Source organism: Rhodococcus sp. IEGM 1305 (assembly GCF_030058635.1).
Lineage (GTDB): Bacteria > Actinomycetota > Actinomycetes > Mycobacteriales > Mycobacteriaceae > Rhodococcus_F > Rhodococcus_F opacus_D.
Map to the genome: position 1 here is coordinate 1 of NZ_JASHKX010000043.1, position 54,200 is coordinate 54,200.

57 protein-coding genes are annotated in these 54,200 nt (G+C 68.4%); 32 read left to right on the forward strand and 25 right to left on the reverse strand.

Translation table 11 applies throughout. The annotated features are described in order from the left end of the window. The first annotated feature begins 239 nt into the window (after nucleotides 1-239). Both QM693_RS32540 and lipP1 read left to right on the forward strand, forming a co-directional pair. Nucleotides 240-1,031 carry an IclR family transcriptional regulator gene (locus tag QM693_RS32540; RefSeq protein WP_283354395.1) on the forward strand — a complete coding sequence of 264 codons (792 nt, stop codon included), beginning with the start codon at nucleotides 240-242 and terminating at the stop codon, nucleotides 1,029-1,031. A 20-nt stretch (nucleotides 1,032-1,051) separates the two neighbouring features. Continuing rightward, nucleotides 1,052-2,005: a LipP1 family hormone-sensitive lipase gene (gene lipP1, locus QM693_RS32545; protein ID WP_283354396.1), complete on the forward strand. Its 954-nt coding sequence runs from the start codon at nucleotides 1,052-1,054 to the stop codon at nucleotides 2,003-2,005. Here the strand turns inward: lipP1 and QM693_RS32550 are convergent. After that, nucleotides 2,002-2,739: a PadR family transcriptional regulator gene (locus QM693_RS32550; RefSeq protein ID WP_271209576.1), complete on the reverse strand. Its 738-nt coding sequence runs from the start codon at nucleotides 2,737-2,739 to the stop codon at nucleotides 2,002-2,004. The genes lipP1 and QM693_RS32550 overlap by 4 nt on opposite strands. 129 nt (nucleotides 2,740-2,868) lie before the next feature. Between QM693_RS32550 and QM693_RS32555 the strand changes: the two genes are divergently transcribed. From QM693_RS32555 to QM693_RS32595, 9 genes are all read left to right on the forward strand, one after another. Further along, on the forward strand, nucleotides 2,869-3,387 hold the full coding sequence (locus QM693_RS32555) for a flavin reductase family protein (protein WP_105417897.1): 519 nt from the start codon (nucleotides 2,869-2,871) through the stop codon (nucleotides 3,385-3,387). Between the two features lie 92 nt (nucleotides 3,388-3,479). Further along, nucleotides 3,480-5,147, forward strand: coding sequence for an FAD-binding protein (locus tag QM693_RS32560; RefSeq protein WP_283354397.1), 1,668 nt, complete (start codon nucleotides 3,480-3,482; stop codon nucleotides 5,145-5,147). Next, nucleotides 5,148-5,402 (forward strand): hypothetical protein, encoded by a 255-nt coding sequence (locus tag QM693_RS32565; protein WP_005258959.1) that lies wholly within the window; start codon nucleotides 5,148-5,150, stop codon nucleotides 5,400-5,402. A gap of 12 nt (nucleotides 5,403-5,414) precedes the next feature. Beyond that, nucleotides 5,415-6,215 (forward strand): mycofactocin-coupled SDR family oxidoreductase, encoded by an 801-nt coding sequence (locus QM693_RS32570; RefSeq protein ID WP_283354398.1) that lies wholly within the window; start codon nucleotides 5,415-5,417, stop codon nucleotides 6,213-6,215. A gap of 2 nt (nucleotides 6,216-6,217) precedes the next feature. Further along, nucleotides 6,218-7,048 carry a mycofactocin-coupled SDR family oxidoreductase gene (locus QM693_RS32575; RefSeq protein WP_105417900.1) on the forward strand — a complete coding sequence of 277 codons (831 nt, stop codon included), beginning with the start codon at nucleotides 6,218-6,220 and terminating at the stop codon, nucleotides 7,046-7,048. Between the two features lie 103 nt (nucleotides 7,049-7,151). Beyond that, nucleotides 7,152-7,634, forward strand: coding sequence for a nuclear transport factor 2 family protein (locus QM693_RS32580; protein WP_283333939.1), 483 nt, complete (start codon nucleotides 7,152-7,154; stop codon nucleotides 7,632-7,634). Further along, nucleotides 7,634-8,395 carry an SDR family NAD(P)-dependent oxidoreductase gene (locus QM693_RS32585; protein ID WP_283354399.1) on the forward strand — a complete coding sequence of 254 codons (762 nt, stop codon included), beginning with the start codon at nucleotides 7,634-7,636 and terminating at the stop codon, nucleotides 8,393-8,395. The genes QM693_RS32580 and QM693_RS32585 overlap by 1 nt, the downstream gene beginning before the upstream one ends. Before the next feature lie 270 nt (nucleotides 8,396-8,665). Further along, nucleotides 8,666-9,532, forward strand: a complete 867-nt coding sequence (locus QM693_RS32590; protein WP_283354400.1) for a TauD/TfdA dioxygenase family protein — start codon at nucleotides 8,666-8,668, stop codon at nucleotides 9,530-9,532. Nucleotides 9,533-9,588: 56 nt separating this feature from the next. After that, nucleotides 9,589-11,124 (forward strand): phospholipase C, encoded by a 1,536-nt coding sequence (locus QM693_RS32595; protein WP_283354401.1) that lies wholly within the window; start codon nucleotides 9,589-9,591, stop codon nucleotides 11,122-11,124. A gap of 10 nt (nucleotides 11,125-11,134) precedes the next feature. On the opposite strand, the gene QM693_RS32600 is transcribed toward QM693_RS32595, so the two are convergent. After that, nucleotides 11,135-12,112: a Gfo/Idh/MocA family protein gene (locus tag QM693_RS32600; protein WP_283354402.1), complete on the reverse strand. Its 978-nt coding sequence runs from the start codon at nucleotides 12,110-12,112 to the stop codon at nucleotides 11,135-11,137. A gap of 113 nt (nucleotides 12,113-12,225) precedes the next feature. Further along, entirely contained in the window at nucleotides 12,226-13,641 is a 1,416-nt protein-coding gene (locus QM693_RS32605) for an amino acid permease (RefSeq protein WP_280780540.1), read from the reverse strand. A 257-nt stretch (nucleotides 13,642-13,898) separates the two neighbouring features. Here QM693_RS32605 and shiA point away from each other — a divergent pair, with 257 nt between their 5' ends. After that, nucleotides 13,899-15,257, forward strand: a complete 1,359-nt coding sequence (shiA, locus tag QM693_RS32610; protein WP_283354403.1) for a shikimate transporter — start codon at nucleotides 13,899-13,901, stop codon at nucleotides 15,255-15,257. Nucleotides 15,258-15,266: 9 nt separating this feature from the next. Here shiA and QM693_RS32615 read toward each other — a convergent pair whose 3' ends face one another. Further along, nucleotides 15,267-16,046 carry an IclR family transcriptional regulator domain-containing protein gene (locus tag QM693_RS32615; protein ID WP_283354404.1) on the reverse strand — a complete coding sequence of 260 codons (780 nt, stop codon included), beginning with the start codon at nucleotides 16,044-16,046 and terminating at the stop codon, nucleotides 15,267-15,269. 45 nt (nucleotides 16,047-16,091) lie between these two features. After that, nucleotides 16,092-16,916: an arylamine N-acetyltransferase family protein gene (locus QM693_RS32620; RefSeq protein WP_283354405.1), complete on the reverse strand. Its 825-nt coding sequence runs from the start codon at nucleotides 16,914-16,916 to the stop codon at nucleotides 16,092-16,094. A gap of 362 nt (nucleotides 16,917-17,278) precedes the next feature. On the opposite strand from QM693_RS32620, the gene QM693_RS32625 reads away from it, so the two are divergent. Then, nucleotides 17,279-18,358, forward strand: coding sequence for a PQQ-dependent sugar dehydrogenase (locus QM693_RS32625; RefSeq protein ID WP_283354406.1), 1,080 nt, complete (start codon nucleotides 17,279-17,281; stop codon nucleotides 18,356-18,358). Nucleotides 18,359-18,397: 39 nt separating this feature from the next. Here the strand turns inward: QM693_RS32625 and QM693_RS32630 are convergent, their stop codons facing one another. Beyond that, nucleotides 18,398-18,727 carry a hypothetical protein gene (locus QM693_RS32630; protein WP_283333757.1) on the reverse strand — a complete coding sequence of 110 codons (330 nt, stop codon included), beginning with the start codon at nucleotides 18,725-18,727 and terminating at the stop codon, nucleotides 18,398-18,400. 120 nt (nucleotides 18,728-18,847) lie between these two features. Between QM693_RS32630 and QM693_RS32635 the strand changes: the two genes are divergently transcribed. Continuing rightward, on the forward strand, nucleotides 18,848-19,699 hold the full coding sequence (locus QM693_RS32635; protein WP_283354407.1) for a spermidine synthase: 852 nt from the start codon (nucleotides 18,848-18,850) through the stop codon (nucleotides 19,697-19,699). Here QM693_RS32635 and QM693_RS32640 read toward each other — a convergent pair. The 4 genes from QM693_RS32640 to QM693_RS32655 are packed head-to-tail and all read right to left on the reverse strand — an operon-like array spanning nucleotide 19,696 to nucleotide 24,721. Further along, complete coding sequence (locus QM693_RS32640) at nucleotides 19,696-21,087, reverse strand: GntP family permease (RefSeq protein ID WP_105417911.1); 1,392 nt, start codon at nucleotides 21,085-21,087, stop codon at nucleotides 19,696-19,698. The genes QM693_RS32635 and QM693_RS32640 overlap by 4 nt on opposite strands. A 42-nt stretch (nucleotides 21,088-21,129) precedes the next feature. Continuing rightward, nucleotides 21,130-21,759, reverse strand: a complete 630-nt coding sequence (locus tag QM693_RS32645) for a bifunctional 4-hydroxy-2-oxoglutarate aldolase/2-dehydro-3-deoxy-phosphogluconate aldolase (protein WP_009475152.1) — start codon at nucleotides 21,757-21,759, stop codon at nucleotides 21,130-21,132. Beyond that, a complete protein-coding gene (locus tag QM693_RS32650; RefSeq protein ID WP_283354408.1) occupies nucleotides 21,756-23,375 on the reverse strand; it encodes an N-acyl-D-amino-acid deacylase family protein in 1,620 nt (539 codons plus the stop codon). Before QM693_RS32650 ends, QM693_RS32645 begins: the two co-directional genes overlap by 4 nt. Nucleotides 23,376-23,398: 23 nt before the next feature. Beyond that, complete coding sequence (locus QM693_RS32655) at nucleotides 23,399-24,721, reverse strand: amino acid deaminase (RefSeq protein ID WP_283333761.1); 1,323 nt, start codon at nucleotides 24,719-24,721, stop codon at nucleotides 23,399-23,401. A gap of 222 nt (nucleotides 24,722-24,943) precedes the next feature. On the opposite strand from QM693_RS32655, the gene QM693_RS32660 reads away from it, so the two are divergent. The 3 genes from QM693_RS32660 to QM693_RS32670 are packed head-to-tail and all read left to right on the forward strand — an operon-like array spanning nucleotide 24,944 to nucleotide 27,154. Then, complete coding sequence (locus QM693_RS32660) at nucleotides 24,944-25,957, forward strand: sugar kinase (RefSeq protein WP_280780528.1); 1,014 nt, start codon at nucleotides 24,944-24,946, stop codon at nucleotides 25,955-25,957. Beyond that, nucleotides 25,954-26,703: an IclR family transcriptional regulator gene (locus QM693_RS32665; RefSeq protein ID WP_005251230.1), complete on the forward strand. Its 750-nt coding sequence runs from the start codon at nucleotides 25,954-25,956 to the stop codon at nucleotides 26,701-26,703. The genes QM693_RS32660 and QM693_RS32665 overlap by 4 nt, the downstream gene beginning before the upstream one ends. A gap of 46 nt (nucleotides 26,704-26,749) precedes the next feature. Next, on the forward strand, nucleotides 26,750-27,154 hold the full coding sequence (locus QM693_RS32670) for a RidA family protein (protein ID WP_009475147.1): 405 nt from the start codon (nucleotides 26,750-26,752) through the stop codon (nucleotides 27,152-27,154). A 4-nt stretch (nucleotides 27,155-27,158) separates the two neighbouring features. On the opposite strand, the gene QM693_RS32675 is transcribed toward QM693_RS32670, so the two are convergent. Continuing rightward, entirely contained in the window at nucleotides 27,159-28,499 is a 1,341-nt protein-coding gene (locus tag QM693_RS32675; RefSeq protein WP_280780526.1) for a potassium channel family protein, read from the reverse strand. Nucleotides 28,500-28,724: 225 nt separating this feature from the next. On the opposite strand from QM693_RS32675, the gene QM693_RS32680 reads away from it, so the two are divergent. Both QM693_RS32680 and QM693_RS32685 read left to right on the forward strand, forming a co-directional pair. Then, nucleotides 28,725-29,174 (forward strand): PPOX class F420-dependent oxidoreductase, encoded by a 450-nt coding sequence (locus QM693_RS32680; RefSeq protein ID WP_164059794.1) that lies wholly within the window; start codon nucleotides 28,725-28,727, stop codon nucleotides 29,172-29,174. A 53-nt stretch (nucleotides 29,175-29,227) separates the two neighbouring features. Beyond that, complete coding sequence (locus QM693_RS32685; RefSeq protein WP_283354409.1) at nucleotides 29,228-29,710, forward strand: hypothetical protein; 483 nt, start codon at nucleotides 29,228-29,230, stop codon at nucleotides 29,708-29,710. Between the two features lie 83 nt (nucleotides 29,711-29,793). On the opposite strand, the gene QM693_RS32690 is transcribed toward QM693_RS32685, so the two are convergent. From QM693_RS32690 to QM693_RS32715, 6 genes are all read right to left on the reverse strand, one after another. Next, on the reverse strand, nucleotides 29,794-30,018 hold the full coding sequence (locus tag QM693_RS32690) for a hypothetical protein (protein WP_280780523.1): 225 nt from the start codon (nucleotides 30,016-30,018) through the stop codon (nucleotides 29,794-29,796). A 110-nt stretch (nucleotides 30,019-30,128) separates the two neighbouring features. Continuing rightward, entirely contained in the window at nucleotides 30,129-30,884 is a 756-nt protein-coding gene (locus tag QM693_RS32695) for an AIM24 family protein (protein WP_011595185.1), read from the reverse strand. Next, nucleotides 30,881-31,582, reverse strand: coding sequence for an AIM24 family protein (locus QM693_RS32700; RefSeq protein ID WP_271209559.1), 702 nt, complete (start codon nucleotides 31,580-31,582; stop codon nucleotides 30,881-30,883). The genes QM693_RS32695 and QM693_RS32700 overlap by 4 nt, the downstream gene beginning before the upstream one ends. 5 nt (nucleotides 31,583-31,587) lie before the next feature. Next, nucleotides 31,588-32,211, reverse strand: coding sequence for an AIM24 family protein (locus QM693_RS32705; RefSeq protein WP_280780522.1), 624 nt, complete (start codon nucleotides 32,209-32,211; stop codon nucleotides 31,588-31,590). 80 nt (nucleotides 32,212-32,291) lie between these two features. Further along, on the reverse strand, nucleotides 32,292-33,434 hold the full coding sequence (locus QM693_RS32710; RefSeq protein ID WP_280780618.1) for a DUF475 domain-containing protein: 1,143 nt from the start codon (nucleotides 33,432-33,434) through the stop codon (nucleotides 32,292-32,294). A gap of 118 nt (nucleotides 33,435-33,552) precedes the next feature. Next, nucleotides 33,553-34,128 carry a TerD family protein gene (locus QM693_RS32715; RefSeq protein ID WP_005251244.1) on the reverse strand — a complete coding sequence of 192 codons (576 nt, stop codon included), beginning with the start codon at nucleotides 34,126-34,128 and terminating at the stop codon, nucleotides 33,553-33,555. Nucleotides 34,129-34,386: 258 nt separating this feature from the next. On the opposite strand from QM693_RS32715, the gene QM693_RS32720 reads away from it, so the two are divergent. From QM693_RS32720 to QM693_RS32750, 7 genes are all read left to right on the forward strand, one after another. Continuing rightward, nucleotides 34,387-35,508: a hypothetical protein gene (locus tag QM693_RS32720; protein WP_283333941.1), complete on the forward strand. Its 1,122-nt coding sequence runs from the start codon at nucleotides 34,387-34,389 to the stop codon at nucleotides 35,506-35,508. Nucleotides 35,509-35,538: 30 nt separating this feature from the next. Next, nucleotides 35,539-36,723: an HpcH/HpaI aldolase/citrate lyase family protein gene (locus tag QM693_RS32725; protein ID WP_502942692.1), complete on the forward strand. Its 1,185-nt coding sequence runs from the start codon at nucleotides 35,539-35,541 to the stop codon at nucleotides 36,721-36,723. After that, on the forward strand, nucleotides 36,720-38,003 hold the full coding sequence (locus QM693_RS32730; protein ID WP_283354411.1) for a phosphoribosyltransferase family protein: 1,284 nt from the start codon (nucleotides 36,720-36,722) through the stop codon (nucleotides 38,001-38,003). The genes QM693_RS32725 and QM693_RS32730 overlap by 4 nt, the downstream gene beginning before the upstream one ends. Then, entirely contained in the window at nucleotides 38,000-39,109 is a 1,110-nt protein-coding gene (locus tag QM693_RS32735; RefSeq protein WP_283333772.1) for a cysteine protease StiP family protein, read from the forward strand. The genes QM693_RS32730 and QM693_RS32735 overlap by 4 nt, the downstream gene beginning before the upstream one ends. Then, complete coding sequence (locus QM693_RS32740; RefSeq protein ID WP_280780518.1) at nucleotides 39,106-39,984, forward strand: HAD family hydrolase; 879 nt, start codon at nucleotides 39,106-39,108, stop codon at nucleotides 39,982-39,984. Before QM693_RS32735 ends, QM693_RS32740 begins: the two co-directional genes overlap by 4 nt. A gap of 62 nt (nucleotides 39,985-40,046) precedes the next feature. Continuing rightward, on the forward strand, nucleotides 40,047-41,294 hold the full coding sequence (locus tag QM693_RS32745) for a TerD family protein (protein WP_280780517.1): 1,248 nt from the start codon (nucleotides 40,047-40,049) through the stop codon (nucleotides 41,292-41,294). 8 nt (nucleotides 41,295-41,302) lie between these two features. After that, nucleotides 41,303-42,871 carry a TerD family protein gene (locus tag QM693_RS32750; RefSeq protein ID WP_283354412.1) on the forward strand — a complete coding sequence of 523 codons (1,569 nt, stop codon included), beginning with the start codon at nucleotides 41,303-41,305 and terminating at the stop codon, nucleotides 42,869-42,871. A gap of 21 nt (nucleotides 42,872-42,892) precedes the next feature. On the opposite strand, the gene QM693_RS32755 is transcribed toward QM693_RS32750, so the two are convergent. The 4 genes from QM693_RS32755 to QM693_RS32770 form a co-directional block, all read right to left on the reverse strand. Further along, nucleotides 42,893-44,299: an ABC1 kinase family protein gene (locus QM693_RS32755; RefSeq protein ID WP_283354413.1), complete on the reverse strand. Its 1,407-nt coding sequence runs from the start codon at nucleotides 44,297-44,299 to the stop codon at nucleotides 42,893-42,895. Nucleotides 44,300-44,416: 117 nt separating this feature from the next. After that, nucleotides 44,417-45,271, reverse strand: a complete 855-nt coding sequence (locus tag QM693_RS32760; RefSeq protein ID WP_280780514.1) for an LLM class F420-dependent oxidoreductase — start codon at nucleotides 45,269-45,271, stop codon at nucleotides 44,417-44,419. 55 nt (nucleotides 45,272-45,326) lie between these two features. Beyond that, a complete protein-coding gene (locus tag QM693_RS32765; RefSeq protein WP_283354414.1) occupies nucleotides 45,327-45,893 on the reverse strand; it encodes a hypothetical protein in 567 nt (188 codons plus the stop codon). A gap of 76 nt (nucleotides 45,894-45,969) precedes the next feature. Next, on the reverse strand, nucleotides 45,970-46,290 hold the full coding sequence (locus tag QM693_RS32770; protein WP_283354415.1) for a GYD domain-containing protein: 321 nt from the start codon (nucleotides 46,288-46,290) through the stop codon (nucleotides 45,970-45,972). 82 nt (nucleotides 46,291-46,372) lie between these two features. Between QM693_RS32770 and QM693_RS32775 the strand changes: the two genes are divergently transcribed. Further along, nucleotides 46,373-47,188 carry a DUF72 domain-containing protein gene (locus tag QM693_RS32775; protein WP_280780512.1) on the forward strand — a complete coding sequence of 272 codons (816 nt, stop codon included), beginning with the start codon at nucleotides 46,373-46,375 and terminating at the stop codon, nucleotides 47,186-47,188. Between the two features lie 121 nt (nucleotides 47,189-47,309). Continuing rightward, on the forward strand, nucleotides 47,310-47,783 hold the full coding sequence (locus QM693_RS32780) for a hypothetical protein (protein ID WP_283354416.1): 474 nt from the start codon (nucleotides 47,310-47,312) through the stop codon (nucleotides 47,781-47,783). 5 nt (nucleotides 47,784-47,788) lie between these two features. On the opposite strand, the gene QM693_RS32785 is transcribed toward QM693_RS32780, so the two are convergent. Beyond that, nucleotides 47,789-48,106, reverse strand: coding sequence for an ArsR/SmtB family transcription factor (locus QM693_RS32785; RefSeq protein ID WP_283354417.1), 318 nt, complete (start codon nucleotides 48,104-48,106; stop codon nucleotides 47,789-47,791). Nucleotides 48,107-48,194: 88 nt separating this feature from the next. Between QM693_RS32785 and QM693_RS32790 the strand changes: the two genes are divergently transcribed. Next, a complete protein-coding gene (locus QM693_RS32790; RefSeq protein WP_283354418.1) occupies nucleotides 48,195-49,253 on the forward strand; it encodes an SDR family oxidoreductase in 1,059 nt (352 codons plus the stop codon). A gap of 12 nt (nucleotides 49,254-49,265) precedes the next feature. On the opposite strand, the gene QM693_RS32795 is transcribed toward QM693_RS32790, so the two are convergent. Further along, complete coding sequence (locus QM693_RS32795; RefSeq protein ID WP_280780508.1) at nucleotides 49,266-49,790, reverse strand: MarR family winged helix-turn-helix transcriptional regulator; 525 nt, start codon at nucleotides 49,788-49,790, stop codon at nucleotides 49,266-49,268. A 66-nt stretch (nucleotides 49,791-49,856) separates the two neighbouring features. Between QM693_RS32795 and QM693_RS32800 the strand changes: the two genes are divergently transcribed. Beyond that, complete coding sequence (locus QM693_RS32800; protein WP_280780507.1) at nucleotides 49,857-51,269, forward strand: FUSC family protein; 1,413 nt, start codon at nucleotides 49,857-49,859, stop codon at nucleotides 51,267-51,269. Between the two features lie 6 nt (nucleotides 51,270-51,275). On the opposite strand, the gene QM693_RS32805 is transcribed toward QM693_RS32800, so the two are convergent. Together QM693_RS32805 and QM693_RS32810 are read right to left on the reverse strand one after the other, a co-directional pair. Next, nucleotides 51,276-51,665: a hypothetical protein gene (locus QM693_RS32805; protein WP_280780506.1), complete on the reverse strand. Its 390-nt coding sequence runs from the start codon at nucleotides 51,663-51,665 to the stop codon at nucleotides 51,276-51,278. A gap of 5 nt (nucleotides 51,666-51,670) precedes the next feature. Further along, nucleotides 51,671-52,270 carry a TetR/AcrR family transcriptional regulator gene (locus QM693_RS32810; protein WP_009475118.1) on the reverse strand — a complete coding sequence of 200 codons (600 nt, stop codon included), beginning with the start codon at nucleotides 52,268-52,270 and terminating at the stop codon, nucleotides 51,671-51,673. A gap of 94 nt (nucleotides 52,271-52,364) precedes the next feature. On the opposite strand from QM693_RS32810, the gene QM693_RS32815 reads away from it, so the two are divergent. Together QM693_RS32815 and QM693_RS32820 are read left to right on the forward strand one after the other, a co-directional pair. Continuing rightward, entirely contained in the window at nucleotides 52,365-53,399 is a 1,035-nt protein-coding gene (locus QM693_RS32815) for an ABC transporter permease (protein ID WP_283354419.1), read from the forward strand. A gap of 20 nt (nucleotides 53,400-53,419) precedes the next feature. After that, nucleotides 53,420-54,088, forward strand: a complete 669-nt coding sequence (locus QM693_RS32820) for a SanA/YdcF family protein (RefSeq protein ID WP_009475116.1) — start codon at nucleotides 53,420-53,422, stop codon at nucleotides 54,086-54,088. The last annotated feature ends 112 nt before the right edge of the window (nucleotides 54,089-54,200 follow it).

Consider the following 54,200-nt stretch of genomic DNA (forward strand, 5'->3'; position numbering starts at 1 on the left):
CCGCGGACAGCTACTGGGGCCACGACTGGTCCGGAAGCGAGCCGCTGGCGGCGATGTAAGGGGTGTCCGGGCCCGGTGTGCGTATCCACTCGATGCGTGCACCGGGCCTGTGGGCTGTTCGGGGCTGTTCGGGGCCGTTCAGCCAGCACTATTGCAAATAGGTATATGCCTATTTATAGTAAGTGTCGCCAGTCACACACCGCGTCGCCGCACCGAGCAGCGCCGCTACGGAGGTCCCCATGACGACGACACTCAGCCCCACCCCCACCGCCGGCCTCGATCGCGCCGCCCTTCTCCTCGACGCCTTCGACGGCCCGGGCAGGCTCACGCTCGCGCAGATCGTGCGCCGCACGGGGCTTCCGCGCTCCTCCGCACACCGGATGCTCGAACGTCTCGTCCAGCTGCGGTGGCTCCGCCGGGAAGGCCGGGACTACGAACTCGGCATGCGGCTGTTCGAACTCGGGTCGCTGGCCGTGCACCAGGACCGTCTGCACCGGGCCGCCCTGCCGTTCCTGCACGAACTCCACCGGCTCACCGGGCACGCCGTGCACCTCGCGGTGCTCGAGGGGATCGACGTCGTCTACCTGGAGAAGATCGCCGGACGGTTCGGCGTCGGGTTGCCGTCCCGCGTCGGCGGCCGCCAGCCCGCGCACTGTACGAGCGTCGGCAAGGTGCTGCTGGCCCACTCGCCCGAGTCCGTGGTCGACCGCGTCGTCGAAGCGGGTCTGCCCCGCAGCACACGATTCAGCATCGACTCGCCCGCGGCGTTCCGTGCCGAGTTGCAGAAGACCCGCGAACGCGGAGCGGCGTACGACCGGGAAGAGGATCTCGTCGGCGTCAGCTGCGTCGCCGTGCCGGTGGGCGCCGACGACAACGTGGTCGCGGCCATCTCCGTGTGCGGTCCGAGCAGCCAGATCAAGCTCGATCACCGCCTGACCGCGCCGATCCGCATGTCCGCCAAGGGCACCTGGCGCAACTACATGGCGACCGCGACGCCGGCCGCCGGCCGCGCCGACCGATACTCCGCCTGAGGCGGGACGAAGGAGCACGAATGCCGCTCGACGAGCAGGCCGAGACCATCCTCCGGGGACTGAACGAGAACTTCCCCCGGGTGGAGACCATGACGGGCGCCCAGGCGCGGGCGGCGACGAGGGCGGGACGCAAGGCCGTCGCCGACCCCGAGCCGGTCGGTAGTGTGCGCGACCGGGAGATCCCCGGCGGGGCCGGACCGATTGCCGTGCGGATCTATTCGCCGGCAGGGCATCCCGCGGAATCCCTGCCCGTCGTCGTCTTCTTTCACGGCGGCGGGTTCGTGATCTGCGACCTCGACAGCCACGACGGCTTCTGTCGCGCGATGTGCAACGGGATCGGCGCCGTCGTCGTCTCCGTCGACTATCGACTCGCCCCGGAATCGCAGTGGCCCGCCGCAGCGGACGACGCCTACGCCGCGACGTGCTGGGTCGCGCGGCACGCCCGCGAGTTCGGCGGAGATCCGGATCGTCTTCTCGTCGCCGGCGACAGCAGTGGGGGCAATCTCGCGGCGGTCGCGGCGCTGATGGCCCGGGACCGGGAGGCCCCCGCCGTCACCGGGCAGCTGCTGATCTACCCCGTCATCGAACCGGTCTTCGACACCGAGTCCTACGAGCTGTTCGCGGAGGGTCATTTCCTCACCCGCTCTGCGATGCAATGGTATTGGGATCAGTACCTGCCGACCCACCGCGAGACCGTACCCGCCTACGCCGCCCCGGTCCGGGCCGAGGACCTCGGCGGGCTTCCGCCCGCGATCGTGATCACCGCCGAACGTGATCCCCTCCGGTACGAGGGGGAGAAGTACGCCGCGGCGCTCGCCGACGCCGGTGTTCCCGTGCAGTGCCGGCGGGTCGAGGGAATGTTCCACGGATTCTTGACGATCGACGCGATGGCCGCGGCGCAGACCGCGCGGCGGGAACTGTGGCCTCGGCTCCGGAATCTGGTGGCCGAACCGGTGCGGACTCCGTCCGACTAGTCTTCGCGCTCCGTCTCGTCGTCCGCGTCCCGTGCCGCCTTCATCGCGGCCTGGTACTCCTTCTGCGCCTCGCGGGAGCGCCGGATCGAATGCGATGCGGTCGGTTTCGGCACACCGGGATGTTCCGGCGTCCCTTCACCGTGCATCCGCTCGACGGCCTCGTCGATGTCGGCGAGCATCTGCTTCGCGAGCTCGCTCTCGGCGGCGTAGTACCGCTCGGACCACTTGTTGACCATGTGCGCGAACGCCCACGTCGGTTCGACGTCGGAATCGCGGGCGTCGAGCGCGGCCTGCCTGCTCATCCCCTCCACGTACGAAATGTGCTCCTTCAGGGCATCTTTGAGCTGCTCCGGCTCGGTGAGGTGACCGAGCCACATGCGCAGCATCACGCCGTGCTTGAGGACGGGCGGATCGATCGGCGCCTCCCGCGCCCAGCTGCGCATGACGGCCATGCCCGCGTCCGTGATCTTGTACAGGCGCTTGGGTTTCACCCGTGCCTCGTCGTCCACGACGGTCCGGGACGTCACGTATCCCAGGTCTTCCAGCTTCTTCAGCTCCGAATACACCTGGCTGAAGGACGGGCTCCAGTAGAAGAAACGCACACTGTACGACGCCCACTTCTTCAGGTCGTAGCCGGACAGTTCCTCGCCGAACGACAGGATGCCGAGTACCGGCCAGCTCGTCGATCGGAGGCCGGCGAACCCGGAGCTCTGTGTGGGGTCGGACGATGGCATTTCCCGAGCCTATCAACCGTGCGCCGACTGCCGGACACGCGAAACCCTGCCGCTGGGCGGGACGGGGCATTCCCCGCGTGCAGGCGCCGCGGCCAGGCTGAACGCAACCCGTCGATCCGAGGAGACACGATGACCCGAACCGAAGAACCCGTGCCGCCGACGGCACGACGCATCGACCCCGCCGAGCTCAAGTCGGTGCTCGGGCATTTTTGCACCGGCGTCACGGTGATCACCGCACACGACGGCGAGAGCCCGCACGGCTTCACGTGCCAGTCGTTCGTGTCGCTGTCGCTGGACCCGCCGTACGTGTCGTTCAGCCCCGCACGGACGTCGACCAGCTGGCCGCGGCTGCGGGCGAGCGAACACATCTGCGTCAACGTCCTCGCCCACGACCAACGCGACGTGTGCGGGACGTTCGCGACCAGCGGCGCCGACAAGTTCGCCGACGTCGGATGGTCGCACGCCCGCAACGGTGCCCCTGCGCTCGACGGTGTGCTGGCCCGGGTGCAGGCCACCGTCGAATTCGAGCACGACGCCGGTGACCACACCATCGTCGTCGCGCGCGTCACCGGTCTGGACGTGCTCAGGGATGCGCCGCCGCTCCTGGTGTACCGCGGCGGGCTCGGCATCTTCACCGCGGCCACCTAGCCGCGCTGTCTCCCGCTCCGCGGGAAAGGCTGTGGGAAACAGCAATTGACACCGGCAGAGTGTGATCGAGACCACTTCGGAAGGTGTGCACGATGAGCGTAGACGAGCAGAACTGGGACCGGGAGGTAGATCTCCTGGTGATCGGCAGCGGTGCGGGTGGCATGACCGCTGCCCTCGCCGGGGCCGAGCGAGGGCTCGACACCCTCGTCGTCGAAAAGTCCGGGGTGTACGGCGGTTCGACGGCACTGTCGGGCGGCGCCCTGTGGATTCCCAACTCGCCGATCCTCGTCCGTGAAGGCCGCGCCGACGACCCCGGCGACGTCCGGAAGTACCTGGAGTCGATCGTCGGCGACAGCGTGCCGGCCGAGCGCCTCGACGCGTACATCGAGCAGGGGCCGGCCATGATGCGGTTCTTCGAGCAGAACTGCCCGCACCTCCGGTTCTCCTGGTGCGAGGACTATTCCGACTACCACCCCGAGAACGTGGGCGGACGCCCGAAGGGGCGGACGGTCGAACCGTTGCCGTTCGACATGAACCTGCTCGGCGCCGACGGCGACCTGCAGCGGCCGAACTCCCTCGCGATGCCGGGTGGGCTGTACATGACGTCCACCGAGTTCCGTCACCTCAACATGGTCTTCCGCACCTGGGCCGGGCGCAGGACAGCGCTGGGCGTCGGCTGGCGTTCGGTCGTGGCGTTGCTGCGGCGCAGGCGGATGGAGACCCTGGGGCAGGCCCTCGTCGGGCGTCTGCGGCTCACGCTCCAGGAGGCGGGGGTTCCGCTGTGGCTGAACTCCCCACTGAAGGGGCTGGTCACGGACGAGTCAGGAGCTGTCACGGGCGCGGTCGTCGAGTCCGGGGGACAGGAACTGCGCATCCGCGCCCGCCGCGGCGTCATGATGGCCACCGGCGGATTCGAGCAGAGCGAGGAGATGCGGAAGCAGTACCTCCGGGAAGGCGGCAAGGACAACTACAGCGCCGGTTCACCCGACAACACCGGAGACGGAATCGTCGCGGGGGAGCAGGTCGGCGCCGCCGTCGATCTGATGGACGACGCGTGGTGGATGCCGTCGTTCCGGCGGCCGGACGGCATCATGCACGTCCTGGTGTCGGAGCGGTCGATCCCGCCGTCGCTGATCGTCGACCAGAACGGCAAGAGGTTCACCAACGAGGCGTCCCCGTACGTGTCGTTCGTCCACGACCAGATCGCCGGCGGTCACGACCCGGTGTGGTTCGTGTTCGACTCGAAGGCCAAGAGCCGCTACCAGTTCGGTGGGGTGATGCCCGGGCAGAAGTTCCCTGCGGAATGGTTCGAGACGGGGCTGATGCAACGCGCCGCAACCGTCGGCGAACTCGCGCAGAAGATGGGCGTTCCCGCGGAGTCGCTGTCCGCGGAGATCGCCCGGTTCAACGGTTTCGCCCGCGCGGGGGTCGACGCCGACTTCGGTCGCGGCGACAGCGCCTACGACCGGTACTACGGCGACCCGCGACTGCCCAACCCGACCATGGACGAGGTGGAGAAGGCCCCGTATTACGCGGTGCGGATGGAAGCAGGTGACCTCGGCACCAAGGGCGGGCTCGTGTGCAACGAGCACAGCCAGGTGTGCCGCAGCAGCGGCGAACCGATCCCCGGGCTCTACGCCACCGGCAACACGTCGGCGTCCGTGATGGGCAACGACTACGCCGGTGCGGGCGCGACGATCGGTCCCGCGATGGTGTTCGGCTGGGTCGGCGCCCGGCACGCAGCCGGGGCGGTGAGCTGAGTGCTTCCGGTCGAATGCCGGCGCTGCGGTAACGCGGTGCTCGTGGAGAAATACAGCGAGGCGCACACGAGCGTGCAGTGGCTGGGCGACGCCGAGCAGACCTGCCCGGAGTTCGCACGGCGTGCGCAGGAGGGAGAGCACTCGATGTTCGTCCCCACCTGCGGCGCGCTGCGCGGATCGATCGACGATGCGGTGGAGGACGGGCGGGTGGGGCTCTCCCTGCGCAGCTACCCGACTCCCGGCCGCCTGGACTAGAGAGGACAACCGATGTCACGGATGGCAGGCAAGGTCGCCTTCATCACCGGTGCCGGGAACGGCATGGGACGCAGTCACGCGGTCCGGCTCGCGGAGGAGGGCGCCGACGTCGTCGTCGTCGATCTGCCGTCGGCCGAAGCGGATCTCGCCGAAACCGGAAGGCTGGTCGGCGAACTCGGCCGGCGCGCGGTCGTCGCCCACGCCGATGTGCGTGACCCGTCGGCGTTGCGGGCAGCCGTCGACGCCGGAGTCGCGGAACTGGGACCCCTCGACGTCGTCGTCGCGAACGCGGGTGTCTGCGACAACCCCGGCCCGGCGTGGACGATCGACGACGCGGTCTGGCACCGATCGCTCGACGTCAACCTCACCGGCGTGTGGAACACGGCGAAGGCCGCGGTCCCGGCGATGCGGGACGGCGGCGGTTCCGTCGTGATCGTCAGTTCGACCGCCGGTATCAAGGCGGTGGCCGGGGCCGCCCACTATTCGGCGTCCAAGACCGCCGTGGTCGGGTTGGCCCGGACCCTCGCCAACGAACTCGGACCGCAGTTCATCCGGGTGAACGTGCTGCACCCCGGCGCCGTCGGTACCCGTATGACCCTGAACCCGGAGACGATGGCACGGCTGCGGCCGGACCTCGAGAATCCGACCCGGGACGACGTCGTCCCCGTCCTCGCGGCGAACCACATGCTGCCCGTCCCGTGGCTGGACTCGCGGGACGTCAGCAATGCGCTGCTGTTCCTGGCCTCGGACGAATCGCGATACATCACCGGCACACAACTCGTGGTCGACGCCGGACTGACCCAGAAGGTGTAGAGATGACAGGTCGAGTGAACGGAAGAGTCGTCCTGGTCACCGGTGCCGCACGCGGGATCGGCCGGGCGCAGGCGTTGCGGTTCGCACAGGAGGGCGCGGACGTCGTGGCCGTCGACCTGTGTGGCCCGGTCGGCACGGTGGTGACGCCACCGGCGAGTCCGGAGGATCTCGAGGAGACCACGAAACTGGTCCGGGACACCGGCCGCCGGATCGTGACTGCGCAGGTGGACGTGCGTGACGGCGCGGTGCTCGCCGAGGCGGTCACCGCGGCGGCCGGCGAGCTGGGCGGGCTGGACTTCGTGTGTGCCACGGCAGGCATCACGTCCTCGGGTGCCGCGCTGGACCTCGACGCCGAGACGTGGCAGACGATGCTCGACGTCAATCTGACGGGGGTGTGGCAGACGTGCAAGGCGGCGGCGCCGCACCTGATCGAGCGGGGCGGCGGGGCGATGATCCTGACGAGTTCCATCGCGGGGCTGCGCGGGCTCGTCGGCGTCGCCCACTACACCGCGGCCAAGCACGGGGTGGTGGGTCTGATGCGGTCGCTGGCCAAGGAGCTCGCGCCGCACCGGGTGCGGGTGAACAGCGTGCATCCCACGAACGTGGACACGGACATGATCCAGAACGACATGGTGCGGCGGGCGTTCCGGCCCGACCTCGAGCACCCCACCCGCGAAGAGTTCGCGGCGGCGGCCGTGACGATGAACATGCTGTCGATTCCGTGGATCGAGCCGGTCGACGTGGCCAACGCCGCGCTGTTCCTGGCCTCGGACGAGGCGCGGTACATCACGTCCGTCGCCCTGCCGGTCGACGCGGGCAGCGTCAGCCGATGACCGATGTGGGCAGCGTCGGCCGGTAATCCCCGAGTCCGCCCCCCACCTGACGATCCGTGGTAGAACAGGTGTCAGTTTTGGGGGCGGACGAAGGGTGAATTCCGTGGATCTCGAGGCCGTCGCCGCGATCAGCAGGCTCAAGTACGCGTATCTGCGGGCCCTGGACACGAAATGCTGGGACGAGTTCGCCGACACGCTCCTTCCCGACGCAACGGCGAACTATGGTGAGCATCTCGCGTTCGAGTCGCGCGACGCGCTCGTCGAATTCATGAAGTCGAATCTGGGGCCGCAGACCATCACCGAACACCACTGCGGTCACCCGGAGATCGACGTCGACGGCGACACGGCGACCGGACGCTGGTATCTGTCGGACACCGTGCTGATCCCGGAACACGACATGGTGCTGCGCGGGGCGGCGTTCTACTCCGACCGCTACGTCCGCGGACCCGACGGCCGATGGCGGATCGCCCACACCGGATACGAGCGGACCTACGAGGCGGTGATGTCGCTGGCCGACATTCCCAGCTTCCGGCTGACGTCCAACCGGTGGGCAGCCGACACGGAACCCGGCAAAGGAGACTCGTGATGGGGACACTGGACGGCAAGGTCGCACTGATCACCGGCGCCGGTCAGGGCGTCGGCGCCGGCATGGCGTTCGCGCTGGCCAAGGAGGGTGCCCGAATCGCGGTGGTCGGGCGAACGGAGTCGAAACTCGTCGACACGTGCGCCGCCATCGCCGACTTCGGCGGCGTCGCCGAGCCGATCGTCTGCGACGTCAGCAAACGCGATCAGCTCGGCCCGATGGTCGACCGCGTCGTGGATGCGTTCGGTGGCATCGACATCCTCGTCAACAACGCCAACGCGAGCGCACTCGGACCGCTCCTCGACATCACTCCGAAACTTCTCGACCGCGCCATGGCCGTCGGCCCAGTGGCCACCCTGTTCCTCATGCAGCTGTGCTACCCGCACCTCAAGGCGCGTGGCGGCGGCTCGATCATCAACCTCGTCACCTCCTCGGCGGTGCGGTGGGACACCAGCGGCTACGGGCTCTACGCGGCCACCAAGGAGGCGATGCGCTCGCTCACCCGGACCGCGGCCAGCGAATGGGGACCCGACGGAATCCGCGTCAACGCGATTGCGCCGCACGCACTGTCCCCGGGCCTGAAATGGTGGACGGAGAACAATCCCGAGGAGGCCGCCGAGTTCGTGAAGTCGATCCCGCTCGGCCGGATCGGTGATTGCGAGCAGGACATCGGACGTGCCGTCGTCTTCCTCGTCGGCCCCGACGCCGGGTACCTGTCCGGTGCCACCATCCCGCTCGACGGCGGCCAGGCGCGCTGGAGCTGATCGCCGCCGATTGCCCCGAGCTTGCTCATTTCCCTCCCATCCGGTAGGAATTGCGTCGTGCATACGACTCACCTGGTGCGACGCCTCACCGTCGACCTGTGCCGTACGTGCGCCAACATCTGTTGTTGCTGATGGTCCGGCGCGCGTACCGCGTGCTGTCCACTCCTCGGTAGCCTCCGGCATCCGGTCATTCCTCACGCATTCTCCGCGTTCGCAGGTCCGGGCCGGTACGCCCGTCTCCAGGCACCATCACCTTCGCGGAAAGACATCATGAGCACTGCATTCGAAACCAGAACACCGTCGCTGACGCTCGACAAGTTCGGCCCCCACTTCGGTGCCGAGATCATCGGCCTGGACGTCGCGTCCGCCACCGACGACGAGGTGGCCGCGATCCGCTCGGCCTTGACCGAACACAAGGTGCTGGTCCTGCGCGGTCAGTCACTCGGCGACGCGAGCCACATCGAGTTCGGTCGCCGTCTCGGCCGGCTCACCGCGGGGCACCCCGTCCACGACAGCGGCGACGTCGCGCAGGAGGTGTACGCGCTCGACAGCCAGGACAACGGTTTCGCCGACGTGTGGCACACGGACGTGACGTTCATGAAGCGACCGCCACTGGGGTCGATCCTCCGTCCCGTCGTCCTCCCGCCGCACGGCGGCGACACCAACTGGGCCGACAGCCAACTCGCGTACGAGTCGCTGTCGCTGCCGGTCCGGCAGATGATCGATCAGCTGACCGCGGTGCACGACGGCAACCGCGAATTCGGGTACTACCTCGCGCAGAAGCGTGGCGGCAAGGGAAACGTCTGGGACGGTGAGGAAGTCACCGCGCTCGTGCCCGTCGAGCATCCCGTCGTGCGGGTGCACCCGGAGACGGGACGCAAGGGCATCTTCGTGAACCCGGGCTTCACGTCCCACATCGCCGGAGTGTCCGAGGCGGAGAGCCGGGGAATCCTCGACTTCCTCTACGCACACCTGACCAAACCCGAGCACACCGTGCGGCACCGCTGGCGCCTCGGCGACCTCGTCCTGTGGGACAACCGCAGCACCGCGCACTACGCCAACCGCGACTACGGCACCCAGCACCGCGTCATGCACCGCATCACACTGGAAGGTGACGTGCCCGTCGGCCCGCAGTAGAGCAACCTGCGCATTCGCCGGGCGGGCAGCGTCCGCAGCGACTACCGTCACGATCCGTGACCCCGGCATCGGACATCTCACGACGCAAGTTCCTCGCCTCCGCCGCTGCGGCCGGTGGCGCCGCCTTCCTCAGTTCGTGGGCGGGCCCGGTGATCGACCGCGCCTACGCGCAGGACCCGGGCGGTAGCGGGTCGTTGAACGACATCGAGCACTTCGTCTACCTCATGCAGGAGAACCGCTCGTTCGACCACTACTACGGCACGCTGTCGGGGGTGCGCGGCTTCGACGACCCGTCACCGGCGTGGCAGCAGTACGGCTGGACGCCGGGTGCCGGTCCGACCCCGACCGGGTTTCTCAACCCGTTCCGGCTCGACACCACGCAGGGCACGCACCTCGACGGCGAATGCATCAACGACCCCACCCATTCGTGGGGTCCGCAGCACGACGCGTGGAACGGCGGCGCGATGGACCGGTGGATGCCGGTGCACATCGCGCACGAGGGGCCGCTGAACGGTCCCGCGACGATGGGCTACTACACGCGCGCCGACATCCCGGTGCACTACGACCTCGCCGACGCCTTCACCATCTGCGACCACTACTTCTGCTCGGTACTCGGACCGACGGACCCGAACCGGCTGTACTGGATGACGGGCACGATCGACCCGGACGGGCTGGCCGGCGGGCCGCTGGTCGAGACGCCGACGGTGATCCCCAAGTTCGCCTACTCCTGGCGCACCTATCCGGAGAACCTGCAGGAGGCCGGCGTCAGCTGGAAGGTGTACGCCAACAAGGACCTCGGCCCCGTGTCGAGTGTCGCGCTCGACGGGATGCTCGGCTGCTTCACGCAGTACAGCGACCCGAATTCGGAACTCGCTCGCCGCGGTCTCGATCCGACGTACCCGAACGACTTCCGGGCCGACGTCGCGAACGGCACGCTGCCCGCGGTGTCCTGGATCGTGCCCAACGTCTTCACGTGCGAGCATCCGGCGCTGCCCCCGGCCGCGGGCGCGGTTGGGATCGTCGAGGTACTCGACATCCTCACGTCGAACCCGGCGATCTGGGAGAAGACGGCGCTGATCATCAGTTACGACGAGAACGGCGGCTTCTTCGACCACGTCACCCCGCCCACACCGCCGCCGGGAACCCCGGGTGAATATCTGACGGTTCCGCTGAACACGGTGTCGGAGAGCGAGAACAATCCGGGTCCGATCGGTCTCGGTTTCCGGGTGCCGTCGCTGATCGTCTCGCCGTACAGTCGCGGCGGCCTCGTCGCGTCCGACACGTTCGACCACACGTCGCAGCTCCGGTTGCTGGAGAAGCGCTTCGGCGTGCCCGTCCCCAATCTCACCGAGTGGCGCCGCGGCGCCGTCGGCGACATGACGTCGGCGTTCGACTTCTCGTCGGCGCCGAACGCCGGCGTTCCCGCGATGACCGACCCCGGGCCACGCCTGCAGGCGGCGATCGCGCAGTGCGGGCCGAACGTGGCCGCGGGGACGCTCAACGCCGGTGCACCCTACCCCGTGCCGCCGAATTCGATGCCCGTGCAGGAACAGTCACCGCTGCGGCGTCGCCCCAGCGGGCTGATCATGTAGCGGCCTCTCCTCAGAGGCGCACCGCCCGGCCCGCGTCGATCGACTGCAGGACGGCCAGTGCGGCGGTCACCGAACGCAGTCCGTCGTGTCCGGTCGCCACCGGTTCACCGTCCCCGCGGACGGCGTCGACGAACGCCCGGATCCCTGGTGCGTACAGGTTGTCGACGGTTTCGAGCGGGACGGTCGTGTCCTGGCCGTCCGCGACGATCCGCAGCGTTCCGGTGGGATCGGGGCGCATGCAATCGCCTGCGACGAGAGTGCCGGACGTTCCGTGGATCTCGAATCCGGTGACGGCGCGCGGGACCGTGTACGCGTCGTGGAGCGAGAACAGGGTGGACGTGCCGAGCACGCCGCTGGTCATCACGGCGTCCGCCGGACCCTCGCTGAGTCCCTGGCGGACGCCGACCGCCGTCACCGTGGTGGGTTCCATTCCGGTGACGAAGCGGAGCGTGTCGATGTCGTGCACCGCGAGGTCGAGGACGACCCCGCCGCCGACGCCGTCGAGGCGCCACCCACGCAGGGCCTGGCGCAGCAGAATGGCGTTGCTGACGCGCACCGACAGGAGGTCGCCGATCGCACCCTCCGCCAGCAACTTTCGCGCCGCGCGGTGAACGGGATGGGTGCGGAGATGATGGTTCGTCGCGAAGACCACCCCCGCGGCCGCGGCCGCGTCGACCATCTTCTGCGCCTGAGTGACGTCGAAGGAGAGCGGCTTCTCGCACAGCACGTGCAGACCGGCGTCGATCGCGGCCATGGCGTGGTCGAAGTGCTTGTCGTTGGTCGAGGAGATGTAGGCGGCCTGGACGTCCCCGCCGACCGCGTCGCGCAGGTCACCGGTGGCGGACTCGATGTCATTGGCCTGCCGGTAGTCCTCCGCGCGCGCCGCGTCGCCGCTGAGCACGACTGCCGCGGTCTGCCCGCACTCGCGCAACGCGGGGAGCACGCGTGTGGCGGCGATGTTGCTCGCGCCCAGAATCGCCCACCTCATGAGCTTCGGTCCTTCCTCGGGCCGGTGGGTCCGGCCTTTCCTCGGCGGGACTGTACGCCGAGTTCCGAGAGCGCACTACTGTTCGGTATGCGAACAGCCCGGCCGATTCGAGCTCAGGGGCGGAGGGCGTCGACCGCTTCGCCGGAGGTCGAGGGATCCGGCGTCTCGTCGGTGGTCCCGCGCGTGCGCTGGCGGTAGATCCCGATTCCGACCACGACCACGGCGAGTCCCATCGAGACGTACATCTGGCTCCTGGTCTCGGGCAGCACGAGCATGCCGACGCAGAGCGCGATGATGGCGGCGATGGTGCACCACGTCAGGTACGGGAACAGCCACATCTTCAGCGACAGATCCTTGCCCTCCGCCTCGAGGCTGCGCCGCATGCGCAGCTGCGACACCGAGATCGCCAGCCACACGAACAGGGCGATCGCGCCCGAGGAGTTGACGAGGAACAGGAACACGGTGTCCGGGTACAGGTAGTTGAGGCCCACGGTCAGGAATCCCACGACCGTTGAGACGAGGACGGCCTGGCGGGGAACGCCCGACGATCCGATCTTCGACAACGAGGCCGGCGCGTCGCCGCGGCGGGAGAGCGAGAAGATCATGCGGCTCGCCGTGTACAGGCCGGAGTTCAGGCAGGACAGCACGGACGTGAGCACGACGACGTCCATGATGTTGCCCGCCGCCGGGATGCCGAACGAGTCCATGACGGCGACGTACGGGCTCAGCGCGACGGAGGCGTCGTCCCACGGGAGCAGCGTCACGACGACGGCGATGGAGCCGATGTAGAAGATGAGGATGCGCCACACGACGGAACGCACGGCGTTGCGCACTGCCGCCACGGGGTTGGCGGATTCACCGGCGGCGATGGTGGCGATCTCGGCGCCGAAGAACGAGAACACGACGACGAGGACCGCCGCGAACACGGCACCTGCCCCGTTGGGGAAGAACCCGCCGTGGCCGGTGAGGTTGGTGAGTCCGGGGGCTTCGACGCCGGGCAGGGCTCCGCAGATTGCGAGGACGCCGAGTACCAGGAAGATGACGATGGCCGCGACCTTGATCGACGCGAACCAGAACTCGAACTCGCCGAACGACTTCACGGACGCGATGTTCGTCAGCGTGAGCAACACCATCAGGATCAGTGCCCAACTCCACTGCGGGACGTCGGGGATCCAGCGGTTCATGATGACGGCACCGGCCGTCGCCTCGATGCCGAGGACGATGATCCAGAACCACGCGTAGAGCCAGCCGATGCTGAAGCCGGCCCAGCGGCCGATCGCGCGGTCGGCGTACGCCGAGAACGATCCTGTCTCGGGGTTGGCGGTCGACATTTCGCCGAGCATGCGCATCACGAGGATGACGACGATGCCCGCGAGCGCGTAGGCCACGAGTACGCCGGGGCCCGTCTCGCGGATCGCGACCCCGGAGCCCACGAAGAGGCCTGCGCCGATCACCCCCGCGATAGCGATCATCGAGAGGTGCCGCTTCTTCAGTGTGTGCTGAAGCTGCGGATCGGTGGTTCCTGACATGGAGAAATCCCTTCGGCGCTACTCCGGGTGTGATGTGCGTCGCTGATTCGGAAAAGTGTGTACGAGTGGTGGGGGCTCTGGAACCGCCGATTCGGTGAATTTCGGGCCGGTGAGATAGACGAAACGGCAGTACCACGTATCTGCGTCTTCTTGACAACGCGGAAACGCTATGGCTACCGTCACATTATTCGACCAGCGGACATGCGTTCGGTATGCGAACGGAGTTTGTCCGGCACAAACGTAGACGGGACATCGGAATGAGCGATCACGCCTTCACCCCGGCAGCCGAGAAGCAGGCGCGAAGAGCAGCGCTGAGCAGTTTCGTCGGCGCGGTCATCGACTGGTACGACTTCCTGCTCTACGGGTTGGTCGCGGCACTGGTCTTCAACTCGGAGTTCTTCCCGAACGTCAGCCCGGCGATCGGGACGCTCGCCGCGTTCGCGACGTTCGGCGTCGGATTCCTGTTCCGGCCGCTCGGCGGCGTCGTGTTCGGCCACTACGGCGACCGCATCGGACGCAAGCGGATGCTGATCCTCACCGTGCTGATCATGGGCACGAGCACCGCCCTGATCGGACTGCTGCCGTCGTTCGGGTCGATCGGCTGGTGGGCACCGGTCCTGCTCGTCACCCTGCGCGCCATCCAGGGCTTCGCCGTCGGCGGCGAGTGGGGCGGGGCCGCGTTGATGGCCGTCGAGAGCGCGCCGCCGAAGAAGAAGGCGTTCTACAGCAGCGGAGTGCAGGTCGGCTACTCGGTGGGGCTCATCCTCGCCACCGGATTCGTCATGCTCATGAGCAACCTGACCACCGAGGACGCGTTCAGCCAGTGGGGGTGGCGGGTTCCGTTCGTCGCCAGCGTCGTCTTGGTCGGTATCGGTCTGTGGATCCGCGCCGGCGTGCAGGAGAGCCCCGAATTCGTCGAGAAGGTGGAGAAGGTAGAGGAGGAGCAGACCGCGCAGGACAAGAAGCGGATTCCGCTCGTCGAGGCATTGCGCAACCACCCGAAGGCATTCCTCCAGATCATCGGTCTGCGTTTCGCCGAACTGTTCTCGATGTACATCGTGACCACGTTCGCGTTGAGCTACTCCACCCAGGAACTAGGGATGGAGCGCAACTTCATGCTCAACGTCGGCCTGCTCGTCGGTGCCGTGGGTATCGGCACCATCCCGCTGTTCGCGTGGCTGTCCGACAAGCACGGCCGGCGACGCGTCTACATCCTCGGCGCCCTGATCGGCGCGGTGTGCGCGTTCCCGTTCTTCATCTTCCTCGAGAACGGGTCGATGATCGGCACCGTCATCCTCGCCGTGCTCCTCGTCAACATCTCGCACGACATGGTCGTCAGCGTGCAGCAGCCGCTGTTCACCGAGATGTTCGGCGCCGAGTACCGCTACAGCGGCGCGGGCGTCGGCTACCAGGTGGCCAGCGCGATCGGTGGCGGCTTCACCCCGTTCATCGCGGCAGCCCTGGTCACCGCCAGCGGCGGGTCCTGGCACCTCGTGGCCGTGTACCTCGCCGGCGGCTGCATCGTCAGCGCCCTGATCGCATGGCGACTGCAGCCCGATGCCAGTGCCGACACCTCGGACGCCGCCACACCCGCGAAGCTCGAGAACGCACACTGAACATGGCGGTCAGCCGAGGGACAGGTCGGAACCGATCCGCTCCGCGGTCGCAACGAGTTTCGGCACCACCGACACCTCGACGTCGTCCCGCGTGTACTGCGTGCCCTGCAGCGAGGAGTTGAGGGCGGCGACCACGGCGCCCGTCCTATCCCGGATGGGAACGGCCGCGCCGCGGATGCCGATCTCGAGCTCGTTCTCCGACATCGACCAGCCGTCCGCGGCGACCTTCCGGACCGCGGCACGCAATTGGTCGACGTCGGAGATCGTGTGCGGTGTGAAGGACTGGAATTCGGTGGCCTTCAGGTAGTCGTCGAGCGCGTCGGCCGAAAGCCCGGCCAGCAGAACCCGTCCCGTCGACGTCGCATACGCGGGGAACCGCATGCCCACCGTGATGGAGATGCGAATGATCCTGGGCGAGCGGACCCGCGCCACGTACACCACGTCGGGACCGTCGAGGATGGTGACGGAGATGGTCTCGCCCAGTTCCTTCGCGAGAGCCTCGATGTGCGGGTCGGCGACCTGCGGCAGTCGCAGCGCGGCGAGGTACGAGAAGCCGAACCGCAGCACCCGGGGTGTGAGCGAGAAGCTGCGTCCGTCGAGACGCAGAAAACCCTTGTCCACCAGGGTGAGCAGAATGCGGCGCGCCGTGGACCGGGTGATTCCGACAGCCTGCGCCACCTCACTCAGCGTGCGTTCCCGGTGCTGCTCGTCGAAGCATTCGAGAACGGTCAGACCACGGTCCAGGGACTCGAGGAAATACCGTTCCCCCGACGCCGGCTGCTCGGCCACCTCAGCAGCCACCTGTTTCGCACACGCCGTCATGCTACCGGGCGGCTAGGCGTGCCGGAGCCGGCTGAACGCCCCGTCCAGTGTGGCCAGTCCGCTCGTGTCGATGAGGAAATCGGTTTCGAGACTGTCCCGCAGTTCGTCGACGGTCGCCAGGTCGCGCCGCTCGGACGTCCCGCCGAGGTGGTGCACCGTCAGTCGCGTACCGGCCAGGGCGTAGCGGCGGTCTTCGGTGGCCCGCGCCGCCATGAGTCCGGTCACGAAATGCGATCCGGGCCAGGTCGACAGGTACCAGTTGGGGGCCTCGTAGTCGACGGGGAACTGTCTGGTGAGGTCGAACCGGTAGATGGTCCGCCACTCGTCACCGACGAGTGCCTGCATCGCGTAGTCGCCCGCGACGTCGACCAGCCGGAACGGTTCCAGCGGCGTGTCCTGCACGGTGTCCAGTTCGAGGCGCAGCGTGGTGTTGAGCGTCATGCCGCCGAACCCGACGTCGATGAGCCGCCGCTCGCCGGCGACGTCGACGAGCAACAGCATGTGCGAGCGCGGAGTGACCGTACCGATCGGAGATCCCCACAGAACCCGCGCGGCGAGCGGCATCACGTCGAATCCGAGCTCGACCAGGACAGCGCGCAGCAGGAGATTCTGCTCGAAGCAGTAACCGCCCCTTCGGGATTCGACCAATTTCTGTTGCAGTGACGGCAGGTCGAGCCGGTTCGGTGTGCCGAGGAACGGGTCGAGGTTCTCGAACGGGATCGACCGGGCGTGATGTGCGGCAAGCTGGTTCAGCGTCGCCGTCGTCGCGGATCGGTCGCCGTCGTACCCGATCCGTTCGAAGTACCGCTCCAGATTCAGATCGCCCGCAGTGGCCATGGAGCACAGTCTAAGCGCGGCGAATGACCGATCAGAGGTCGTCGGGTGTTGCCGCGAGGTAGGCGGCGCGATCCGGTACCCGACGTCGAGGCTGTGCGTCAGCCCCGGTTGTCGGAGTCGTGATCGAGCTGATCCGGACCATCCCCGAGACGGTGTGGAACTCCGAGCCTCGAGCACCCGCGGAGCGGCCCAGCGGCGGAAGGCGACCGTGACGGTGCCGTCCGCCACCCCCTGCGCGATCTTCTGCGGAATGATCACCCGCCGTCACCTCCTCACGTGAGTGGCGATGCGTGGTCGAGGATACTTTGCCATTCACCTGGGGGAGGATGGACAGGGTGCGGTCGCGTGACGGGAGGACACCCATGGGACGGCGACGTTTCACGGCCACGGCGTTGCTGGTGGCCGTTACGTGCGCGGCATGCCAGTCCGAGGGGACTTCCGCGCAGCCGTCGACGACCACCGCGGTCGCCGCACCGGCAGCCAGCGAGCCCACGGTGATCGCCGCCGACCTCGACGTGCCGTGGGGGATCGCGCTCCTGCCGGACGGGACGGCACTGATCGCGGAACGGGACAGCGGCGCGATCCGGCACCTGCAGGCGAACGGCGACACGACCGTGATCGGCGAAGTGCCCGGTGTGGCGGCGCGGGGCGAATCGGGACTGCTGGGCCTGGCCGTCTCACCGGCCTACGCAACGGATCAGATGATTTACGCGTACCTGACCACCGACGACGACAATCGGGTGGTCGCCCTGCGGTTCGACGGCCGCAGCCTCGGCGAGCCGGCCCCGATCCTGACGGGCATCCCCGCCGGATCGATCCACGACGGCGGCCGGATCGCATTCGGGCCGGACGGCAACCTGTACGTCGCCACCGGTGAAGCCGGTGACCGGCCACGCGCCCAGGACCCGTCCTCACTCGGCGGCAAGATTCTGCGGATCAACCCCGACGGGTCGATCCCGGCCGACAACCCCACCCCCGGTTCACCGGTCTGGTCGTTCGGGCACCGCAACGTGCAGGGCCTCGCGTGGGACGACGCCGACCGGTTGTGGGCCACCGAATTCGGGGCGAACACCTGGGACGAGGTGAACCTCATCGAACCCGGCGGCAACTACGGATGGCCGGAGGTCGAGGGGCGGTCGGGCGAGGCGGGCTTCGTCGATCCGGTGGTCCAATGGTCCACCGGCGAGGCGTCCCCGTCCGGGCTCGCGTTCCAGGACGGCGCGCTGTGGGTCGCGGCGCTGCGCGGCGAACGACTGTGGCGGATCCCCGTGGCCGGTGACGGCGCGCTCGGCGAACCGCAGTCGCTGTTCGACGGAGAGTACGGGCGACTGCGTACCGTCGTCGCGACACCGGACGGTGCCGTCTGGTTCAGCACCAGTAACCGTGACGGGCGCGGCGATCCGGGGGAGGGCGACGACCGCATCCTCATGCTCCGCCCGTGAGTACTTGTTAACCGCGGGCGGTTGATAAGTACTCACGGGTCAGGAGGTCCAGGGGACGATCGGCGGCTTCACCCACATGATCTTCTCGTCGCGGTGCGCCGGGGTGGCGGCGGGATGGTCGGGGTGGCGCTCCGCCCACGCCGATTTCTGGTCGAGCAACTCGACCACGGTCAGCCACGTCTCCATGGTGCTCGGCGGGTTCGACCCGGCCGCCCGGGCGAGTTTCCGCAGCGTGCCGTCGGTGAGGTCGAGGAGTTCCTGACCGCTGATTCCGCGATCCCACACATACCGCGCGAGTCCCATCGCCTTCTCGCGACGTCGCTTCGCAGCGCCTTCGGTGTGCGCGAAGTCGACTTCCTGAGGTTCCATCGTCTTCCCTTCTCGTGCGCGTCACCACGGTAGGTCACCCGTGTCTCGTCCCGGTATCGTGGGAAGACGATTCTCGCAGCAGACGCGAGCGGACGGCGCGAGCAGTAGGGAAGACGGACGATGGGCAGGCAGCGCGGCGGTCGGGCTGCCCGGACAGCCGACGGGGGTCCCGTCGCCGGCGTGTACCCGATCGACACGGGCACCTGCGAACTCACGGAAGACCACCTCAATCCGCACGGCTGGGTGCTGAAGGTGAACGGGGTCGAGAGTTCCCACATCGACCTGTCGGACCCGACGCACCTCGATTTCGAGTACATGCGGTGGATCGCCGAACTTGTCGCTTCGCACTGGGGGACGGATCAGCGGGTGCGGGCCCTGCACCTCGGCGGAGGCGCCTGCTCACTTGCCCGGCATCTCGCCGCCCGGTATCCGGACGCCCGGCAGGTGGTGGTCGAACTCGACGGCAAGCTCGCCGAGTTGGTGCGCGAATGGTTCGACCTCCCGCGGGCCCCACTGCTGCGACTGCGGGTGGGGGAGGCGCGGGCGGTCACCGAGACGCTGACGGAGTCCAGCCGCGACCTGATCGTGCGCGACGTGTTCGCAGGGAACACGACTCCGGCGCCGCTGACGACGACGGAGTTCACCGGGCACGTGCGACGGGTGCTGGCGCCCGGCGGGATCTATGCGGTCAATTGCGGCGACACCCGCGACCTCGTCCTGGCGCGCCGGGAGGCGGCGACCATCGGCAGCGTGTTCCCGCACACCACGATCATCGCCGATCCCGCCATGCTCAAGGGCCGCCGCTACGGCAACATCGTGATCGCGGGCAGCGACGTGCCGATCGGCGACGACCCCGCACTCGTCCGCACACTGCTGGGAGGCGGTGTGCCTGCCCATGTCTGGGACGACCGGCAGGTGCGGACGTTCGCCGGTGCGGCGCGGGCGCTGCGCGACGCGGACTCCGGGAGCTAGACCAGCACCCAGATCAGCGAGGCCATCGCGAAGCCCACTATCGACAGGATGGTTTCGAGCACCGTCCACGTCTTCAGGGTGTCTTTCACCGACATATTGAAATACCGTGACACGATCCAGAATCCGCCGTCGTTGACGTGGCTGGCGATGATGGATCCGGCCGACACGGCGATCACGATCAGGGCGATCTGCGGGGACGAATAATTCCCGGCTGCGATCGACGGCTCGATGACGCCTGCGGTGGTGACGATGGCGACGGTCGCCGAACCCTGGGCGATGCGGAGTGCGCAACTGATCAGGTACGCGGACAGAATGACCGGGAGGCCGAGTGCGTCCATCGAGTCGGCCAGGGCCTGCCCGACTCCGGTGGCCCGCAGCACCGCGCCGAAGAACGCACCTGCGCCGACGACCAGCAGGATCATGCCGACCGGTTTCAACGCCGCCGCGGACATCGCACCGATCTCCTGCGCCGTGATTCCGCGTCGGGTCCCGAGCAGGTACAGCGCCAGCAGGACGGCGATGGTCAGCGCGATCGTGGGTGTGCCGAGGAAGATGAGGACCGACAGCAGCGTCGAGCCTTCTTCGAGGACCACGTTGCCGACCGTCGCACCGAGGATCAGCACCATCGGGACGAGGATGATGAACGAGATCAGCCAGAGCGGCGGCGGGTTCTTGTCGGCTTCCTTCTCCTCCGGGATGAACTCGTCCGGGACCTCGATGATCACCCGCTTGCCGATCCAGCTACCCCAGACGACGCCACTGACGAACCAGGCGGGGATACCGCACGCGAGACCCATGATGATGATCCAGCCCATGTCGACGTGCAGCAGACCGGCCGCGGCGACGGGGCCCGGGTGCGGTGGCAGGAACGCGTGCGTCATGGACAGGCCGGCGAGCATCGGCATCGCGTACATCACCAGCGACTTGCCGCCGCGCTTCGCCGCCACGTACACGAGCGGGGCGAGGATGAAGATGCCGATGTCGAAGAAGACCGGGATGCCGAGCACGAGTCCGGTGACACCCATCGCGAGCGGAGCGCCCTTGGGCCCGAACAACTTCAGGAGCCGTTCGGTCAGGACGTCGGCACCGCCGGAGCGTTCCATCATCGCGCCGAGGACGGTGCCCAGGCCGATGATCGGGGTGATGTGCCCCAGGATGCCGCCGAACCCCTTCTCCAGGATCGAGTCGGCCGCCGACGTCGGGGTGCCGACCAGTTCGACCACCGACACTCCCGCGATGAGCGCGACGCCGACGCCGACGACGATCAGCGCGATGAACGGCTCGAGCTTCAGCTTGATGATGAGGATCAACAGCACGGCGATGGATACCGCTGCGAGAGTGAGTAGTCCGGCTGTGTCGTGCTGCAGCCAGTCGACGAACGACGTCATTGCGTCTCCAGGGGAGGTGGGTGGGGTCGGGCGAGAGTGGGTCTAGTTCGAGAGCGCGGCGACGAACGATCGTGCGCGGTCGGTGATGTCGGTCCAGTTGCCTGCCGCGACGCTGGACGGTGGGACGACGCTGGTGCCCGCGCACACGGCCAGCGCGCCGGCGTCGAGGAACTGGCGGGCGTTGGAATCGTTGATCCCACCCGACGGCAGGAGTTCGACGCCGGGATACGGGCCGTGCAGGTCCGACAGGTAGTCGGGGCCGAGCCGCTTGGCGGGGAAGATCTTCACCGCGGCCGAGCCGAGGTCGACGGCCATGGCCACCTCGGTGGGGGTGAACGCGCCGAGGAAGACGGGAACCGACCGTCCCGTCGCGACTTTCGCGACGTCCGGTCGAATGCCGGGGGTGACGAGGAACCGGGCGCCGGCGTCGATCGCGGCGGCGGCCTGATCGCCAGTCATCACGGTTCCGACGCCGAGGATGCTGCCTGCCGCGGCTGCGGCGTCGGCGGCGCGACCGAGATGATGGAGCACATCGGGCGTGGTGAACGTCAGCTCGACCGTCCGGATTCCGCCCTCGGCGAGGGCGTGGCACAGGTCCGCGGCGTCGGGGATGGTCTCCGCTCGCACCACCGTCAGTACCCGGTCGGCACGCAAAATGTCGATCTCGGTCATCGAACTGCTCCTCCTTCTTCGCGGCGCAACGATCTTCCGGCGGTCGCGCCGGTCAGGCGGCCGTCCTCGAGGGCGAGGCGGCCACGAACGAATACGTGGGTGATACCGGCCGCCGCCTGGCGCGGCTGCGCGTAGGTCGCGGTGTCGCTGACCGTCTCCGGATCGAAGAGCACGAGGTCGGCGGCGTAGCCGCGGCGGACGAAGCCGCGATCGACCAGCCGCAACCGCGTCGCGGCTCGGCCGCTGAGGTGACCGACGCACTCCTCGAGGGACATCAGACCGAGGTCGCGGCTGTAGTGCCCGAGGTAGCGTGCGAACGTTCCCCACCCGCGCGGGTGCGGTTTCGCGCCGACCAGCAGTCCGTCGCTGCCGCCGGTGTGCCGGGGGTGCTGCATGATCGCGCGCACGTTCTCCTCGTGGCCGACGTGTTGCAGGATGCCGCTGCCGAGTTGGTCGCGGATCAGGATGTCGACGCACACGTCGAAGGGGTCGCGGTTCTCGGCGGCGGCGATGTCCGCGACGGTCTTCCCGACGTAGTCGTCGAGTTCCGCGTTCTGCACGCCGCTGATCTCGAGCGTGTGCCACTCGGCGATCACCCCGTGGCAGCCGTCGGAGCCGGTGACCTCGAGATGCTCCCGGATGCGTTCGAGGGCAATCGGATCCCGGAGTCGATCGAGCGTCTGTTCCATGCTGCCCGCCGACGCCCAGCTGGGCAGGATCGCCGACAGCGTGGTGGCGCCGGGAAGATAGGGGTAGGTGTCGAGGCTGATATCCGCGCCCGCGGATTCGGCCGTGTCGAGCAGGGCCAGCAGTTCCGGGGCGCGGCCCTTGTTGGGTCCGAAGTTCAGCGTGGCGTGGGCGAGATGCAGAGCGCACCCGGCCCGCGACGTCAGGTCGACCATCTCGGCGTAGGCCTCCATGGCGCCGGCGCCGTAGGACCGGTGGTGCGGGGAGAAGTAGCCGCCGTACTCGGCGACGGTCCGGCACAGTGCCAGCAACTCCTCGTTGTCCGCGTACATCCCCGGCGTGTAGGTCAGCCCCGCGGACAACCCGACGGCACCCTCCGCCATCGACTGCGCCACGATCCGCTGCATTTCCTCGATCTCCGACGGTGTCGCCGGCCGGTCGTCCCAGCCGACCACCAGCGCCCGGACGACCCCGTGCGGGACGAGATACGCGACGTTGGTGGCGATACCGCGGTCGAGTCGGTCGAGGTATTCGCCGACGCTCCGCCAGGAGAAGTCGAAATCCGAGGGATCGGTGTTCCACCCCGCGATCTTGCGCCGGACCACCGCGAGCACGTCGTCGGTGACGGGTGCGTAGGACAGCCCGTCCTGCCCGAGTACCTCGGTGGTGACGCCCTGGGTGATCCGCGACGGGTGCTCGGGGTTCAGCAGGATCTGCAGATCCGAGTGGGCGTGCATGTCGATGAAACCGGGCGCGAGCACCAGGCCGTCGGCGTCGATCACCCGATCCGCGCGAGGGCATCCGGTCTCGGAGTGATCTGCCTCGGGCCGGATTTCGGCGATCCGGTCTCCGTCGACGAGCACGTCGGCGCGGTACCGCGGCGCCTCCGAACCGTCGACGACGGTGGCGGAACGGATCAGAGTGGTCATGATGTGAGTCCTCGGCCGGGGGATCAGAAGAAGGTGCGGATCAGGTCGACGACGACGGGATCGTCGGAGTCGTCGCCGACGACGGGAATCCAGCGCCACTTGTCGAACGCGGTGCACGGGTGGGAGAGACCGAGCCGGACGACGTCCCCGACACGCAGATCGTGTTCGGGCCGTGCGGGATCGAGCCGGAGGAACGCGTGCTGGTCGTTGACGGCGGTCACTTCGGTGCCGTCGAGGGGCCGCGGCGTCGCCCCGAGTTGGCCGGCGACGGCCTGCGCGGTGGGGAGTCCTTCGTCGAACGGGACGTCGCGCTTGCCGGCGTCCAGCAGGGCGAGGCCCGGCTCGGGGCGGGACACCACCCGGGCCCACGTGTGCATCGCCGACGTGAGACGACGCGCCTGCCTGTCTTCGCTGCGGCCGAACGGTGAGATCCCGGTGTAGAAGCCGTCGTCGTGGATGATGTATGCGCCGGCGCGGACCACCACTTTGGTTCTGCCGCCGGCAAGTTCGGCGAGCACCTCGGCGACCACGTCGAAGTAGGCGCTGCCGCCCGCGGTCACGTACACGTTCCGACCCTCGGGGTAGCGACCCTCGGCCTCGAGCCGGCGATGCAGTTCGGCCATCGACCGGAGGTAGGTGCGGACCCGGGTGAGGGATTCCTCGGAGGCGTCGTGTGCGAGGGCGCCCTCGTAACCGGAGACGCCGGCCAACCGCAGTGCGGGGCTCTCGCCGATACGGTCGGCCACCTTCACGGCCTCGGCCACCGAGCGTGCGCCGGTGCGTCCTCCCTCTCCGCCGAGTTCGACGAGCACGGGCAGCGGACGGGCCACCGTGACGTCCGCGAGTGCCGCGGTCATCGCGTCGACCGTCTGCGGGGAGTCGGCCCACATCAGGACTTCGAGTTCCGGGTTCGCGTCCATCTGCTCGGCCAGCCACCGCAGCGCGGTCGGGTCGACGAGCGAGTTCGCGATCTGCACCCGGCGCGCGCCGAATCGCACCGCCACCCGGAGCTGACCGAAGTTCGCGAGCGTGATTCCCCACGCGCCGCTGCGGATCTGCCGGTCCCACAGCACCGGAGACATCGTCGTCTTCCCGTGCGGAGCGAGGTCGACCCCGTGCGCCTCGCACCAGGCCGCCATGGTGTCGAGATTGCCGGCGATGGCCGTCTCGTCGAGGACCATGACGGGTGTGCTGAAGGCGGACAGCCGCGGCTGCGTTCCGAGGAACTCGGTCTTGGTGAGGCCGTTCGCCGCGGAGGGGAGGGCTTTGTCCACGTCGGACAAGCGCAGCTCGTCGAGCTCCGCCAAGGCGCCGGAATCGAGTGTGTCCGGTCCGCTGATCGTCATCGTCGATCCTGTCGTTCGGGTTCTGTGGGGCTGGTCTTCATCGGGGGGGAGGGCCGTGAAGTGCAACGTTGCGCTGTATGCAACGGTGATTGCGTTTTTGAGTCACCTATGTCTAGCATTGGCCTGGGTCATCGTCAACGGTCCGGTGTGGCATGCATCGCCGGGGCGAGGGCTCTCGAAACGCAACTCCAGTGCCGGTCCGAGCAGTCGTAGAGGTAACAAGTGCAGGAATCGACCCCCACCCCCGAGTCCGGTGTCGCGTGCCTCGGTGAGGCGATGGTCCTGGTGGCCCCGGACTCGACACTCCACCTGGCAGGCGCCGAGGCGAACGTCGCCGCCGGGCTCGCCGCGCTGGGTGTCCCCGCCGCCTGGGTCGGACGCCTCGGTGACGACGAGTTCGGCACCCTCATCCGCACCGAACTGCAGGCGCGGGGTGTCGACGTCCGCGCGATCGAGGTCGATCCCGACCGGCCCACCGGGCACTACTCGAAAGCCACCGCCCTCGACGAGCACGGCGAGCCGCGAACGGACAGCCTGTATTCCCGGGCGGGTTCGGCGGCGTCGGCCATGGATCCCGGCTTCCTCGACAGGCCGGCGGTGGCGGACCTGTTCGGCCGCGCCGCCGTGGTCCACTGCAGCGGAATCACACCGGCCCTGTCCGATTCGTGCCTCGCGCTGATGCGGAGACTGCTCCGCGACCGGCCGGGAATCTCCGGTGTGGTCAGCTTCGACGTCAACTGGCGTGAGCAACTGTGGCCGGACGGCGACCCGCGGATGGTCGTGGAACTGGCGAATCTCGCCGATCTGGTTCTCGTCGGCGCGGACGAGGCCCTGCGCGTTCTCGGCACCGCGGATCCGCACGAGTTGCGGCTCATCCTGCCCGCCCCGGCCACCGTCGTCGTCAAGGACGGAGCGCATCGGGCGCTGGCCGTCGATCGCAGTGGCCGCAGTGTGGCTGTTCCGGCGCTCCGCGTCGACGTCGTCGAACCCGTCGGCGCGGGCGATGCCTTCGCCGCCGGATATCTCAGCGGTGTGGTGCGCGGCGAGGATCAGGCGCGGTGCCTGCGCCGCGGACACATCGGTGCCGCCGCCACCCTGACGGTGGCCGCGGACTCGGCGCCACCGCCGCCCGCCGAACTGCTGGACGAGCTGCTCCGGTGCTCCGAATCGGATTGGGCGGCCACGAGCGTCACCGCCAACGGTTTCTCCCCCCGAGAAAGTGGAGTGAACGGATGAGTCAGAGTGTCTCCCGCGCCCTGCACCTGCTGGTGCAACTCGGCAACGGTCCCGCCAATCTCGACCAGCTGGCCGAATCCACCGGGGTCCACAAGACCACCGTGCTGCGGCTGCTGCGAACGCTGTCCGACGAGCGGTTCACGTTCCGCGACAACAGCAACCAGTACCACCTCGGTTCCCGCATCTTCGAGCTCGCCGCGCAGGCCACCGATCAGCGGGAAGTCCGGCGCATCGCGTCACCGCACCTCGTCGCGTTCAACCGCGAATACGGGCGCACCACACACCTCGCGGCGATGGAGGGCGGTGACGTGGTGTACATCGACAAACTCGAATCGCACGACCAGATCAGGATGTACTCGCGAATCGGACTGCGCGCCAACCTCAATTCCACCGCGGTCGCGAAGGTGATCCTCGCCGACCTGCCGGATTCGGAACTGCGGCCCATCGTCGACTCGATGGACTTCTCGGCCCGCACCGCCAACACGATCACGACGCCCGAACGCTACCTCGACGAGATCCGCATGGTCCGGGAGCAGGGCTGGGCGCACGATCAGGAGGAGAACGAGCCGTCCGTCAACTGCATCGGGGTGCCCATCCGCGGCGCGTCCGGCCGCGTCGTCGCCGCCGTCTCCGTCTCGGTGCCCGACGTCGTGCTCAGTTACGAACGCGTCCTCGACCTGCTCGAACCCCTTCAGGCCGTGGGGGCGCGGATCTCCCGCGACTGTGGATACCGCGCCCAGCCCTGACCGTCCCCCGTCCACCCGAAAAGTAACGACACACAGGAGAATCGATATGTCCGACACCACCGTCATCCGCACCGAAGGCGCCCCCGCCCCCGCGCACACGTTCAGCCAGGGCATCAAGAAGGGCAACATGCTCCAGGTGTCGGGGCAGGGTCCCATGGACCCCGTCACCAACAAGTACATCGCGGAGGGCGACGTGCGCGAGCAGACCCGTCGCACCCTCGAGAACGTCAAGGCGATCCTCGAAGCCGGCGGCGCGAGCGTGGAGGACGTGCTGATGTTCCGCGTCTACCTCACCACCCGGGACGACTTCGCCGCGATGAACGACGTGTACGGAGAGTTCATTGCGGCGAACGTGCCGAGCGGACAGCTGCCGTGCCGGACCACGGTGTTCGTCGACCTCCCGCACGAGGTCATGCTCGTCGAGATCGACGCGCTGGCAGTGACCGGCTAGGTCGCTACGCGGTGACGAGGTGCCGGCAGCTCATCCGCGGCGACATGGGCAGCTCGGTGAAGACGGGCTCGGACGTGTCCGCCGTCGGCACCTCCAGGTAGAGGTGGCTGCCGTCCGCCACGACCCCCTGCGGTTGCAGGCCGATCAGCTTGGCCACCACGTACGTGGCGCTCAGGCTGGTGACGTCGCGGATGATGCCGAGCCGCAGCAACGACCGCGTCTCGGCGATCGCCTCCTGCTCCCCGGCCCGCAGGACCAGCCGCAGCCCGGGCGACAGGGCCTGCGCGGCCACGGACACCGCGATGTTGTCCAGGTCGTCGGAGCCGACGGCGGCCAGCGCGAGGGCGCGGCCCACGCCCAGTCGCTCGAGGAGTTCACGGTCGCCGCCGTGCCCGACGACGGTCGGGATGTTCATCGACCGCACGAGCCGGAGGTTCTTGGCGTGGGGGTCGCGTTCGACGCCCACCACCGCGACACCGAGGGCCTGTAGCTCCCGGCACAGCCGGAGCCCGACCTGGCCGAGGCCCACCACGATGACGTGACCCGAGCGGGGCAGGACGCGGCTGCCCACCAGCCCGACCAGCCGGGGGCCGAGCAGGCGCTCGATGATTCCGGCGGTGAACATGGCCGTGAAGACGACGGTGAACAGCATCGCCACCGAGGCGAACACCGCGTAGGCGGGGCTGCCGTGGGTATCGGTTCCCGGGCCCACGGTGGTCACCACCCGCACCGCCTCGTTGAACGCGTCGAGCGGTGCCACGTGCTGGCCGAGCATCAGCCACAGCCAGTCGGCGAACAGGACCGCCAGGAGTCCCGCGAGCCCACCGAGCAGGATGCGCGTGCCGATGTCGTGCGACCGCAACAGTCCGGTTGCGCCGGTCGCCGCGGTGCGCCACCAGTTCCGCCGGGGCAGGTCGACGTGCGCGCCCTCGGGGTGGCCGTCGATCATGCGGACCGTCAGCATGTGCTCGCCCGCGTGCCGGGCCGCGACGAGTTCGGGTTCCAGGCACGGACCGGCGAGCGTCGGTGCGGCCAGGTCTGCCGGTGACGTCACCTCGCACTGCGGGAGCAGCTGTGACAGCTGGTCCGCGACCGTGCGGTCGAAGATCGTCACCACCAACGGGATCGACGCCGAGATGTGCGCCGCGGCCAGCGCGTAGCGCAGCGCGACGACGTCGTCCCGCACCAGTACGGCCATACCGCAAGGTTCGTCCGCCATCGCCAGGCGGAGCTCGTCGTCGTCGGGGGCGACGAGATGGCGTACGTGAAAGTCCCTTTCGCGGAGGGATGCACAGACCCGTCGGGCCACGGTGGTTTCGCCGATGACGAGATATGAGTCGTTCACGTGTGGTCCTTCCGGCTCGGGATCACGAGAGCGTACCCGAGAAGAACCGCAGATCCCACACGAGAATGTGTACCGGTCAGTATCCTGAGATTTCCTGGAACACGTTACCGGCCAATGTTTTTCCGATCCCGGTGCCCTACTCGTCGGTAGGGCCCTGGACCGCGACCAGGGGCAGCCGCGACTCCGCACGGGAACACCGCTTCGGCGTCCGTGGTTGGGTGAGACATGACCCTCGATGCGAATGACGACCGGCGCCCCCTTCTCGACCTCGTCGCCGCACACAACCGTGCGGTCCTCGCGACGATCAAACGCGACGGGCGCCCGCAATTGTCCAACGTGATCTATGCCTGGGACCCCGGCACGCAGACCGCGAGGGTGTCGGTGACGGCGGATCGGGCCAAGACCCGGAACGCCGCCCGCGACCCGCGGGTCTCGCTGCACGTCAGCGCGACCGACTTCTGGAGCTACGCGGTCGTGGAGGGAGACGCGGAACTGAGCGCGGTCGCGGCCGATCCGCACGACGCGGCGGCGGACGAGCTCGTCGACGTGTTCCGGCTCGCGTCCGGAAAAGAGCACGACGACTGGGAAGAGTTCCGCCGCGCGATGGTGTCCGAGCACCGGCAGGTACTCCGGGTCCGCGCGACGAAGGTGTACGGCATGGCCCAGTTGCCCTGAGTGTGCGAAACGTAGCTGTGGCAGCCGGTCGGAGCCGGTGGGACGATTGAGTCATGCGCAGGAGACGGTGGCCGGCGGCACCGCCGCCTGCCACGGAGGGAATTGTGGTGCACGGGCCGGTGGAGCTCGTGACGAGCCGCGACCTGAGCCTGAGACTGGCGGAGGTCGTCGCGCACCCGACGGGCATGCTGCTGCGCGTCGAGCTGACGGCGAGAGGCAGATCCGCTGATCTCGCGCGGCACGAGACGCGTCCGCTGGACGATCCCGACGACCCGTCGGCGCGGTGGTCGTATCTCGCGGTGAACGTGCAGGTCGACGACATGGAGGGCGTCGCCGATCCACGCCACCCGCATTCGACGTCGAAGACCGACGCCGCGGAGGCGTCCGAATATCACTCCGCGCCGCACTACTGGATCAGCGACTACCCGGAGTCGGGGACGATCACACTGACCGCGGGGTGGAAGGAAATAGGACTTCTGCCGAGAACCCGGACGATCACTCTCGGCCCGAATCCGAGTATGCGACCCGCCCGCTAGTCGTCGCGGGTAGACATACGAAGGTGCCCTTCGGCGCCGTGGGAGCGCCGAAGGGCACCTTCGCCCTGCGAGGGGAACGCAGATCAGGGCAGGGAAACCCAGGTGCCGAAGAACCAGAATCCGTGCGGGCTCGGCGCGGGGGTCTGCTGCTGTGGAGCGTGCTGCTGCTGAGGCTGCGGCGCCTGCTGCTGCTGGGCCGGGGCGGGGTTGTGGCCCACCGGGTCGGCGCTGGCAACGCCGGCTCCGATGCCGAGGGCTGCGAGGGCGATGCCACCGGTTGCGACGGCCTTGGTCACGACGGACTTCATGCGGTTCCTCCTGGAACGTATCGGATGCGGTGTCAGAACTTCCTGACACAGATCAGAGTGCTCCCCGTCCCTGCCGCAACTCTTCGCTCAGCCTGTCAATCGCCTGGGTGTCAGCGAGGCTGCTCCGCCAGTTTGGCGGCGATCACGCCGTTGAGCCGTTGCAGACCGCTCGGAGTGATGCCGTGGATCTGCCCCTCGATACTGCGCACGACATGCGTGTCGCTGAGGACCTTCTCACTCGACTGGATCAGAACCGTTCCGGCGCCGGTGAAGTCGAACTGCCGTTCCTCCCCGGAGTTGATTCCCATCATGTGGGCGCCCGCCGCGAGGAAGTTGCTGATCCACCCCTGGTCGTAATGGTGACTCGGGGACGGGCAGTCGGCCCACCCGACGAGCGCCTCCGGATCGATCCGCAGCGGCGGCTCGGCGAACATCACCGGGCCGTTGGACGACGCCAGGAACTTGCCGGTCCCGATGAGCGTCAGGAATCCCGGCACGATGGACTGGTTCAGGGCCAGACCCGGTTCGAACGCAAGGAGATTCGACGCCCGGATGGTGAGGTTGCCGTCGTCGAGGTCGTACGAGTTGATGTCGTAACCGCGGTCGCCGATGATCAGTTTCCCGAATCCTTCGGCCACCGCATAGTCGCCCATGTACAGCGGTGCGGAGAACTGGTTGGCGACCATGTGCAGTGCGGCGCCGTGCAATCCGTGGGTCAGGGCCTGGAACTGCATCTGCCCGTAATAGGCGATCATCGCACCCTTGCGGATGAACCAGGGCGCGGTGAGGTCGATGCAGAATGCGTAGCTGTTGTCGGGAATGTTGTCGCTGGCGCCGAGAGTCGACGGATTGTGGATGGCGGTCACAGTTTCTCCTCCGAAGCCTGAACGTAGACGATGCCCTGACCCGTGCACTGCAATTGCATTGCTTCCCCGACCCCGCGACCCATGGCCTCACGCCAGCCGACGGCGGATTTCAGTTCCACCTGGACGCTCCCGTACGTGCCGACGAAAGCGTCGGGGTCGACGAACACCGGATTCGGGCCGCCGACAGGGAGTTCGATGAAGCCGCCGTGTGCGAGCAGCACCGCCGACCCGTACCCGGACAACTGCGTGGTGAACATTCCGGTACCGGAGAGGGCGCCTGCCGCCGCGCCGCGTAGGGCGCCGAGCATGCCGCGTCCGCCGCCACCACCGCCCTGACTCGTCACGGAGATCACCGAACTCTGCAGTCCCGCATTGTGCGCGAGCAGCCGGGACGCCTCGACGCACAGCGCGCCACCCTGCGACATGTCGACGACATGCACCTCGAGTCCGGCGTGACCGTAGTGCACCTCGCCCTGCCCCTGCGCGAGCATCGTGCGTTCGTGCTCGCCCTGCATCATGCGTCCGGCCATCCGGGTGAATCCACCCATGCCCGCCATCGACTGGGAACCCGGCACCTGATGCGGTGAGAACTGCACCTGACCCGTGTAGAACAACATCGCACCCGTGCGCGCCACCACACCGCCTGCGGCGCCGACGTCGACCTTGACGACCTTCGAGTTCACTTTCGAGAAGACCATGGGGCTCACCGCTCTGCCGGTTGAATGGAGACGACGCCGTGACCGTCCCACTTGAGGGAGAAGGCCTCACCGTTGCCCTGGCCGACGGCGCTGCGCCACGACACGTCGGTCACGAACGACTGTGTCACCTGCCCGCGCGCCGAGACGAACGCGTCGGGATCGACCACCAGCGGGTACTGCGGCGACACCTCGAGGTGGATGAGTGGCCCGCCCGCCGACAGCAGTGCCACCTGACCCTGGCCGGAGACGGTCGTGGTGAACAGGCCCTGACCGCCGACCCCGCCGCGTAGTCCGGTGAACGTGACGTTGGTGTTCAGGTTGCCGCTCAAGGCGAGCAGCTGCTGCGATTCCACCTGCAGGGTCTCGTTCGCCAGGTCGACGACGGAGACGTACTGACCGCCCACCGCGAGGTACACGACACCGTGGCCGGAGCATTCCATCAGCGACAGGGCCTCGCCCGTGGCGCGCCTCTTCATTCCGGCGAGGACCCCGTCACCGCCACCGAAACCTGCCGACTTGAAACTGACATTGCCCTCGTAGGCGATCATCGAACCCTGTATCGCCCGGATGGTGGTTCCGGCGAGCTGCGCCTCCACCACCTTCTTCGACTTGTCGAGCAGCCGCCCCATGGGTGCCCTTTCCAGTGTCGAGCGGCAGTGCCCGTGACCGAGTCACGAGCACTGCCGCTGGATGTGAGTACAGGCAGAACCTAGCCGACGGACACCGGGTCCTGCTCGTCTACGTCGTCTTCCGCTTGGCCCGCCGTCGCGACGGCCTTGCGGTTGCGGACGATGCTGGAGATGAAGGCGGCACCGATCAGGGCGACGCCGACGAGTCCGGTGACGTTCTCGTTGACGTGGTAGCCGATGGACACCAGCAGGATCACGGCCAGTGCGCCGATGGCCCAGTGGGCGCCGTGCTCGAGGTACACGTAGTCCGACAGGGTGCCCTTGCGGACCAGGAACACCGTGATGGACCGGACGAACATCGCGCCGACGAAGCCGAGGCCGAGGGCGATGATGATCGGGTCGGACGTGATCGCGAACGCGCCGATCACACCGTCGAAGGAGAACGACGCGTCGAGGACCTCGAGGTAGAGGAACAGGAAGAACCCGGCCTTACCGGTGGCCTTGGCCAGCTCGGTCGGTCCGCCCTTGGACCCTTCGACCAGTTCTCCGTCTTCGTCTTCCCCCGGAGTGTTGAACAACTCACCGAGACCGTTGACGGCGATGTAGGTGACCATGCCGAGGACGCCCGCGATCATCACCGTGGAGACCGTGTCCGCGGGGGCGATGTACGCGGCGGTGATCAGCAGCAGGGCGCCGGCGATGATGACGGCCAGCTGGTCGAGCTTGCCCGCGCGGGCAAGGGGCTTCTCCAGCCAGGACAGCCAGGTGATCTCCCGCTCTTCCAGGATGAAGCCGAGGAACAGCATCAGCAGGAACATGCCGCCGAACGCCGCGATCTGCGGGTGCGCGTCGGTGAGCAGCGTTTCGTAGCTGGCGCTGCCGTCGGGGAAGTACGCGGCACCGTCGGCAGGCGGGTTGAGAGCCAGGTCGAGGGCGGCGACGGGGCCGAGGCCGGACGCGAGCCACACGATGACGAGGGGGAAGACCAGACGCATACCGAACACCGCGATGACGATGCCGACGGTGAGGAAGATCTTCTGCCAGAACTCGCTCATCCGGCGGAGCACGGTGGCGTTGATGACGGCGTTGTCGAAGGACAGTGAGATCTCGAGGATCGACAGGATCACCACGAGGAGGACGGCCTGGGGGCCTCCGTAGAGCGCCGCGATGATGATGGAAATCACCGTCACGGCGAAGGAGAGACCGAATATTCGCAGAACCACGAAGCGTGGCCTTTCTCTAGTGGGCATGCAGGGTGGCTACTGCAGGTGGACGAGCACCGGGGGAGGGTTTCACGTCAGGGCCGTGAAACCCTCCCCCGGCTGGAGAACGTGACGACTGTCAGACGTTGACGCCGTAGTCGCGGGCGATACCGGCCAGCCCGGACGCGTAGCCCTGGCCGATGGCGCGGAACTTCCACTCCGCACCGTTGCGGTACAGCTCGCCGAAAACCATAGCGGTCTCGGTCGACGCGTCCTCGGACAGGTCGTAGCGGGCGAGCTCGGTGCCGTTGGCCTGGTCGACGACGCGGATGTAGGCGTTGCGGACCTGACCGAACGACTGCGAACGGGTCTCCGCATCGTAGATCGAGACGGGGAACAGGATGCTCTCGATGTTCGCGGGGACCGCCGCCAGGTTGACGTTGATCACCTCGTCGTCGCCCTCGCCCGCACCGGTGGTGTTGTCACCGATGTGCTCGATCGAGCCGTCGGGGGAGCGCAAGTTGTTGAAGAACACGAAGTGCTGGTCCGACACGACCTTCTTGTCGGCGCCCGCACCGATGGCGCTGGCGTCGAGGTCGAAGTCGGTGCCGGTGGTCGAGCGGGCATCCCATCCGAGTCCGACAGCCACCGCGGTCAGGTTCGGCGCCTCCTTCGTGAGAGAAACATTGCCGCCCTTGGTCAAGCTGACGCCCATTCAGGGGTCCTTTCGAGAGGAGGTGGGTGGACCCTCGACAACTGTCGAAGTTCCGGGTTCGTCGTGCAACACCACGATAATGAATTTGTCCGACTTGTCCCATCCCGCGAACTGTCCACAGGTTTGTGCACAGGCAATTCCGGACCACTCGGGGTTGTCGGCCCGACCAGTACGATTCAGGACGTGACGAGCGGATGGGCGGGACGCTTCCGAGGAAGAGCCCGGGGCGACGACTCGGCTCGTCGCGCCCACGACACGATGGTCGCAGCGTTTCTCGATATGGACAACCGGCAGAGCATCGCCGCCGCGGCCGTGGACGCCTCGGACCAGCTGACTCCGGAACGCGGAATCCGGCGGGCCTGGGAACCGGTTCGCGACGGGTGCTACCAGGCCGCGACGGCGTATCTGGCGGCGGAAGACCAATTCGAGAACGTGCAGACACCCGCGGCGGCCGCGGCGTACGAGCAGGTGACGCGGCAGTTGGTGGCGGCGACGCAGTCTCTCGACGAGTTCTATCGCACACATCGGGGCCATCTCGAGGAGTCGACCGCGATGCTGGCGGCCGTACCCCAACTCGCCCAGCAGGCGCTTCAGGTCGCCTCCGCGGCGCAGCAGCGGGTGCAGACCGAGGGCGGCGCGTACGCCGGCTACCCGTCGGTGCGCGACCGGGGAGCGGCGCTCGAGGCCGCGGTCGTGGCGCTGCAGGGCGCCCGTGGCGCCAATCCGGTCCGCGAAGCGGCAGCGCGCGTGCGGGAGGAGTCGGCGGCGCTCGAGAAGGCACTGGCCGCGGCCCCGTCCAAGGAACTGGACGCCGCTCACGCCGTGTCGTCGGTGACGACGAGGATCGCCGCGGTGCAGACGCGGGCGGAACGGCTGGCGCCCGCCTACTCCGCCCTGCTGCGCGAGTTCAACGCGGCCAGTTCGGCGGATCTCGTCCACAACGACCGCGAGAGCCGCAGGCACATCGAGCAGGCGCAAACCGATCTGCAGCAGGCGCAGAAGGCTCTGACCGCCGGAAATCCGGAGGGGGCGCTGGATCTGACCGCCGCCGCGCGGACCCATCTGGTCGACGCCGAGGCGAACGTCGACGGTGTCACCGATCGCCTGCTGTTGCTGCGGGAGGTCCGCGAGAACCCACGGGCCAAGGAGAACGAGATCAGATTTCGCCTCCGCGACGCCCAGATGTTGGCTGTCAATCGTGGTCTCGTGCGGGAATGGGGATCGGTCCTCGACGCTCAGCTCGAGCGGATAGACCGAATTGCAGGGACACTGACCGGGAGGCATCCCGACTACTGGGCGTACGTCGCCCAGCTCGATGCCGTGTCGGCGTTCATCGCCGAGGTGGTTCAGAAGATGAGAGGACACACAGGACAGCGATGACACGGGGGGACGATGAGCATTAGCGAAGAAATGATGCCGGCTGCGGTAAAGCACGTTCGGCACTTCCACCACCTCGATCCCGAGACGCACGGCCGGCTGTTCCTGCACGCTCCGCAGGCTCTCGGGCCGGACGAGGATCGCACGGTGCTGGCCGTCGCGCTGGGCGCGACGCTGTACGTGCCTGCGACGAGGTCCGACCTCGCGGACACGATCCTTCGCCGGTCCGGTGACGGGGTCTGCTCGATGGTCCTGGACCTCGAGGACGCGGTGGCCGACGATCAGGTGGAGGCGGCGCTGCTCAACGCCGTCGACGCGCTCGAGCGGCTCGCCGTCCACGGTGGTGCGCGGATGCAGTTGTTCGTGCGGGTGCGGGCGGCCGAGGACCTTCGGCGGATCGCCGACCTGCTGACCACCGGCGTCGAGGTGTTGTCCGGATTCGTGATCCCCAAGTTCGGTGGTGCGACGGGACGTGCGTTCCTCGACGAGCTGGCCGCGGCGTCGGAGCGGCTCGGCAAGCACCTGTACGCGATGCCGGTGCTCGAATCGCCGGCACTGGTGCACCGGGAGACCCGCGACGACGAACTCGCGAAGATCGGTGAACTGCTCGTCGAACACCGCGAGCGGATCCTCGCCGTGCGCATCGGCGCCACCGACATGTGTGCCACGTTCGGCATCCGCCGCGACCGCGACCTGACGATCTACGACGTGCGGGTGGTCGCGGACGCGATTGCCGGCATCGTCAACTTCCTGGGCCGCGCCGACGACACCGGACACGTCATCACCGGTCCCGTGTGGGAGTACTTCGCCGACCACGAGCGGATGTTCCGGCCGACCCTGCGCGCCACGCCGTTCGAGGAGCACAACGAGGTGCGGTTCCGTCAGCAGCTGGTCAGCCGGGATCTGGACGGTCTGCTGCGGGAAATCGCCCTCGACCGCGCCAACGGCATCCAGGGCAAGACGGTCATCCACCCCACGCACGTCGCGGCCGTGCACGCCCTGTCCGCGGTGACGCACGAGGAGTACCACGATGCGCTCGACATTCTCGGCGCCGAGGGCGTCGGCGGCGTCCAGGCGTCGGGATATCGCAACAAGATGAACGAAATGCGCCCGCACCGCAGCTGGGCCGAGAAGACACTCGTCCGGGCGAAGGTGTTCGGCGTGACAAACGAGGGAATCACGTTCGTGGATCTACTGACTGCACTGGCCGTCCGATGAGCTCACCCACTGCCGTGCGCGCAGTGCCCTGGGCCACGGAACACCTGGGGTTGACGCTCGCCCACGTGGGTTCGGGCACGGGGCTGACCATCCCCGAACTCGTCGAGCCCGGCCTGCGGCGCAACCCGCGTCGTGCCCACCTGCTCGTCTCGACGGTCCTCGGCAAGCACGTGCCCACCGACCCGGGTGCCGTGATCGGCGCGGGCGACCGTCTCGGCGATCTGGTCGCCGACGTTCTCGGACCGGATGCAGATCCCGTGGTGCTCGGATTCGCGGAGACCGCAACAGGTCTGGGGCATTGTGTCGCGGCCCGGCTGCGCGCTCGGTGTTACCTGCACTCCACGCGCCGGGACGTCCCCGAGATCGGGACGTCCGCCGGGTTCGAGGAGGGGCACTCGCACGCGACCAGCCACCAGCTGCAGCCGACGTCCGTCGAGTTGTTCACGGGCGATCGCCCTCTCGTCCTCGTGGACGACGAGATTTCCACCGGCGCCACCGCGGTCGACGCGATCCGCGCGTTGCACCGGCAGAACCCGCGCAGCCGTTACGTCGTGGCGTCGCTCGTCGACATGCGCGAGCAGGGCCACCGGGACGCTGCCGACGCCGCCGCCGCCGAACTGGGGGTGCAGATCGACAGCGTGAGTCTGGCGGTGGGGCGCACCGAGCTTCCCGACGGCCTGATCGACTCGGTCGGTGCCCTTCCGGAACCGGTGCTCAACCCCGTCGGTGAGCGGACCGGGGCCGTCGAGCGCGCCGACATACCGTGGCCCGCAGCGGTTCCGGAAGGTGGCCGGCACGGGTTCCTGCGGGAAGACACCGAGGAGTTCGATGCGGCCGTCGCGTCGGCGGCCGCGGTGCTCCGGGACCGGCTCGATCCGCAGCGCCCGGTGATCGTCGTCGGACACGAAGAGCTGATGTACCTGCCTCTGCGAATTGCGGACGCGCTCGCCACGTCCGGTGTCCGGGTTCGTTTCCAGACGACCACGCGGTCACCCGCCTACGTGCTCGACCAGCCGGGATATCCGCTGCGCCGAGGATTCCGTTTCACAGCGCCCGAGAACGGTGAAGAGCAGCCGCGTTTCGTCTACAACGCCGAGTGGCCGGACGAGGACGCCGTCGTGGTCGCGGTGATCGACGCCGCGGCCGACACCGACCGGCTCACGGCGGCCGGCGGATTCCTCGACGTGCTCACCGCGTCGGGGACGGATGTGCTCCTGGCCGTCGTGTCCGGCGCCGACCCGCGGTCGCTGCGCGCCGCACGTGCGGGAGCGTCGACGTGACGGCGCCGCTGACCGGCCCGGCGTTCGGTTCGTACTCCGCCGACGAGGTGGGCTGGCTGCTCAAAGACCTGTCGCACGTCGACCTCGAAGCCGATGTCGCCGAGCGGGAGCGCCGAATCCAGTCGGGTGAGTCCCACTACGCGGAGACGCTGCCCATCGAGTACCAGCCCGACGCGGAGTACCGCGAGCTGTTCGAGAAGGTGCTGCAGGACAGCTCCATCCGGCTGGCGCGCGCCGTGGGGACGGTCACCGACCTCGTGCTGGCCGAGCGGGGCCGCGACGTCACCCTCGTGTCACTGGCGCGGGCGGGAACCCCGGTGGGTGTGCTCATGCGCCGCTGGGCGCGGGACGTCCACGGGTTGACGCTGCCGCACTACGCCGTCTCCATCGTCCGCGACCGGGGGATCGACGCCGTCGCGCTCGACTACCTTGCGCGTCATCACGACTCGAAGAACGTGGTGTTCGTCGACGGATGGACGGGCAAGGGCGCCATCGCCCGCGAGTTGTCGCAGGCACTCGCCGAGTACCGCGAAGCCGGTGGCGCCGAATTCGACGACGACCTCGCCGTCCTCGCCGATCCCGGGCACTGCGTCCGCACGTTCGGCACCCGCGACGACTTCCTGATCGCCTCCGCGTGCCTGAACTCGACCGTGTCGGGCCTGGTGTCGCGGACCGTCCTCAACGACACACTGATCGGACCCGGCGACTTCCACGGCGCCAAGTTCTACGCGCACCTGGCGGGCGAGGACGTGTCCAATCATCTCCTCGATTCCGTCGGCGCGTCTTTCGGGGACGTACGCGAGCACGTTCCCGGCGACGTCGAGGACCTGCTGCGGTCGGACCGCACCCCCACCTGGGACGGCTGGAAGTCCGTCGAGGCGGTCCGGGAGCAGTACGGGATCTCGAGTGTGAACTTCGTGAAGCCGGGCGTCGGCGAGACCACCCGGGTGCTGCTGCGCCGGGTGCCGTGGCGGGTGCTCGTCCGCGATCTCGACGCCCCGGAGCACGCACACATCCGGCTACTCGCCGCCGCGCGGGCGGTCCCCGTCGAAGAGGTCCCCGGCCTGGCCTATTCGTGTATGGGCCTGATCAAGGATGTGACATGACCGCGCTGATCGCGACCGACCTCGACCGCACCATGATCTACTCGCGCGGGGCCATGGAACTCGCCGTCACCGAGAGTGACGTGGCCGAGCGGCCCGGCGACGAGGACCTCCTCTGCGTCGAGGTGTACGACGGCAAGCCACTGTCCTACGTCACGTCGGCCGCCGAGGCCATGCTGCGGAAGCTCACCGCGTCCGCCGTGGTCGTGCCTACCACCACGCGCACCGTCGCCCAGTTCCAGCGCATCGACCTGCCGGGGGCGCCGTGGCGGTACGCGATCACGACCAACGGCGGCAACATCCTCGTCGACGGGGTGCCCGATGCGGGCTGGCGGTCGGGTGTCGACATCGCGATGGCCGACGGTGGAGCCTCGCTGGTGGAGGTCGGCGCCGAGCTGAGCCGACGCATCGACGACAGCTGGGTGCGTTCGTCCCGGGTGGCCGACGAGTTGTTCTCCTACCTGGTCGTGGACCTCGACGCGATGCCGGCCGGCTTCGTCGAGGAGTGGAACGACTGGTGCGTCGACCGGGGATGGGGGGCCTCCCGGCAGGGCCGCAAGATCTACACGATGCCCGACGCGGTGTGCAAGAGCCGCGCGGTCGCGGAGGTCCGTACGAGGCTCGTCGACGACGGAGTGCTCGCGCCGGAAGCGCCCGTGCTGGCGGCCGGGGACGGGGCCCTCGACGCGACCATGCTCAGTGCCGCCGACGCCGCCATCCGCCCCCGGCACGGCGAACTCGAAACCCTCGACTGGCAGCACCCGACCCTGTCGGTCACCGGAAGCAGCGGTATCGCCGCTGGTGAGGAGATCCTGCGCTGGTTCGCGGACCGTGTCGCGCGGGGTGCGGGGACGACGGCCGTCGGCTCTCTTTTGTAGGTTGTAGGCAAACAGACCAAACGGGACAAACCCGACGCTCCCACAGTGAAGGAACCACCGCAGTGTCCACTCCGCTAGCCAAGGGTCAGAACGGCCCGCTGAGCGTCGACGACGTCATCGTCTCCCTCGAACTGACGGCCGCCGCCGACCTGTCCGCGCTGCTCGTCACGGACTCGGGGAAGGTCCGTTCGGACGCCGACTTCGTCTTCTTCAACCAGCCGACCGGTCCCGGGGTGCAACTCGTGCCAGGAGCCACCGGGCAGGCGGCCTCGCTGAAGGTGTCGCTCGGCGCGGTGCCTGCCGACATCGCGCAGGTGCGCGCGGTCATCACGCTCGACGACGCCACCAGTAGCTTCGGCCGCTCCGCGCCGCCGACCGCCCGGGTCGCCGACGGCGCCGGAAACTCGCTGTACGAGTACAAGATCGAGGGGCTGAACTCCGAGTCGATCGTCATCGCGCTCGAGCTGTACCGACGCCAGGGCGCCTGGAAGGTGCGGGCCGTCGGGCAGGGCTATGCCGGCGGGTTCGCCGCACTGGTCACCGATCACGGCGTGTCCGTCGACGACGCCCCCGCACCCGCCGTCGCTCCCGTCCAGCAGCCGCCGGCGCCCGCACCGGCACCGCAGGCCGCCTACCCGCCGCCCGCCGCACCGGTTGCGCCCCCGGCTCCCGCTGCACCCCCCGCACCCGCCGCCCCGTCCGCTCCGGCCGAGGTCAGTCTCACCAAGGCACGACCGGTCAGTCTCTCCAAGGGACAGAAGGTCACGCTCCGCAAGGACGGTGGTGTCGCACTGACGTACATCCAGATGGGACTCGGCTGGGATCCGATCGAGAAGCGCGGCATGTTCGGGAACCGTTCCGCCAACGTCGACCTCGACGCGTCGGCGGTCCTGTTCGCGGACAACAACATGGTCGACGTCGCCTACTACGGTCAGCTGACGTCGAAGGACGGGTCGATCCGGCATCAGGGCGACAACCTCACCGGTGAGGGCGCCGGCGACGACGAGGTGATCCTCGTGGATCTCACTCGCATTCCGCCGCACATCTCGACCATCGTGTTCATCGTGACGTCGTACCGCGGGCACACGTTCGAGCAGGTGAAGAACGCCTTCTGCCGCCTCGTGGACACCACGTCGTCGGCCGAACTCGCCCGGTTCACGCTGCAGGGCGGGATGCCGTTCACCGGAATGGTGATGGCCAAGGTGTACCGAGTGGGCGGCGAGTGGAAGCTGCAGGCCATCGGTGAGGGCATTCAGGCCAAACACGCCGGTGAGGCCGCGCCTCAACTCGCCCGCTTCCTCGGCGTCTAGGGGCGGCGGTGACGGTCCACCTCGTTCCGGGGCAGAACGCCCCGCTGCCGTCGCGCGTACTGAGTTTCCGCGCAGTCGATGCGACGCCGATCGACGTCTCCGTGTTGATCGTGGACGGCGATCTGCGCACGCTGTCCTCGGACCATTTCGTGTTCTACAACCAGCGCCGCGCCGCCGGGGTGGAACTCGACGCGGACGGAACGGTCCGGCTGCAGCTGGACGAGGTGGACGCCGCTGCGGCGGGCGTGCTCTGCGTGGTCAGTGTCGATCCGGCGTCCCCGAACGGTCGGGCGACGCTGGCCCGCGAGGGGCTGTCGGCCACGCTCGCCGACGAAAATGGTCTTCCCCTGGTCGTTTTCGACGTCCCGCTGGTCGGTTCCGAGGCGGCCGCGATCTGCCTCGAGATCTACCGCCGCGGCACCGAGTGGAAGGTGCGGGCCGTCGGGCAGGGATACGACGGCGGCCTCGCCGAACTCGTCTCCCGGCACGGCGTCGAGGTGGACGAACCCACGCACCCTGTCGCCGAGGAGGTTCCGGCGACACCCGGTCCTGCGGGCATCCCGCTCGACCCGGCCCACTCGTTCGAGAGGGCGTGGATGATCTTCGAGGATGCCGCCCGGTCCGCGGCCTCCTTCCGATCCTCCCGCGACTACGCGCAGGCGCGGCTGGACGACGAACTGTCCGAGTCGGTGGCCGACCCGTCCACGCGCAACAGTCCCGCGGTCGTGCAATCGCAGGCCAGGGCGCAGGAGCGGTGCGATGCCCTCGTCGCCGAGGCGCAGCGCAAATTCGACGGCGAGACTTCGCAACTGGCCGACGAACTCCGCGCCATCGACCCGCTGCTGCCGCGGTCGCTGGCCACCTTCGAATCCGCCGCCTGGACGAGCCCGGTCACCGCCACCGCGGTAACGGACGGGCTGAGGCTCGGCGAGTTGTCCGCACCCGATCTCGGTGAGCTGCGGGTGCCGTTCTGCGTCCATTACCCATTGGGGCGTCCGCTCTGGATCGTCGGCGATGCTGCCGAGGCCGCACCGGTGGTCGCGGCGCTGGCGGCGCGCATGCTGGTCGCGTCACCTGCGCCGGCGCAGCGGTTGGAGGTGGTCGACCTCAGCGGCTCGCTGCGCACGTTCACCGAACCCCTCGGCGCACGTCTGGCTTCGCCGGTCGTGTCCTCGGCGTCCGACATCACCGCCCGCCTCACCGCGCTGTCCGAGAGCGTCGACCTCGCCGAAATGGCGGCCCGCAGCGGAATCCGCGACACGCTGCCGGAGCCGCGGCTGGTGATCCTGGGCGACTTCCCGCACGGGTACGGCGCTGAGGACGCCGCCCGCATCGTGCACCTCGCCGATCACGGTCCCGCGGTCGGGACGTCGCTGATCATCGTCGGCGACAGTGCCTCGGCGGATTCGGATCCGGGTGTCGCGGTACTCGCACGCATCGCGCAGCAGGTTCCGACGTCGGGGGTCCTCACCGTCTCCGACCCGTGGACCGGCAACGACTGGATTCTGACACCCGACCGGCTCCCGGATCACCCCCTCCACCGGGCCTCGGTGCTGGATTCACTGACCGGGCAGTAGATCCCTCGCCGCGAGCTCGCGTCACTCGTCGGGCAGTTCGACCCCGAGTTCGAGGGCCTTCGCGGCGACGGCGTCCGGGAAGACGTTGCGGAACAGGAACAGGTCCTGCCCGATCACCCAGCCGGGGGCGAGTTCCGTGGCGTACCGCTCGAAGTAGCCGAGTTGCTTCCCGAACAGAACGAGTTCCTCGGGGCTGGCGACGCCCCATTTCTTGCCGATGCCGATCAGCGCCATGATGAGTTCGCTGAGCCGCAGCTCCCCGAGGTCCCGGCCCAGCAGGGGTGCGAGGGCGGCGGCCACCTGGAGTCCGATCTCGTCGTCGGTGGCGTCGTTGTCGGTCGCGTAGCCGAGGCCCCGGATTCCGCGGGCCATCCGGGAGAAGTCGCCGTCGATCAAGGTCGCGTAGAACATGTCGCGCAGGATCTGCCGCCACGACTCGGGGAGCTCACCGACGATGCCGAAGTCGAGCATCGCGATGCGTCCGTCGTCGAGGACCCACAGGTTCCCGGCGTGCACGTCGCCGTGGAACGGGCCGTGGAGGATGACGGACTCGATCCACACCTTGACGCCGCGGCGGATCAGCATCCGGGTGTCCATGTGGACGAGGTCGGGGAACCGGTCGAGCGGCAGGCCGTACATGCGTTCCATGCAGATGACGTGCGGGCCGCAGTAGTCCCAGTACACCTCGGGGGTGGTGACGCCCTTGTTGTCGCCGAACGCCCCGATGTTGGTCCTGAACCGGGCCTGCCGGTCGGCCTCGACCGCACTGTTGAGTTCGGTCATCGTGGCCGCGTGGAGGTCGCGGATGATGGCGGTGGCGTTGGCGATGCGGAAGAACTCGAACAGCTTCTCGAGGATCCGCGCACCCCAGTACGCGGTGCGCAGGTCCACCACCATGCGGCGGAAGATGCCGGGGCGTTGCACCTTGATGACGGCTTCCCTGCCGTCGGGGAGTACGCAGCCGTGTACCTGCGCAACGGAGGCGGCCGCGAGGGGGACGTCGTCGAACGACGTGAACAACGCGTCGACGGGATGCCCCAGGTCGGCTTCGATGACCCGGCGGGCCTCCTCGGCGGGCACCGGCGGCACGTCGTCGAGACATCGCAGACAGGCGTTGGCCAGCGGGGCGGGGAACACGCCGGAGGACGACGCCATCAGCTGACCGACCTTGACGAACGTCGGGCCCAGCACCTCGAAACCGTTGACCAGGCCCTCCGACGCCGCGTCCGCAAGGGTGCGGCCGCGACGTCGGACAGGCCAGGTGACCAGCGCGAACAGGGTGTAGGCGACGACGACCACGCCGATGACGAGCGCCCGCCACAACTCCGCGGCGCGGAAATGGTCGAGGCTCGCGGAGTGCACGGTCAGGGCTGCAGGTGGCGGCCCCGAAGCGTACGGGCCGACCGGACGTGCCGTTGGCTCTTGCACAGTTCCTACCTTGCGTTCAGTCCTGCCTGCCGTTCAGAAGGGGACCATACCCCGACCGTTTCGGCGAACCCCTTTCAGTATGCGGTACCCGCCATCACATCATTTCGTTAGCAGAACTCAGAGTCCCAGCGCGCCTGCGAGTTCCCGCAGGGCAGGCACCGGATCGTCGCCTGCGGGGAGTACCTGGATGGCCACGTGATCGGCGCCCGCATCCAGATGTTCCCGGAGGCGACCGGCGACGTACTGCGTGTCGCCGTGGGCGGCGAGCGCGTCGATGAGGTCGTCGCTGCCGCCGTTCTCGATCTGCTCGTCGGTGTACCCGAGCCGTTTCAGGTTGTTGACGTAGTTGCGCAGGTGCAGGTACGGATTCTCGACGGCCGAACGTCCGATGGGGCGAGCGCGTTCCGGATCGGTGTCCAGCACGACCTTCTGCTCCGGCGCGATCACCGGGCCCGGGCCGAGCAGCTCCCGCGCTTCACGGGTGTGCTGCGGCGTGGTCAGGTACGGATGGGCGCCGGCGGCGCGGGCTGCGGACAGTTCGAGAACCTTCGGACCGAGCGCGGCCAGGACGCGTCGTCCCGCCGGGACGCCGGCAGCATCGAGGGCGTCGAGATACTCCACGAGCGCGGCGTACGGCTTGCTGTAGTTCAGGCCGGGCTGTTCGGGATGGCCGACGCCGATGCCGAGGAGGAAGCGCCCCGGATGACGGGCTTCGAGCCGGTGGAACGAGGTCGCGACCTCGTCGGCGGGGGCGGTCCAGATGTTCACGATTCCGGTCGCGACCGTGATGGTGGATGTCGCGTCGAGCAGGCGTTCGGCGACGTCGAGGTCGGCAGGCGGGGAGCCGCCGATCCAGATCGCGCCGTAGCCTGCCGATTCGATCGCTGCACCCACGTCGGGGGCCAATCCGCCGGCGTGACGCCAGACGCCGAACTGTCCGAGCTGCGGGGTTTCTGCTGTGGTCTCCGTCATGTGGCGTGCAACCTTCCCTCGTGGACATTCATTCCGGTGTTTCGGATTGCGGCTCTCAGGCCTGGTGCAGCCAGGAGCGGAACAGGAGCGCGCCCGCGGCGGCGAGCACGAGCGCGACGGGAACGGCCCACACCGGGCCACCCTCGCCGAGCAGACGCCGAGTGAGTCCGGCCAGCAGTGACGCGATGGCCTTCAGGATCCACATGGCGACCGGCACGAGCAGCACACCGAGCACGAGATGCACCAGCCACGCGCCGGCGAGCGTCGGACCACCCCAGCTGTACTCGTAGGAACCGTCGGTGATCAGCCCGTAGAACAGGCCCCGGAACGCGGCGATCACGCTGAGGAACGCGAAAAACCAGGCCACCATCCCGATCAGCAGCGACAGCAGCGAGTGCGCGAACACGCGCAGCCACGACGGCGAACGCCGGTCGATCCGCTCCGACGCGCTCGGGTCGGCGGCAGCGAGTTGCCACCGCCCGGCCCAGCCATGTCGTCCGGTCGCCGCCGCGCCGAGCGAGACGAGGCCTGCGGGAAACGCCCTCAGCGCGAACAGGGCACGGCGAGCGGACTCGGTGGTGAACGGGTTCACCGTCGTCGAGTCGGCCTGGTCGGTTGACATGGCTCGACGTTATCGACCGACTCCGCCGCCGCACATCATCCTGCAGAACGATATTCGCTACCGCAGGGGTAGCGGATCAGCTGCCGGGCGCCCGATACTCGGCGTCCCGGCGCACCGCGTCGTCCACCTGCTCCGGCGTCAGCAGCACCACCGATTCGGACCTCGCCGCACCGGAAGCGGTGGTGCGGATCCCGAGCGCGGCGGCCGCGATGTCGTCCGGCACGTCGCCGATCACGAACAGATCCCGGCCACCCAGTGCGAAGTAGCAGGATTCGACTGTGCCCCCGACGCTTTCGACCATCTGTGTGATCGCGTCGCGTCGTGCGGTGCCGCCTTCGGCGAGTAATCCCTTCGCGCCTTCCGGTGAGTACGTGACCTGCCAGAGATATCTCGGCATCAGTGCCTCCTCGATTGTGGGTCCTCTCATGGTTCTCCCGGGACGGGCCACATGCAATAGGTTCCGGCGCTAGGGTCGTGAGATGGCTGAGGCCCGCGTAGGTATCTCCGGCTGGACGTATCCCGGTTGGCGCGGTGACTTCTACCCGGACGGTCTGGCCCATCGCAAGGAGTTGGCCTACGCCGCGGGGCGATTGACGTCGATCGAGATCAACGGGTCCTTCTATTCGTTGCAGCGACCGACGAGTTACGCGAAGTGGCGTGACGAGACACCGGAGGGTTTCGTGTTCGCCGTCAAGGGCGGTCGCTACATCACCCACATGAAGAGGCTGGTCGGCGCCGAGGCGGCGCTGGCGAACTTCTTCGCATCCGGGGTGCTCGCGTTGGGTCCCAAGCTCGGACCGCTGCTGTGGCAACTGCCCCCGACGCTCGCGTTCGATTCGACGAGTCTCGCAGCGTTCTTCGACCAGCTGCCGAGGACGACCACCGATGCCGCGGCGCTCGCGTCTCGACACGACGACAAGCTCACCGACGACAGGGCGTGGACGGAGACGGACGCCGATCGCCCCGTCCGCCACGCGCTCGAGGTCCGGCACCCCAGTTTCGACACGGAGGAGGCGAGGGAGTTGCTCTGCGCGCACGACGTCGCGTTCGTAGTCGCCGACACGGCAGGCCGGTACCCGTACGTGGAGGCAGTGACGAGCGATTTCGTCTACGCCCGGTTGCACGGCGACAAGGAGTTGTATGCCAGCGGATACACGGACGAGGCGCTGGACGAGTGGGCCCGCAAGTTCGAGCGGTGGCTCGGGCAGGGACTCGACTGCTTCGCCTACTTCGACAACGACATGAAGGGGTACGCGCCGTTCGACGCGCTGCGGCTGATCGAACGGCTGCGCTGAGTGTCGGTGCCCCATGGCGCCGTGCGCCGACTGTCGGTGTCCCACGGCACCGTGCGCCGACTGTCGGTGCCCCATGGCACAGTGAGCGCTGATCGACGGAGACGAGAAGAGGATCTACCGGATGTGGCCCACTCATTGGCCTGCTGTCGCGCGTGACATCACCGAGGCCTTGGACGCCGCCATCGTCGCGGGGCGCGCGTCGGACGCGTCGGCGCTGACCGAGGCGACGGAGGAACTGGCGGCCCTGCCTGCGGAGCAGGTCGGTGCGGTGCTGGCGGGGGTGGTCCGGGAACTCCTCGAGACGTTGCACCCGGACGGTCTGACGGGGGAGGACGTGCAGGACGTCCTGACCCGCTGCGCGCGGGCGGCGGCACTCTGGTTTCCGGCCGTCGACGTCGACTCGCTGGTCACCGTGCTGACCGGTGCACTCGGCGTGGCCGATGTCGAGGAGAACCCGCGCAGACCGGAGCGTGCGGTGGAGGCCGCGATCCTGGTGATCGCCGATCTGCTGAGTGCGGCGGAGGTGCCCGCCGACGGTTACGTCCGCCGGGCGCTCGATGAGATCGCGCGCGCCGAAACCGTCGAGATGCCCTGATTCGTTCAGAGGTCGGTGCGGATGTGATCGGCCAACCGGGCTATTCGGTCCTCGTTGCGGCGGTAGTGGGTCCACTGGCCGATCCGATGGCTGGTGACCAGTCCGGCGCTCTGTAGGGCGGCCATGTACTGCGAGGCCGTCGATTGGGAGACCTCGGCCCGCGCCTGAATGTGCTTCAGGCACACGCCCACCTCTTCCGCGGGTTCGAGTTGCGGGGGAAAGCTGTCGGGGTCCTTCAGCCACTGCAGGATGCGTACGCGGGTCGGGTTCGACAGCGCCTTGAAGGCGAGGGCCAGGTCGGTCGCGTCCGGAAGTTCACTCACAGACCCATCGTACCGCCATATCGCGATTTTCCGATATGTGTGCTTCACTCGGTATATCGTAATTTCGCGATATGACGATAGGAGTCGAATGATGGCGAAGCGCAGAGTGGCAGTGGTCGTCGGTGCGCGCGGGGTGATCGGCGGAAATCTGATCGACCACCTCGAGGCAACCGGGGAGTGGGAGATCATCGGACTGTCGCGACGCGGCGGATCCGACACCGGCCGGGTGCGGCACATCGCGGTCGATCTGCTCGACGAGCACGACGCCGCCGAGAAGCTGGGTGAACTGCGCGACGTGACCCACATCTTCTACGCCGCCTACCAGGACCGTCCGTCGTGGGGGGAGCTCGTCGCGCCCAACGTCGCGATGCTGGTCAACGCGGTGAACGCGCTCGAACCCGTGGCTGCCGGGCTCGAGCACATCAGCTTGATGCAGGGCTACAAGGTCTACGGCGCGCACCTCGGACCGTTCAAGACGCCGGCGCGCGAGAGCGACCCGCCGCACATGCCGCCCGAGTTCAACGTGGATCAGCAGCAGTTCCTCGAAGGCCGTCAGCGCGGCAAGAGTTGGACGTGGTCCGCGATCCGCCCGTCGGTGGTGTGCGGATTCGCTCTCGGCAATCCGATGAATCTCGCGCTGGTGATTGCCGTCTACGCCACGATGTCGAAGGAACTCGGCGTGCCGCTGCGGTTTCCGGGTAAGCCCGGCGCGTACACGAGTCTGATCGAGATGACCGACGCCGGACTGCTGGCGGAGGCGACCGTCTGGGCCGCGACCACCCCCGAGTGCGCGAATCAGGCGTTCAACATCAACAACGGCGATCTGTTCCGCTGGGACGAGATGCTGCCGAAGATCGCGGATTTCTTCGACCTGGACGTCGCACCGCCGCTGCCGATGTCGATGGACGTCGTCATGGCCGACAAGGAGCCGGTGTGGAACGACCTCGTCGCGAAGCACGGGCTGGCGCCGACGCCGTACTCGGACGTCTCGTCGTGGGCGTTCGGCGATTTCGTCTTCGGCTGGGACTACGACGTCATCGCCGACGGTTCCAAGGCGCGCCGGCTGGGTTTCCACCGTCACGTCGAGACCGAGCAGATGTTCCTCGACATCTTCCGCGACCTTCGGGCCCGGAAGGTCATTCCCTGAAAGACAAGGGGACTACCGGCGAAGCCCGGATTCGACGTTGGCGGCGATCCGCCGGAGCAGCCCGGCCAGGACGGCGCATTCGTCCTCGTCGAGCCCGGCGAGAAATTGCCGATCGCGTTCGACGCGCTGCGGGAACTCGGTGTCGACGAGTTGCCGCCCGGACTCGGTCAGGTGGAGCAACACGACGCGCCCGTCGCGTTCGAAGGGTAGCCGTTCCACGAGTCCCAGCCGGGCAAGGCGGTCGACGTGTTTGGTGGTGGATGCGCCGCTGAGCATCGTCACGGCGGTGACCTCGCTGGCCCGCAGTGGTCGATCGCTGCGGGCGAGTACACACAGGACGTCGAACTCGGCGCGCGAGACCCCGCTCGCGTCCAGGGCACGGTCGAGTTGCTGCAGGGCCTGGGATCCGATCCGGGTGATGCGGCCCATCACTTCGATCGGTGACGTGTCCACTTCGGGATGGGTCTCGGCCCATTCGCGTCGAACGCGATCGGTGAAGTCCTCATCCGGACGTGGGGCAGTGCTCATGAAAACCATCGTAGCGACCAACTTCACACTAATTCAGAACTATTTTACTAGTGAAGTATACGGTACGCTGAGGCCATGCAGGCTTCCCCTCGATACGCACCCGACCTCAGCCGGCTCCATCACTCCCGTGGGGCTTTGGCCTATTCGATGGCGCCGTCGACGTGGCGCCGTGCGTTCGAGGTCCGGAACGCCGATGCCACCATCGCTCCCGCGCTGCGGGTGGGTGCGGCGACGGCTCTGGTGCTGGTAGTCGGTGGTTTTCTCGGGCACGGCAACCTCGCGGGCTTCGCGGCACTCGGTGCGCTGACCGCCGCGTTCGGTCGATACGAGCCGTACCCGCGGCTCGCCCGCAAGGCGGGACTCGTCGGTGTCGCGCTCATCGCCTTCGTCGCCGGGGGAGCGCTCCTCGGTGCGGCGGGACTGTCACTCTGGCTGCAGATAGCGGTCATGTCCGTCGCGTCGGGCGTCGCCGCGTGCCTGCTGGCGGCGTTCCGCATCGCCGGTCCCGGGCCGGTCATCCTGGTCTTCGCGGCCACCGCGGCGGTCGGGCACGCGACCCGGCTCTCCGATCTCGGACCGGCCGTCGTGGCCGTGGCGATCGGTGTCGTCGTGGGCTGGCTGGCCGCCATGACGCCCTGCCTGTTCGTTCCCCTCGGTCCCGCCCGGCTGGCGGTGGCGCGGGCACTCGCCGCGGCCGCGGAACTGCAGCATGCACACGACGCCTCCGCGATCGCGTCCGCACGCAAGGCCATCGACAACGCGCGTGACGTGATCGCCCACAGCGGGCGGGGCCGGGACGGGCACTCGCACCAGTTGTTCGCGCTTCTCGCCGAAGCGGACACGGTCGTCGATCGGTGGGCGCACGAGCGTGACCACGACACTCTGCGTGCGCTCGTCGATCACGAGTCCGAACTGCGTAAGGTGAAGCGACGCAGTGATCTTTCGGCCTTCGGTGCGGAGACCCCGGTGCTGCCGCAGCCGGGTGGCTTCTTCGCGGACGGCCTCCGTGCGCTGCGGTCGCGAGAGGGGATCGTCAACGCGGCCCGTATCGCCGCTGCCGCCGCGCTGGCCGGATGGATCTGTGTGGCAATGGGATTGGAGCATCCGCTGTGGGCGTCGATGGGCGCGATGGCCGCGATGCAGGGTTTCAACTTCAGCCAGACCGTGCAGCGGGGAATTCAACGCCTCGTCGGTAACGTGGCGGGCGCCGTCCTCGCCGCCGGGCTGATCGCCGCCGCGATGGGGTACTGGCAGACCGTCGTGGTCATCGTGGTGCTGCAAACCGTGACCGAACTGGTGGTCATCAAGAACTACGCGTTCGCGTCCGTCGCCATCACCCCCATGGCTCTGCTGCTCACCGGTCTCGGGTCGGCGGTCGCACCGGACATCGCGGTGAGCCGCATCGTCGACACGCTCGTCGGTGTGGTGGTCGGGGTGATCGTCTCCGCTGTCGCGATCAGCCGGACCGACCACCATCACGTGGGCTGAGGCCGCTCAGATCCCCGTCGCGGAGACGTAACCGGCGAATCCGATCGCGCACGCGCCTGCGCAGAGGATCAGGGTTCCGCATGCCACCGGCCACGCGATCGTGCGCCGCGCGATGCGTGCGATCGTGACCATTCCGCCGATCACGGTCACGAGTGCGGCGACCGCGAGCGCCACGCACACCGCGATCCACGCGTTCTCGGCGCTGCACGTCTCGGGCGGGCAGTAGTCCAGGAACAGCAGCCAGAACAGTCCCGCGACCGCGGAGATGCTGGCGACGGCGACCGCGACGACGAGTGCGGCCGCCGACACCGCCACGTCCCAGCCGTTCAGCCGCGGCTGATCGTCACCCGTATACGGGTGATTCCATGGCTGTGGCAGAGGCCCCCCAGGCTGCATTCCCGTCACAGTACATCGGACTCCGGGAGGATCGGTGGCGGCAGCGCAGCCCCGTCCGGGCGCAACCCGGCGAGGAACACCGTGATCAGCCGCGGAACGAGATTGGCCGTCGCGTCCTCGAACATCAGCACGTGGGGCCGGGTGAGCATGGCGATCCCCATGATGATCTCGAGCGGCACGACGTCCTCGCGCACCAGCCCGACGTCCTGGAGCCGGTGAATGAAGTCGGTGACCGTCGCCTTCGTGAGCTCCCTCGACTCGCGGACGTCGGGTGGTAGCTCGTCGAGACTGTTGACCAGCGCGGGAACCAGCGCTCCCATCCGCAGTTCGACCACTGCGTCGACGAACCGCCGCCACGCTCCCTCGGGGTCGTCGCCGCAGTCGTCCAGTCCCCGGACGGCGAGTTCCCGGACTTCGGCGAGCGTCGTCCGGGCGACGGCGTGGGCGAGCTCGTCCCGGCTCGGAAAGTTCCGGTAGAGGGTGGCGATCCCGACGCCGGCTCGCGCGGCGATGGCGTCGAGCGGCGCGTCGTGCCCACGGTCGGCGAACACCACGCGGGCGGCCTTGATCAGGGTGTTGCGTCGTTCCAGCGCGTCTGCCCGCACGATTGCACCTCTTCCGTTGACAACCCAGCATAACCGGAGGAATATTCTCCACAAGGAACGGAGGAATTTCCTCCACTTAGGGAAGGGGAGTCCGATGACCGCCTCGGATATCGGGACAGTCGCGCCGCGCACGGCGCCCACCGAGCGGTCGGCGCACGGCCCGTCCGATCCCGTGAAACTGACCGCTGTCGTGCTGGGACTCACCGCGGTGATCGCGCTCATGCTGCTGGCGTTCGCGTTGCCGGCCGTCAACAGCGGCCCGCACGACCTCCGGCTGGGCGTCGCCGGACCCGACGCGGCCGTCACCCGGGTCGACAACGCGCTCGCCGCGGGACACCCGGGCGCGTTCGTCACCGAGCGCTTTCCCGACGCCGACGCGGTCCGGACGGCGATCGAACACCGGGAGGTGGTCGGCGGCATCGTCGCGACACCGGACGGCATGAAGGTCCTGTCCGCCGGCGCAGGCGGGGCGCCCGTCGCGCAGACGATGAATGGCCTCGCGGCGGGCATGAGCAAGACTGCGGGACAACCCGTTCCGGTCGAGGACGTCGTTCCGCTGACGGCCGACGACCCCGCCGGCGTCGGTCTCGGCGCCTTGGCGCTTCCCCTGGTCTTCGGTGGCATGATCCCCGCGCTCGCGCTCGTGCGGCTGTTTCCTCGCAGTGTCGGGCGACGGGTCGCCGGGGCGGTGCTGTTCGCCGTGAGCGCCGGGGCGGTGCTGACGGCAATTCTGCAGTTCGGCCTCGGAAGCGTCGACGGCAACTACTGGACGACCACCGGTGCTGTCGTGCTCGGCATCGCCGCCATCTCGCTGACCGTTCTCGGGCTCGAATCGGTGCTGGGCACAGCGGGATTCGCGCTCGGAGCGGTGACCATGATCTTCCTTGCCAACCCGCTGTCCGGACTGGCGACGTCCGCGGCGTGGCTGCCGTCGGGGTGGGGCGCACTCGGTCAGTTGCTGCCACCAGGAGCGGCGGGAACCGTGGTGCGATCGACGGCGTTCTTCGACGGACACGGAGCCGGTGCGGCGGTACTCGTGCTGACCTGCTGGGTTCTGTTCGGGCTCGGCCTGTGCCTGGCATCCGGACTGTGTGAGCGGCGCGCCGGGGAAGAACCGGCCGTCGCCTGACGCTGTGGTTTGATGGCGGCATGGGGGAACGACGGATCGTCCGCCGACTGGTCGGCATCGGAGCGGGCCTCGGCGCGCTCGCCGTCCTCGTCGTCGCGGCCTCGACGGTGTGGATATCGCGGGAGGCCTCCGGCCACGTCTACGACGTCGACGACGCACCCGAGGCACCGGTGGTCATCGTCCTCGGCGCGCAGGTGCGCGACGGCAAACCCCGGGAGTACCTGGCCGGACGCCTCGACGTCGCCGTCCGTCTCGTGCAGGACGGCCGCGCGCGGGCGGTCCTCGTCTCGGGCGACGGAGCAGGCAGATCCGGCGACGAGATCGCGGCGATGACGGACTACCTGGTCGAGAAGGGCATCGACCCCAGCAAGATCGTCGGCGATCGATACGGGCTCGACACCTACGACACGTGCGCTCGCGCCGTCCAGACGTACGGTGTGACCAAGGCGCTGATCGTCACGCAGGGTTTCCACGTTCCCCGGGCGGTCGCGCTGTGCCGCGGTGCCGGGATCGACGTCGCCGGTGTCAACGCCGGATGCGAATGCCGCCCGATCACGATGGCCAGGAACACCGTGCGCGAATCGCTGGCCCGGCCGAAGGCCGTCCTCGACCTGCTGTCCGGGCGCGATCCTGTGGTGGTCTCCGAACCGGAGGACTCACTCGGGAAGGCGCTCGCCGCCGAGGACTGACCTCGAAGCGCCGCGGTGGGGAGGGCGCGTCGGTAGGCTTCTCCCGTCGACGATCGGGAGGCGGACGATGGTTGGTGCACGACCGGATCCCGGTCCGCGTGAAATCCGGAAA

Excerpts from the sequence above, each read along its gene's own strand:
- QM693_RS32540 (WP_283354395.1), top strand. The coding sequence starts at position 240 with ATGACGACGACACTCAGCCCCACCCCCACCGCCGGCCTCGATCGCGCC.
- lipP1 (WP_283354396.1), top strand. The coding sequence starts at position 1,052 with ATGCCGCTCGACGAGCAGGCCGAGACCATCCTCCGGGGACTGAACGAG.
- QM693_RS32550 (WP_271209576.1), bottom strand. The coding sequence starts at position 2,739 with ATGCCATCGTCCGACCCCACACAGAGCTCCGGGTTCGCCGGCCTCCGA.
- QM693_RS32555 (WP_105417897.1), top strand. The coding sequence starts at position 2,869 with ATGACCCGAACCGAAGAACCCGTGCCGCCGACGGCACGACGCATCGAC.
- QM693_RS32560 (WP_283354397.1), top strand. The coding sequence starts at position 3,480 with ATGAGCGTAGACGAGCAGAACTGGGACCGGGAGGTAGATCTCCTGGTG.
- QM693_RS32570 (WP_283354398.1), top strand. The coding sequence starts at position 5,415 with ATGTCACGGATGGCAGGCAAGGTCGCCTTCATCACCGGTGCCGGGAAC.
- QM693_RS32575 (WP_105417900.1), top strand. The coding sequence starts at position 6,218 with ATGACAGGTCGAGTGAACGGAAGAGTCGTCCTGGTCACCGGTGCCGCA.
- QM693_RS32585 (WP_283354399.1), top strand. The coding sequence starts at position 7,634 with ATGGGGACACTGGACGGCAAGGTCGCACTGATCACCGGCGCCGGTCAG.
- QM693_RS32590 (WP_283354400.1), top strand. The coding sequence starts at position 8,666 with ATGAGCACTGCATTCGAAACCAGAACACCGTCGCTGACGCTCGACAAG.
- QM693_RS32600 (WP_283354402.1), bottom strand. The coding sequence starts at position 12,112 with ATGAGGTGGGCGATTCTGGGCGCGAGCAACATCGCCGCCACACGCGTG.
- QM693_RS32605 (WP_280780540.1), bottom strand. The coding sequence starts at position 13,641 with ATGTCAGGAACCACCGATCCGCAGCTTCAGCACACACTGAAGAAGCGG.
- shiA (WP_283354403.1), top strand. The coding sequence starts at position 13,899 with ATGAGCGATCACGCCTTCACCCCGGCAGCCGAGAAGCAGGCGCGAAGA.
- QM693_RS32620 (WP_283354405.1), bottom strand. The coding sequence starts at position 16,916 with ATGGCCACTGCGGGCGATCTGAATCTGGAGCGGTACTTCGAACGGATC.
- QM693_RS32625 (WP_283354406.1), top strand. The coding sequence starts at position 17,279 with ATGGGACGGCGACGTTTCACGGCCACGGCGTTGCTGGTGGCCGTTACG.
- QM693_RS32630 (WP_283333757.1), bottom strand. The coding sequence starts at position 18,727 with ATGGAACCTCAGGAAGTCGACTTCGCGCACACCGAAGGCGCTGCGAAG.
- QM693_RS32635 (WP_283354407.1), top strand. The coding sequence starts at position 18,848 with ATGGGCAGGCAGCGCGGCGGTCGGGCTGCCCGGACAGCCGACGGGGGT.
- QM693_RS32640 (WP_105417911.1), bottom strand. The coding sequence starts at position 21,087 with ATGACGTCGTTCGTCGACTGGCTGCAGCACGACACAGCCGGACTACTC.
- QM693_RS32645 (WP_009475152.1), bottom strand. The coding sequence starts at position 21,759 with ATGACCGAGATCGACATTTTGCGTGCCGACCGGGTACTGACGGTGGTG.
- QM693_RS32650 (WP_283354408.1), bottom strand. The coding sequence starts at position 23,375 with ATGACCACTCTGATCCGTTCCGCCACCGTCGTCGACGGTTCGGAGGCG.
- QM693_RS32655 (WP_283333761.1), bottom strand. The coding sequence starts at position 24,721 with ATGACGATCAGCGGACCGGACACACTCGATTCCGGCGCCTTGGCGGAG.
- QM693_RS32665 (WP_005251230.1), top strand. The coding sequence starts at position 25,954 with ATGAGTCAGAGTGTCTCCCGCGCCCTGCACCTGCTGGTGCAACTCGGC.
- QM693_RS32670 (WP_009475147.1), top strand. The coding sequence starts at position 26,750 with ATGTCCGACACCACCGTCATCCGCACCGAAGGCGCCCCCGCCCCCGCG.
- QM693_RS32680 (WP_164059794.1), top strand. The coding sequence starts at position 28,725 with ATGACCCTCGATGCGAATGACGACCGGCGCCCCCTTCTCGACCTCGTC.
- QM693_RS32685 (WP_283354409.1), top strand. The coding sequence starts at position 29,228 with ATGCGCAGGAGACGGTGGCCGGCGGCACCGCCGCCTGCCACGGAGGGA.
- QM693_RS32690 (WP_280780523.1), bottom strand. The coding sequence starts at position 30,018 with ATGAAGTCCGTCGTGACCAAGGCCGTCGCAACCGGTGGCATCGCCCTC.
- QM693_RS32700 (WP_271209559.1), bottom strand. The coding sequence starts at position 31,582 with ATGGTCTTCTCGAAAGTGAACTCGAAGGTCGTCAAGGTCGACGTCGGC.
- QM693_RS32705 (WP_280780522.1), bottom strand. The coding sequence starts at position 32,211 with ATGGGGCGGCTGCTCGACAAGTCGAAGAAGGTGGTGGAGGCGCAGCTC.
- QM693_RS32715 (WP_005251244.1), bottom strand. The coding sequence starts at position 34,128 with ATGGGCGTCAGCTTGACCAAGGGCGGCAATGTTTCTCTCACGAAGGAG.
- QM693_RS32720 (WP_283333941.1), top strand. The coding sequence starts at position 34,387 with ATGGTCGCAGCGTTTCTCGATATGGACAACCGGCAGAGCATCGCCGCC.
- QM693_RS32725 (WP_502942692.1), top strand. The coding sequence starts at position 35,539 with ATGATGCCGGCTGCGGTAAAGCACGTTCGGCACTTCCACCACCTCGAT.
- QM693_RS32730 (WP_283354411.1), top strand. The coding sequence starts at position 36,720 with ATGAGCTCACCCACTGCCGTGCGCGCAGTGCCCTGGGCCACGGAACAC.
- QM693_RS32740 (WP_280780518.1), top strand. The coding sequence starts at position 39,106 with ATGACCGCGCTGATCGCGACCGACCTCGACCGCACCATGATCTACTCG.
- QM693_RS32760 (WP_280780514.1), bottom strand. The coding sequence starts at position 45,271 with ATGACGGAGACCACAGCAGAAACCCCGCAGCTCGGACAGTTCGGCGTC.
- QM693_RS32765 (WP_283354414.1), bottom strand. The coding sequence starts at position 45,893 with ATGTCAACCGACCAGGCCGACTCGACGACGGTGAACCCGTTCACCACC.
- QM693_RS32770 (WP_283354415.1), bottom strand. The coding sequence starts at position 46,290 with ATGCCGAGATATCTCTGGCAGGTCACGTACTCACCGGAAGGCGCGAAG.
- QM693_RS32775 (WP_280780512.1), top strand. The coding sequence starts at position 46,373 with ATGGCTGAGGCCCGCGTAGGTATCTCCGGCTGGACGTATCCCGGTTGG.
- QM693_RS32780 (WP_283354416.1), top strand. The coding sequence starts at position 47,310 with ATGTGGCCCACTCATTGGCCTGCTGTCGCGCGTGACATCACCGAGGCC.
- QM693_RS32790 (WP_283354418.1), top strand. The coding sequence starts at position 48,195 with ATGATGGCGAAGCGCAGAGTGGCAGTGGTCGTCGGTGCGCGCGGGGTG.
- QM693_RS32795 (WP_280780508.1), bottom strand. The coding sequence starts at position 49,790 with ATGGTTTTCATGAGCACTGCCCCACGTCCGGATGAGGACTTCACCGAT.
- QM693_RS32800 (WP_280780507.1), top strand. The coding sequence starts at position 49,857 with ATGCAGGCTTCCCCTCGATACGCACCCGACCTCAGCCGGCTCCATCAC.
- QM693_RS32805 (WP_280780506.1), bottom strand. The coding sequence starts at position 51,665 with ATGCAGCCTGGGGGGCCTCTGCCACAGCCATGGAATCACCCGTATACG.
- QM693_RS32815 (WP_283354419.1), top strand. The coding sequence starts at position 52,365 with ATGACCGCCTCGGATATCGGGACAGTCGCGCCGCGCACGGCGCCCACC.
- QM693_RS32820 (WP_009475116.1), top strand. The coding sequence starts at position 53,420 with ATGGGGGAACGACGGATCGTCCGCCGACTGGTCGGCATCGGAGCGGGC.